At 64.6% G+C, this 57,671-nt stretch carries 45 protein-coding genes and 1 tRNA gene (2 of these 46 running past the window's edge); 14 read left to right on the forward strand and 32 right to left on the reverse strand.

The features are described from left to right. From addB to VHN57_RS07650, 8 genes are all read right to left on the reverse strand, one after another. Nucleotides 1–1,994, reverse strand: the 5' portion of a protein-coding gene (gene addB / locus VHN57_RS07615; protein WP_423283376.1) for a double-strand break repair protein AddB. The gene continues 985 nt to the left of window position 1, outside the view; only the first 1,994 of its 2,979 coding nucleotides appear in the window; the start codon lies at nucleotides 1,992–1,994; its stop codon lies beyond the left edge, outside the window. Beyond that, the gene (locus tag VHN57_RS07620; protein ID WP_214866603.1) at nucleotides 1,987–2,694 is read right to left on the reverse strand and encodes a nucleotidyltransferase family protein; all 708 of its coding nucleotides are present in this window, start codon (nucleotides 2,692–2,694) and stop codon (nucleotides 1,987–1,989) included. Before VHN57_RS07620 ends, addB begins: the two co-directional genes overlap by 8 nt. Continuing rightward, on the reverse strand, nucleotides 2,691–3,677 hold the full coding sequence (locus tag VHN57_RS07625; protein WP_423283378.1) for an aminoglycoside phosphotransferase family protein: 987 nt from the start codon (nucleotides 3,675–3,677) through the stop codon (nucleotides 2,691–2,693). Before VHN57_RS07625 ends, VHN57_RS07620 begins: the two co-directional genes overlap by 4 nt. Next, entirely contained in the window at nucleotides 3,674–4,117 is a 444-nt protein-coding gene (tsaE, locus tag VHN57_RS07630) for a tRNA (adenosine(37)-N6)-threonylcarbamoyltransferase complex ATPase subunit type 1 TsaE (protein WP_004207174.1), read from the reverse strand. Before tsaE ends, VHN57_RS07625 begins: the two co-directional genes overlap by 4 nt. Nucleotides 4,118–4,124: 7 nt before the next feature. Further along, nucleotides 4,125–6,473, reverse strand: coding sequence for a sensor histidine kinase (locus VHN57_RS07635; RefSeq protein ID WP_004207175.1), 2,349 nt, complete (start codon nucleotides 6,471–6,473; stop codon nucleotides 4,125–4,127). Nucleotides 6,474–6,653: 180 nt separating this feature from the next. Then, entirely contained in the window at nucleotides 6,654–8,072 is a 1,419-nt protein-coding gene (gene ahcY, locus VHN57_RS07640; protein WP_004207176.1) for an adenosylhomocysteinase, read from the reverse strand. 119 nt (nucleotides 8,073–8,191) lie between these two features. Then, nucleotides 8,192–8,782, reverse strand: a complete 591-nt coding sequence (locus VHN57_RS07645; RefSeq protein ID WP_234415565.1) for a hypothetical protein — start codon at nucleotides 8,780–8,782, stop codon at nucleotides 8,192–8,194. Between the two features lie 185 nt (nucleotides 8,783–8,967). Beyond that, nucleotides 8,968–9,528 carry a YqgE/AlgH family protein gene (locus tag VHN57_RS07650; RefSeq protein ID WP_048937090.1) on the reverse strand — a complete coding sequence of 187 codons (561 nt, stop codon included), beginning with the start codon at nucleotides 9,526–9,528 and terminating at the stop codon, nucleotides 8,968–8,970. 144 nt (nucleotides 9,529–9,672) lie between these two features. On the opposite strand from VHN57_RS07650, the gene VHN57_RS07655 reads away from it, so the two are divergent. Then, a complete protein-coding gene (locus VHN57_RS07655; RefSeq protein ID WP_125997541.1) occupies nucleotides 9,673–10,155 on the forward strand; it encodes a peroxiredoxin in 483 nt (160 codons plus the stop codon). A gap of 93 nt (nucleotides 10,156–10,248) precedes the next feature. Continuing rightward, nucleotides 10,249–11,703 carry an AMP nucleosidase gene (locus VHN57_RS07660; protein ID WP_010338771.1) on the forward strand — a complete coding sequence of 485 codons (1,455 nt, stop codon included), beginning with the start codon at nucleotides 10,249–10,251 and terminating at the stop codon, nucleotides 11,701–11,703. A gap of 36 nt (nucleotides 11,704–11,739) precedes the next feature. On the opposite strand, the gene VHN57_RS07665 is transcribed toward VHN57_RS07660, so the two are convergent. The 14 genes from VHN57_RS07665 to VHN57_RS07730 all read right to left on the reverse strand — a co-directional run bounded on the left by VHN57_RS07665 (nucleotide 11,740) and on the right by VHN57_RS07730 (nucleotide 30,055). Further along, nucleotides 11,740–12,888, reverse strand: a complete 1,149-nt coding sequence (locus VHN57_RS07665) for a GGDEF domain-containing protein (protein WP_125986020.1) — start codon at nucleotides 12,886–12,888, stop codon at nucleotides 11,740–11,742. A gap of 31 nt (nucleotides 12,889–12,919) precedes the next feature. After that, nucleotides 12,920–14,743 (reverse strand): M2 family metallopeptidase, encoded by a 1,824-nt coding sequence (locus VHN57_RS07670; RefSeq protein WP_278986322.1) that lies wholly within the window; start codon nucleotides 14,741–14,743, stop codon nucleotides 12,920–12,922. Between the two features lie 58 nt (nucleotides 14,744–14,801). Beyond that, complete coding sequence (locus VHN57_RS07675; RefSeq protein WP_097383323.1) at nucleotides 14,802–15,563, reverse strand: alpha/beta fold hydrolase; 762 nt, start codon at nucleotides 15,561–15,563, stop codon at nucleotides 14,802–14,804. Beyond that, the gene (locus tag VHN57_RS07680; protein WP_278986320.1) at nucleotides 15,560–16,243 is read right to left on the reverse strand and encodes a DUF2238 domain-containing protein; all 684 of its coding nucleotides are present in this window, start codon (nucleotides 16,241–16,243) and stop codon (nucleotides 15,560–15,562) included. Before VHN57_RS07680 ends, VHN57_RS07675 begins: the two co-directional genes overlap by 4 nt. Nucleotides 16,244–16,251: 8 nt before the next feature. Beyond that, the gene (locus VHN57_RS07685) at nucleotides 16,252–17,277 is read right to left on the reverse strand and encodes an aspartate-semialdehyde dehydrogenase (RefSeq protein WP_278986318.1); all 1,026 of its coding nucleotides are present in this window, start codon (nucleotides 17,275–17,277) and stop codon (nucleotides 16,252–16,254) included. A gap of 157 nt (nucleotides 17,278–17,434) precedes the next feature. Further along, nucleotides 17,435–19,654: a S9 family peptidase gene (locus VHN57_RS07690; RefSeq protein ID WP_423283383.1), complete on the reverse strand. Its 2,220-nt coding sequence runs from the start codon at nucleotides 19,652–19,654 to the stop codon at nucleotides 17,435–17,437. A gap of 121 nt (nucleotides 19,655–19,775) precedes the next feature. After that, complete coding sequence (locus VHN57_RS07695) at nucleotides 19,776–20,732, reverse strand: alpha/beta hydrolase (protein WP_423283385.1); 957 nt, start codon at nucleotides 20,730–20,732, stop codon at nucleotides 19,776–19,778. Between the two features lie 12 nt (nucleotides 20,733–20,744). Then, nucleotides 20,745–22,166, reverse strand: coding sequence for a BNR-4 repeat-containing protein (locus tag VHN57_RS07700; protein ID WP_423283387.1), 1,422 nt, complete (start codon nucleotides 22,164–22,166; stop codon nucleotides 20,745–20,747). 19 nt (nucleotides 22,167–22,185) lie between these two features. Next, nucleotides 22,186–23,421, reverse strand: a complete 1,236-nt coding sequence (locus tag VHN57_RS07705; protein WP_423283389.1) for an MFS transporter — start codon at nucleotides 23,419–23,421, stop codon at nucleotides 22,186–22,188. Further along, on the reverse strand, nucleotides 23,418–24,368 hold the full coding sequence (locus VHN57_RS07710) for a 2-dehydro-3-deoxygalactonokinase (RefSeq protein ID WP_278988568.1): 951 nt from the start codon (nucleotides 24,366–24,368) through the stop codon (nucleotides 23,418–23,420). Before VHN57_RS07710 ends, VHN57_RS07705 begins: the two co-directional genes overlap by 4 nt. A 7-nt stretch (nucleotides 24,369–24,375) precedes the next feature. Next, nucleotides 24,376–27,021: a TonB-dependent receptor gene (locus VHN57_RS07715; protein ID WP_423283391.1), complete on the reverse strand. Its 2,646-nt coding sequence runs from the start codon at nucleotides 27,019–27,021 to the stop codon at nucleotides 24,376–24,378. Nucleotides 27,022–27,190: 169 nt separating this feature from the next. Continuing rightward, the gene (locus tag VHN57_RS07720; protein WP_004207194.1) at nucleotides 27,191–27,913 is read right to left on the reverse strand and encodes an IclR family transcriptional regulator; all 723 of its coding nucleotides are present in this window, start codon (nucleotides 27,911–27,913) and stop codon (nucleotides 27,191–27,193) included. 46 nt (nucleotides 27,914–27,959) lie between these two features. Next, the gene (locus VHN57_RS07725) at nucleotides 27,960–29,135 is read right to left on the reverse strand and encodes a mandelate racemase/muconate lactonizing enzyme family protein (RefSeq protein ID WP_278985210.1); all 1,176 of its coding nucleotides are present in this window, start codon (nucleotides 29,133–29,135) and stop codon (nucleotides 27,960–27,962) included. 14 nt (nucleotides 29,136–29,149) lie between these two features. Continuing rightward, nucleotides 29,150–30,055, reverse strand: a complete 906-nt coding sequence (locus VHN57_RS07730) for a dihydrodipicolinate synthase family protein (RefSeq protein WP_278985212.1) — start codon at nucleotides 30,053–30,055, stop codon at nucleotides 29,150–29,152. A 136-nt stretch (nucleotides 30,056–30,191) separates the two neighbouring features. Here VHN57_RS07730 and VHN57_RS07735 point away from each other — a divergent pair, with 136 nt between their 5' ends. Continuing rightward, nucleotides 30,192–30,926 carry an SDR family NAD(P)-dependent oxidoreductase gene (locus VHN57_RS07735; RefSeq protein ID WP_423283393.1) on the forward strand — a complete coding sequence of 245 codons (735 nt, stop codon included), beginning with the start codon at nucleotides 30,192–30,194 and terminating at the stop codon, nucleotides 30,924–30,926. Nucleotides 30,927–30,983: 57 nt separating this feature from the next. On the opposite strand, the gene mqo is transcribed toward VHN57_RS07735, so the two are convergent. The 3 genes from mqo to VHN57_RS07750 all read right to left on the reverse strand — a co-directional run bounded on the left by mqo (nucleotide 30,984) and on the right by VHN57_RS07750 (nucleotide 35,640). After that, nucleotides 30,984–32,708, reverse strand: coding sequence for a malate dehydrogenase (quinone) (gene mqo / locus VHN57_RS07740; RefSeq protein WP_278985216.1), 1,725 nt, complete (start codon nucleotides 32,706–32,708; stop codon nucleotides 30,984–30,986). 97 nt (nucleotides 32,709–32,805) lie between these two features. After that, nucleotides 32,806–34,287: an alginate export family protein gene (locus VHN57_RS07745; RefSeq protein ID WP_278985217.1), complete on the reverse strand. Its 1,482-nt coding sequence runs from the start codon at nucleotides 34,285–34,287 to the stop codon at nucleotides 32,806–32,808. Nucleotides 34,288–34,299: 12 nt separating this feature from the next. Beyond that, nucleotides 34,300–35,640: a dicarboxylate/amino acid:cation symporter gene (locus VHN57_RS07750; protein ID WP_278985218.1), complete on the reverse strand. Its 1,341-nt coding sequence runs from the start codon at nucleotides 35,638–35,640 to the stop codon at nucleotides 34,300–34,302. Nucleotides 35,641–35,896: 256 nt separating this feature from the next. On the opposite strand from VHN57_RS07750, the gene VHN57_RS07755 reads away from it, so the two are divergent. From VHN57_RS07755 to VHN57_RS07765, 3 genes are all read left to right on the forward strand, one after another. Further along, nucleotides 35,897–37,654 carry a sensor histidine kinase gene (locus tag VHN57_RS07755; protein WP_278985220.1) on the forward strand — a complete coding sequence of 586 codons (1,758 nt, stop codon included), beginning with the start codon at nucleotides 35,897–35,899 and terminating at the stop codon, nucleotides 37,652–37,654. Beyond that, complete coding sequence (locus VHN57_RS07760; RefSeq protein WP_278985222.1) at nucleotides 37,651–38,967, forward strand: sigma-54-dependent transcriptional regulator; 1,317 nt, start codon at nucleotides 37,651–37,653, stop codon at nucleotides 38,965–38,967. Before VHN57_RS07755 ends, VHN57_RS07760 begins: the two co-directional genes overlap by 4 nt. Before the next feature lie 153 nt (nucleotides 38,968–39,120). Further along, complete coding sequence (locus tag VHN57_RS07765; RefSeq protein ID WP_278985224.1) at nucleotides 39,121–41,241, forward strand: TonB-dependent receptor; 2,121 nt, start codon at nucleotides 39,121–39,123, stop codon at nucleotides 41,239–41,241. Between the two features lie 43 nt (nucleotides 41,242–41,284). Here the strand turns inward: VHN57_RS07765 and VHN57_RS07770 are convergent, their stop codons facing one another. Together VHN57_RS07770 and VHN57_RS07775 are read right to left on the reverse strand one after the other, a co-directional pair. Continuing rightward, nucleotides 41,285–43,093 (reverse strand): M14 family metallopeptidase, encoded by a 1,809-nt coding sequence (locus tag VHN57_RS07770; protein ID WP_278985226.1) that lies wholly within the window; start codon nucleotides 43,091–43,093, stop codon nucleotides 41,285–41,287. A gap of 17 nt (nucleotides 43,094–43,110) precedes the next feature. Then, nucleotides 43,111–45,315: a TonB-dependent siderophore receptor gene (locus tag VHN57_RS07775; protein WP_278985228.1), complete on the reverse strand. Its 2,205-nt coding sequence runs from the start codon at nucleotides 45,313–45,315 to the stop codon at nucleotides 43,111–43,113. A 153-nt stretch (nucleotides 45,316–45,468) separates the two neighbouring features. On the opposite strand from VHN57_RS07775, the gene VHN57_RS07780 reads away from it, so the two are divergent. Genes VHN57_RS07780 through VHN57_RS07790 form a run of 3 tightly spaced genes read left to right on the forward strand, consistent with a single transcriptional unit; the run spans nucleotide 45,469 to nucleotide 48,895 of the window. Then, on the forward strand, nucleotides 45,469–46,206 hold the full coding sequence (locus tag VHN57_RS07780) for an ABC transporter ATP-binding protein (RefSeq protein WP_278985230.1): 738 nt from the start codon (nucleotides 45,469–45,471) through the stop codon (nucleotides 46,204–46,206). Next, nucleotides 46,203–47,645, forward strand: a complete 1,443-nt coding sequence (locus VHN57_RS07785) for an ABC transporter permease (protein WP_278985231.1) — start codon at nucleotides 46,203–46,205, stop codon at nucleotides 47,643–47,645. Before VHN57_RS07780 ends, VHN57_RS07785 begins: the two co-directional genes overlap by 4 nt. Then, a complete protein-coding gene (locus VHN57_RS07790; protein WP_278985232.1) occupies nucleotides 47,642–48,895 on the forward strand; it encodes a DUF3526 domain-containing protein in 1,254 nt (417 codons plus the stop codon). The genes VHN57_RS07785 and VHN57_RS07790 overlap by 4 nt, the downstream gene beginning before the upstream one ends. Before the next feature lie 173 nt (nucleotides 48,896–49,068). Here VHN57_RS07790 and VHN57_RS07795 read toward each other — a convergent pair. Next, a tRNA-Val gene (locus VHN57_RS07795) sits at nucleotides 49,069–49,143 on the reverse strand. A 142-nt stretch (nucleotides 49,144–49,285) separates the two neighbouring features. Here VHN57_RS07795 and VHN57_RS07800 point away from each other — a divergent pair. Continuing rightward, nucleotides 49,286–49,414 (forward strand): entericidin, encoded by a 129-nt coding sequence (locus VHN57_RS07800; RefSeq protein ID WP_278985234.1) that lies wholly within the window; start codon nucleotides 49,286–49,288, stop codon nucleotides 49,412–49,414. A gap of 49 nt (nucleotides 49,415–49,463) precedes the next feature. Here the strand turns inward: VHN57_RS07800 and VHN57_RS07805 are convergent, their stop codons facing one another. Further along, nucleotides 49,464–49,649, reverse strand: coding sequence for a hypothetical protein (locus VHN57_RS07805; protein ID WP_004207213.1), 186 nt, complete (start codon nucleotides 49,647–49,649; stop codon nucleotides 49,464–49,466). A gap of 183 nt (nucleotides 49,650–49,832) precedes the next feature. Here VHN57_RS07805 and hslV point away from each other — a divergent pair, with 183 nt between their 5' ends. The 3 genes from hslV (at nucleotide 49,833) to VHN57_RS07820 (ending at nucleotide 53,954) form a co-directional block, all read left to right on the forward strand. Further along, on the forward strand, nucleotides 49,833–50,399 hold the full coding sequence (gene hslV / locus VHN57_RS07810) for an ATP-dependent protease subunit HslV (RefSeq protein WP_125985998.1): 567 nt from the start codon (nucleotides 49,833–49,835) through the stop codon (nucleotides 50,397–50,399). A 17-nt stretch (nucleotides 50,400–50,416) separates the two neighbouring features. After that, nucleotides 50,417–51,718: an ATP-dependent protease ATPase subunit HslU gene (hslU, locus tag VHN57_RS07815; RefSeq protein WP_037506705.1), complete on the forward strand. Its 1,302-nt coding sequence runs from the start codon at nucleotides 50,417–50,419 to the stop codon at nucleotides 51,716–51,718. 112 nt (nucleotides 51,719–51,830) lie between these two features. After that, a complete protein-coding gene (locus VHN57_RS07820; protein WP_278985235.1) occupies nucleotides 51,831–53,954 on the forward strand; it encodes a S9 family peptidase in 2,124 nt (707 codons plus the stop codon). Between the two features lie 127 nt (nucleotides 53,955–54,081). Here the strand turns inward: VHN57_RS07820 and proS are convergent, their stop codons facing one another. The 3 genes from proS to phaR all read right to left on the reverse strand — a co-directional run bounded on the left by proS (nucleotide 54,082) and on the right by phaR (nucleotide 56,627). Then, the gene (gene proS, locus VHN57_RS07825; protein ID WP_423283399.1) at nucleotides 54,082–55,608 is read right to left on the reverse strand and encodes a proline--tRNA ligase; all 1,527 of its coding nucleotides are present in this window, start codon (nucleotides 55,606–55,608) and stop codon (nucleotides 54,082–54,084) included. Nucleotides 55,609–55,697: 89 nt separating this feature from the next. Beyond that, the gene (locus tag VHN57_RS07830; protein WP_278988094.1) at nucleotides 55,698–56,042 is read right to left on the reverse strand and encodes a hypothetical protein; all 345 of its coding nucleotides are present in this window, start codon (nucleotides 56,040–56,042) and stop codon (nucleotides 55,698–55,700) included. A gap of 6 nt (nucleotides 56,043–56,048) precedes the next feature. After that, a complete protein-coding gene (phaR, locus tag VHN57_RS07835; protein ID WP_017502180.1) occupies nucleotides 56,049–56,627 on the reverse strand; it encodes a polyhydroxyalkanoate synthesis repressor PhaR in 579 nt (192 codons plus the stop codon). A 124-nt stretch (nucleotides 56,628–56,751) separates the two neighbouring features. Between phaR and VHN57_RS07840 the strand changes: the two genes are divergently transcribed. Next, nucleotides 56,752–57,671 carry the 5' portion of an alpha/beta fold hydrolase gene (locus tag VHN57_RS07840; RefSeq protein ID WP_278988093.1) on the forward strand. The gene runs 55 nt beyond the window's last position, so the window shows 920 of its 975 coding nt (coding positions 1–920); it begins with the start codon at nucleotides 56,752–56,754; its stop codon lies off the right edge, out of view.

The following is a 57,671-nucleotide window of genomic DNA, read 5'->3' on the forward strand; positions in this document are numbered from 1 at the left end:
GGCCCACCGCTGCCCCGCCGGGCACGGGTGATGAGGACATGCGGCGCGCCCAGCGCGCTCGCGAAATCATGCGCGGCAAGGCCAATCCGGGTTTCCAGGCCCGGCAAGCCCAGTTCGCGGCGAATGCGCGGCGCCAGCCAGGGATCGGGCGAAGGCAGGCCCGGCCAGCTACCTTCGTTGAGGCCGCCCAGGATCATCAGGTCCGCCTGCACCAGCTGCGCCTCGACCAGACCCAATATGGCGATGCGCGGATGCCCGCCCTGTGGCGGGCGTACCGACACGCCGCCGAGCATATGGTCGAGCAGTGCGGGCAAGGAGCGGATATCGGCCTGGCGCGGCCCTTCAGTGGCGGCGGCCTCCATCTCGGCGAACAGGTCGGCGGCGGCATGGCCCTGATGCCCCGCCCAGAGCGCGTCATTGGTGAGCGCGCCGGCCTGCTCGCGCACGGCCGCCAATTGCCCGGCCAGATCGGGCGCGAGCGCGAAGGCGGCCTCCAGCGGTTCGAGCAGATCGCGCGCCCAGGGCCACCAGGCGCGGGCCTGCGCACGTAGCTCCTTCTGCCGGTCCTCGCCCTCACGCGCCTCCAGCAGCAGGTCGATGCCGCGCAGCCCCGCCTGCGGCCGCGGCCCCCGCAGCAGCAGATCGAGCTGACGCACCCCCTCCAGCCAGGGCAGGCGCATTTCGCCGCGCATCACCAGCGGATGCTTGAGCAGGGTCAGCAGCGCGACCGGCGCAAAACGCTCGGCCGCGGCCTCCGCCATCGCGATCAGCAAGGTGCCGGGCGGCAGGCGAGAGAGCGGCTGACCGGCGGAGTCGTCGGCCTCTATGCCCCAGCGGCGCAGATGCGCGGAGACGCGCACCGCCAGCTGCCGATCCGGCGTCACCAGCGCGGCGGTGCGTTCGGGTGTTTCCAGCGCCTCGCGCAGCGCGATGGCGATGGCCTGCGCTTCCTCGCCCGGCGTCGCCACCTCCAGCGCTTCGACCCCGGCGAGCGAGCGGTCGGCGGTCTTGAGGTCGCGCCAACGACTTGTCAGGCGCGGCGGCAGCATCGCGTTGGAAATATTGCGGCCGCGCACGGCGCGAGCATCATGCTCGCTGCCCCAACGCCACTGGGCGACATCCTCGCGGCTGGCGCTCATCCGGTCGAGCAGGCGCTTGAGCGTATATTGGGGATGGGTCTCATGTCCCGCAGCGCTGCGGCCGGTGACGGGATCGGGCGGGAACGGACCGATCGCGGCCCAGGCGTCCTCGTCCAAATTCTGGTCGAGGCCGGCGAACACCACCTGTCCATTGGGCAGTTCGGCGATCCGCCGCAGCAGCCCGGCGATCGCCGGCGCGGTGGCGCTGATGCCGGCCGCGACAATGAACCCCGGTGGTGGCGCTTCGCTCCAGCGCGCTGCGACCCGGTCGAACAGCCGATTGCGCCGGTCGGCCAGGTCAATGAGGCCCAGCCGCGCTAGTTCTGCCGGCCAGCGGGCGATCAGGATGGAAAAGAGATCGAGCGATTTTTCCCAATGGCTCGACAGCCCCTCGATCAGGTCGAGCTTCGACAGCGCATCGAGCGGCACCCGCTCCACCTGCATCTGGTCAAGCACAGCGCCGAGCGCCTGCCCCAGTTGCAGCGCCTGGCCAGCATCCGCCGCGCCGCCGGCATCCTGCACCATGCGCGCCAGGATCATCTGTCGTCGCATCGGCGGGATGGCCGCGGGAACGGCATCGCCCTCCCAAAGCGGATCGAGCGCGCCCCCCACTTCCTCGCCCAGTTCCGGATCGCCCAGCGCGACCAGACGGGGCAGCAGCAAACCGCCTTCAGCCCGACGGACAAAGGCGTCGCTCACGGCACGGACGGCGCGATTGCTGGGCAACAGGATCATGCCCTGCGCCAGGCGGATGGGATCGCTCCCCTGCTGCGCCAATATGCCGGCGACCAGCGCGTCGGCGAAGGCGCGGTGCGCCGGGATGGTGTACAGCGCCGGCTTGGCTCGATCACCCATGGGCGATCATCGACTCCACGACGGGAATGGCCTGCGGCGTGCCCACGTCGAACCATAACCCCTGATGCACCGCGCCATAGAGGCGCCCGGCCTCGATCGCACGGTTCCAGAAGATGTTCGTCGAAAAGACATCGGCCGGCGGATCGACCAGCAGTCGGGGGGAGAGTATCTGCACACCGGTGAAGACGAACGGCGCGACATGGGCGGTCTTGCGCCGGGTCAGACGGCCATTGGCATCCATATGGAAATCGCCCGGCCCGCTATGGCAATTGGCCCGCGCCAGCGGCACCAGCAGCAGCAGCGCGTCCATCCGTTCGGGATCCCATAGCCGCTGCATCATGCCCAGCGTCTCGGCCGGACCATCAATCCAGAGATTGTCGCTATTGGCGCAGATGAACGGCTTGTCGCCGAGCAGTGGCTTGGCGTGGATCAGCCCTCCGCCGGTTTCCAGAAGCTTGGCCCGCTCGTCGGAAATGCGGAAGTCCATGTCCTTGCGCGTCCTGAGATGCGCCTCGACTGTATCAGCGAGATAATGGACATTGACCACCACCGTCTTGATCCCACCAGCGGCCAGGCGATCGAGCGCATGGTCCATCAGCGCCTTGCCGGCGACCTTCACCAGCGGCTTGGGACGGGTCGCTGTCAGCGGGCGCATCCGCTTGCCGAGTCCTGCTGCCATGAGCATGGCGGTATCGATCATGCCTGGTCAAACTCCGCGAGCGCATGATGACGCTTGTCGGCAGGGATATTGGCGTCGAACCAGGCCTTGACCGGCGCCAGCGCCGGATGGGCTAGGTCGCGTTCCAGCAGCCCCCACATGCGCGGCAGATAGGACAGATAGCGCGGCTTGTGGTCACGCTTCCACAGGCGGGTGAAGATGCCAATGATCTTCGCGTTGCGCTGGGCACCCAGCACCGCATAGGCGGCATCGAAATCGGCCGGCGGATTGGCGACCGCATGATAATGGGCGAGCATCGCGGCTTCCAGCTCCGGCGACACGTCGCGCCGGGCATCCTGCAGCAGCGAAACGAGATCATAGGCCGGGTGGCCGGCCAGCGCGTCCTGAAAATCGAGCAGGCCCAGGCCGCGTACCTCGGGCCGGTCGATCAGCATGATATTTTCGGCATGATAATCGCGCAGCACGGTGACGACCGGGCTTGCCGACTGTTCGGCGATCGGCAGCACCGCGTCCCAGGCCGCATGATAGGCGTCGGCATCGACGTCCAGCCCCAGCGCCGGGCAATACCATTCGGTCAGCAGCCCGACCTCGCGCTGATAGACCGCGCGGTCATAGGGCGGGACATCCGCTGCGGGCAGCTTGTGCAGGTCGGCCAGCAGATCGATCGCGCGGCGATAGACCGCCAGTTCGCCCGCCGGATCCTCCTCGACATGTTCCTTCAGGCGCTCGTCGCCAAAATCCTCGATCAGGACCAGCCCCTGCGTCAGATCCTGCGCCAGGATCGCGGGTGCGGCAAAGCCCTGACCCACCAGATGTTGAGCGATCGCGATGAACGGACGCGGATCTTCATGCGGCGGTGGCGCGTCCATCAGCACGGCACGGCGGCCACCATCGACGACGCGGAAATAGCGACGGAAGGACGCATCGCCGGCAAGCGGAACGATGGCGGCGCCATCCCAACCCGCCTGCGTGAGGAAAGCGGGGGCGGTTGCGGGGGGGATCATATCTGTGACCATCGATCCGTCCAAGCGTCGGGCACGCGCGCTGTCAAGCGCCGTGCGCCATCCGGCTCGATCATGATGGTCAGAAACAGGGCGTGCGACCAGAGCCCATCGCCCAGCCTGTCGGGCCATTCGATGATCAGCAGGCTGTCCTGCAGATATTCGTCCAGCGCCAGCTCGGCCGCTTCCTCCGCATCATCGAGCCGGTAGAGATCGACATGCGCGACCGGCAGGCGGACATCGGGAATGTCATAGGGCTGGACGATCGCGAAGCTGGGGCTGGGCGCCTCCCCCTCCAGACCAAGCCCTTCCAGCAGGCCCCGCGCCAGCGTCGTCTTGCCGGCACCCAATCCACCTTCCAGCGCGATGACGTCACCGATGCGGACATGGCTCGCCAGTCGTCGGCCCAGATCGAGCTGGGCGCCCTCGCCCTCCAGGATCATATCCAGCTCAGCCACGCGGCAGTTCGATCACGACCATCGTTCCCTGACCCGGCTCCGATACCAGTTCGAACGTGCCGCCATGGGCCTGCGCCAACTGCTTGACCAGCGGCAGGCCGATCGTCGCGCGCGCGCCCTTGCGATTTTGCTCGGCGCGGCTGATTGCATCGAAGATCGTGGCTTGCCGGGTGGCATCGATGCCGGGGCCATTGTCCGACACGACCAGACGGGCGAGATCGGGGCCGCCATCGCCGTGCAACAGCACCCGTGCGCCGGAGCCGCAATAGCGCACCGCATTCTCCAGAAGATGATCGACCGCCTGGCCGATCCGGCGCGCATCGCCCTGGATCACCCCCAGCGTATCCTGCAGGGTGACGGCAAGATCGATCCCCTTGGCCTTCGCCTCGGCGTCGATGCGCGCGACGCTGGCGCGCACCAGCGCCGCCAGATCGACCTCGCTGCGTTCGATCGGCAAGGTGCCGGCCTCGCCCTGGGTCAGGTCGAGCACATTGTCGATCAGCATCGACAGGCGCCCGGTGCTCTGCAGGATGCCGTTCACATATTCGACCGCGCTGTCGCTGAGTTCACCGGCATAGCCCGCACTCATCATCTCGGCAAAGCCGGCGATGGTCGTCAGCGGCGTGCGCAATTCATAGCTCATGTTCGTGACGAAGGCAGTCTTGACCTTGTCGGCTTGCTCCAGCGCCTCGTTGCGGTCGCGCAGCATCTGTTCGACCCGCCGGCTGTCGGTGACATCCAGCATGGTGAACAGCGCATTGCCGTCCGGCAGCGGAATGGCGGCAAATTCGAAGATACGCCCGTCGGCAAAGCCGACATGGCCGACACGCTGCTTGCGCTCGACCGTTGCCGCGCGGACCAGTTCGCGCACCAGATTGCTCTGCTGTGGCTTGGCAAGGCGGCTCTGCACGGCGCGCATCAATTCATCAATGCGGGGATGCTTGCCCAGCGCCTCTTCACTGATGTCCCAGATGGTGCGGAAACGGCTGTTCCACAGATGCAGGCGCCCATCCGACGAGAAGACACCGATCGCCTCGAACAGATTGTCGAAGGTCGCCGTCCGCACCCGCAGCAGCGTGTCGCGCGCACTCGACAATTGCACCTGTTCGGTCCGATCCTCGAAGATCAGCAACAGGCCACCATCGGGCAGCGGCTGGGCATAGACGCGCAAATGCGTGCCATCGACCAGCAGCCAGTTTTCCTCCAGCGGATCCGGCGACAGGAACCAGTCGCGCCGCTCCGCGCGCCAGGCCGGGAAGTCGCGATTTTCCGGCAGGCGGCGGGCATCGCGCATCTGATCCAGCACACGCTCGAACAGCGGTGCATCCGTGAGCGCTTCCTGTTTCAGGCCGAACAGGCTGATGAAGGGCTGGTTCCAGAAACGCAGCGCCCGGTCGGGACCGAAGCGCGCAACACCGGCCGACAGCCGATCGAGCAGATCGCGCTGCGCCGCTTCCAACCGACGATGCTCAACCCGCGCCTGTTCCAGCTCATGCTGGTCCATCGCGAAACCTGCGACCCCGGCCGCGCCCAGCGGCACGTCGACGACGCGCATCGTCCGCCGTTCGCCATCGATCGTTGCCGGAACGATACGGGCAAGCGAATTGCCTTCGTCGAGCGCCTGTGCCGCGGCGTCCTGCGGGCTGAAGCCGTTCACATTCTCGACCAGTTCGGTGCCGTTCATGATCACGTCATGGGCGCCGGCGCCATCGACAGCACGGACATAGGCGCTGTTGACCAGGCTCAGGCGCAGGTCGGGCGTGCGGTGCCACATAGGGAAGGGCGCGGCCTCGACCAGTCCGGCAAGCGCCTCCAGCGCCTCGCGCAATTGCCCGACGGTCGCGCTCAGCGCCTGGATTTCCGCCTGGCTGTCGGTCGCGTCGAAGATCCACAGCACGACGCCGCCATTGGCGGCCAGCGCCGGCCCGGCTGGCGCACCGCGAACCAGCAGCGTGCGCGACGAACCGCTGCCCCGGATCGGCAGCGAAAAACTCTTGCCCGCTTTCTGTGCGGCGCCGATCTCGCGCCCCAGCGCAGCGGCATCGGCCGGCTCAAGCCCGCCATCGGGCGCCGTCAGTTCGGACACGAAGGTCGGCACGCGGTCCCGGCCCAGCCATTTGCCCAGCCGGTCGGCGGCCTCCATCCGGCCGTCGGGATGAATGATGACGGGCGCAGCCGGCGCCGACGCCAGCAGCGTCGTCAGCCGATCCAGCTTGCCCTGCGCCTGCATCCCTGCGCGGCGCATGCGCTGACCCGTGATCAGCGCCCATATCGCAGCCCCCAGCCAGCCGGCCATCACCGTGCCCAGCAACAAAGTGGCAAGCGGGCTCATAGACCCCATTGCGCCATTCCCATCCCGTTCGCGACCAGTTGTTTATCGTTCATACAGACCAATGGCCACGGGCCTAACGCAACTTGGCGTCGGCGGAAAGCGCCCAGATATGATGAATGCCCGGCACAACATGGTCCGGGCATCGGATAAGGCAAAAGGGGGAGGATGGCCCTCCCCCTTTTTCAATTTTTAGTAGCGGTAGTGGTCCGGCTTGAACGGGCCTTCGACCGGTACGCCGATATAGTCGGCCTGACGCTGGCTGAGCTGGGTCAGCTTCACGCCCAGCTTTTCCAGGTGCAGCGCGGCGACCTTCTCGTCCAGATGCTTGGGCAGGACATAGACGTCGTTGCCGTAGGTCTCGCTCTTGGTCCACAGCTCGATCTGGGCCAGCGTCTGGTTGGTGAAGCTAGCCGACATCACGAAGCTGGGGTGGCCGGTGGCGTTGCCGAGGTTCACCAGACGGCCCTTCGACAGAACGATGATCTTCTTGCCGTCGGGGAATTCGACTTCGTCGACCTGCGGCTTGATCTCGGTCCACTTCATGTTGGCGAGACCCGCGATTTCGATTTCGCTGTCGAAATGACCGATGTTCGACACGATCGCCATATTCTTCATGGCGCGCATGTGATCGACGGTCAGGACGCCTTCGTTGCCGGTGGCGGTGACGAAGATGTCAGCGCGCGGCGCGGCTTCTTCCATCGTCACGACTTCATAACCTTCCATCGCCGCCTGCAGGGCGCAGATCGGATCGATTTCGGTCACGAGAACGCGGGCGCCGCCGTTGCGCAGCGAGGCCGCCGAACCCTTGCCGACATCGCCGAAACCGGCAACGCAGGCGACCTTGCCGGCCAGCATGACGTCGGTGCCGCGACGGATGGCGTCGACCAGCGATTCCTTGCAGCCATAGAGATTGTCGAACTTCGACTTGGTGACGCTGTCGTTCACGTTGATTGCCGGGAAGGGCAGCTTGCCCTTCTTCGACAGTTCATACAGGCGATGCACGCCAGTGGTGGTTTCTTCCGACACGCCCTTGATCGACTGGACGGTCTTGGTCAGGAAGCCCGGACGCTCGGCCAGAACGCGCTTCAGCACGGCGCAGAAGATTTCCTCTTCCTCGTTCGACGGCGTGAACAGCTCTTCGCCAGCTTCGACGCGGGCGCCCCACAGGGCGAACATGGTGGCGTCGCCGCCATCGTCGAGGATCAGGTTGCAGACGCCGCTGTCGTCATTGTGCCAGTCGAAAATGCGCTCGACATAGTCCCAATATTCCTGGAGGCTTTCACCCTTGACGGCAAAGACCGGCACGCCCGACGCGGCGATCGCGGCGGCGGCATGGTCCTGCGTCGAATAGATGTTGCAGGTCGCCCAACGGACCTGCGCGCCGAGCGCAGTCAGCGTCTCGATCAGCACGGCGGTCTGGATCGTCATGTGCAGCGAGCCGGTGATGCGCGCGCCCTTGAGCGGCTGCGACGCACCGAATTCGGCGCGCAGAGCCATCAGGCCGGGCATTTCGGTTTCGGCGATCTCGATTTCCTTGCGACCAAAGGCAGCAAGACCGATATCGGCGATCACATAATCCTGCGCCTTGTCAGCGGGTACGGTGGCCACGAGCCTGTCTCCATCATTAGAAATTGACCGGCCGCCGGCATAAGGAAGGCGGCGGCGATGGTCGGGCTTTACCAATCGCCGCCAAGCATGGCAACTCAATATAAAGTTTTCTTTATGTGTTAATTGGCCGGACCCCGAACCTGTGCGGACGGCAGGCGCGCTGCCCCTTCGGCCATGGCGATGGATCGACCCACAGAGCCGCCGCTTACACCTTCGTCGGCCAGCAGATCATTGGCCAGCGCGATCGCCATGTCGCACTGGGGCGCATCGATCCGCGGCGCGATGCCGGCAGATTCCGACAATTTCCAGATCGCAGCCCGATTGGCCGGGACCGCATTGGCCGCCGCCTGGATCGCCTGAAGATCCCGGCATTCCAGCCCGCCAGCACCCGCGCCATAGCTGTTCGCCAGCATGATGACATAATCATCATAGGCGTCGAGACCGCCTTCCAGACCCGCAACGTCCGCAAAGTGGCTGCGCAGCGCGTCATTCACCTCGACCAGGGCCGTCCGCTTTTCACGCACGAACTGGTTATAGGCCGGCAGGAAATCATAGGCGCTCGTATTGCAGCGAAGCGCCGACACCATCAGCATCATCTCGAAATTGCGGACCTGCGCCGCCTCGACATGATCCTTCTTCCAGCAGGTCGCTGCCGACGCCGGCGCGAGCGGCATCGCTGCGGCAAGTGCCGCACAGATAATCTTCTTCATGAAATAACCCCGCATATTCCCCAGAGACAGAGAATGGGCGGGACCGATTGCCGTATTCTATCGCATTATGGTTAAGGCGAATTTACCCTAAACGGTTCAGTTACGATGACAGAACAAGCGGCCAATGGCTGTTGTTGTTCTGTCCCTGAAACGGCCGGAAATCGACAGCGCAACGGATCAAAAAGTCAGGCCGACCCGCCGCCGCTCACCAGATGGGCCGAATCGACCCCCGCAGCGGCATAGGCCGCGCGCCATTTGCGGTGCGCAGGCGTGTCGAACAGCAGGGCCGCATCGCCCTCGGCCAGGAACCAGCTTTCGCCCGCCATTTCCCGTTCCAGCTGGCCCGCGCCCCAGCCCGCATAGCCCAGCGCGACAAGATAGCGGCTCGGGCCGCGCCCTTCGGCAATCGCCTTCAATATGTCGAGCGAGCCGGAAAGACCCCAGTCCGGCCCGGACTGCACCATGTCCTGCCCGGCCCAATCGAGCGAATGCAGCACGAAGCCGCGCCGCGGCTCCACCGGCCCGCCCTTCAGGACGGGCTGGTCAGGAATGGCCGAAGCGTCGATATCGAAACTCTGGAGCAGATCGCGCAAGCCGACCCCCTCGACCTCCTCGCTCAGGGAAATACCCAGCGCCCCATCCTCGTCATGCACGCACAGCGCAATCACGGAATGGTCGAAGCGCTCATCCTCCATGCCCGGCAATGCCAGTAGGAAGCGGCCGCCAAAAAAGCGCGGATCGGTCATGCTGCGGAATATAGGCAGAAACGCGCCAATGCCAATCGGCGACCGTCGCGACAAAGGGGCATCGTGCCATATTCCGCGCCCGCACCCTTGACAGCGAAGGCGCGAGCAACGAACTCCGCGACGCCACAGGCCAGGAGACAAGATATGACCATCGCCAAGGGTGATCGCCTTCCCAGCACCACCTTCACGAAGATGACCGAAAACGGCCCCGAACAGGTTGTTTCGGACGAATATTTCGCGGGCCGCACCGTCGCCCTCTTCTCGGTGCCCGGCGCCTTCACGCCGACCTGCTCGGCCAAGCACCTGCCCGGCTTCATCGAAAAGGCCGACGCGCTCAAGGGCAAGGGCGTCGACGAGATCGCCTGCACCGCCGTCAACGACGCCTTCGTCATGGGCGCATGGGGCAAGTCGGCCGGCGCCGATGACAAGGTGACCATGCTGGCAGACGGCAATGGCAGCTTCGCGCAGGCCGTGGGCCTGACCATGGACGGCAGCAAGTTCGGCCTTGGCGAGCGCGGCCAGCGCTTCTCGATGATCGTCAAGGACGGCGTGGTCGAGGAACTGAACGTCGAAGCACCGGGCGACTTCAAGGTCTCCTCGGCTGACTTCATGCTCGAACAGCTCTGAATTTTCCGGTCGCGCGCCCGGCCGGATCGGTCAGGCGCGCGATTGTTTCGCTGGCATCTTCCTTCCGTCACACAAGTGCGGTAGCAAGAGGTGATGACACAGAGCATCGGCACAGCGATCGTCGCGCAACTCGACGCCATCTATCAGACATCCATCGAAAATCTGCGGGAGGCCATGCGTGCCTATGCCCGCGACGGCAGCATCCCGCCGCCCGAGGCTCGTGCCGACCGGCGCTTCTGCTATCCCGAACTGCGGGTCACCTATCAGGATGACAGCCAGGCACCACCGCCGGGCCGTTCGTTCGCGCGCCTGTCGAAGCCCGGCCGCTATGTGACCACGGTCACCCGGCCCGCCATGTTCGCCGATTATCTCGCCGAACAGATCGACCTTCTGGTCCGCGACTATGGCGTGGAGGTCGAAACCGGCCTGTCGGATCAGCAGATCCCCTTCCCCTATGTCCTCGACGGACTCGACATCAACGCGCTCGACGGCACGCCGCCGACCGAGCTGGCGCGCCACTTCCCGGCAACGGAACTGGCCGAGATCGGCGACGAGATCGCCGACGGACTGTTCACGCCCGATGCCGAAGGGGACCGTCCGCTCGCGTTGTTCGACGGGCTCCGCACCGATTTCTCGCTGGCGCGCCTGAAGCACTATACCGGCACCCCGGCCGAGCATGTGCAGCGCTATATCCTGTTCACCAACTATCATCGCTATGTCGACGAGTTCGTGGACTGGGCCTGCAAGGAACTGCAGCGCCCGGACAGCCGCTTCACCGCGCTATCGGGTGCGGGTGGCGTCTTCGTTACGCCCGAAACCGCCGATCCCGCGCAGATGATCGCCGACAGCGCCTGGCGCAAGCATCAGATGCCGGCCTATCATCTGATCGCGCCGGATCGCAGCGGCATCACCCTTGTCAACATCGGTGTCGGCCCGTCCAACGCCAAGACCATCTGCGACCATCTGGCGGTGGTGCGTCCCGAAGCCTGGCTGATGATCGGCCATTGCGGCGGGTTGCGCCCCAGCCAGCGGATCGGCGACTATGTGCTGGCCCACGCCTATCTGCGCGACGACCATGTGCTGGACGAGATGCTGCCGCCGGAAATCCCGGTGCCGGCGATCGCCGAAGTGCAGGTCGCGATGGCAAGCGCCGCCGAGGCGATATTGGGCGGGGGCAATCCGGAAGATTTCAAGCGCCGCCTGCGCACCGGCACGGTCGTCACCACCGACGATCGAAACTGGGAATTGCGCTATTCCAGCTCCGCCCTGCGCTTCAGCCTGTCGCGCGCGGTCGGCATCGACATGGAATCCGCGACGATTGCGGCGCAAGGTTATCGCTTCCGCGTTCCCTATGGCACCTTGCTCTGCGTATCGGACAAGCCGATCCATGGCGAACTGAAGCTGCCCGGCCAGGCCAACCGTTTCTATGAGGAAGCCATTGCCGGCCATCTGCGCGTCGGTCTGATGGCCTGCGAACTGTTGCGCCAGGAAGGGCCCAAGCTGCACAGCCGCAAGCTGCGTGCCTTCAACGAGCCCCCCTTTCGGTAAGGCCGGAATGTCCGCGCTGTCGCCCGATCCGACGGATCAGGCGGCGGCGCGGGATACCGTGACCCGGTTCTTGCCCTCGCGCTTCGCCGCATAGAGCGCCGCATCGGCCCGCGCGACCAGATCGTCCAGTTCCCGATCATCCGGCCGCAAATCGGTAACGCCAAAGCTCGCCCGCAGCAGCGCCTGGGGAGCTTCGCCAAGGCGCAGGCAACTGATTTCCGCCCGCACGCGCTCCATCGCATCGGCCGCGACCTCTGCACCGGTATCCACCATCAGCAGGCCGAACTCGTCGCCACCCAGGCGGCCGACCACATCACCGCGCCGTACCGCGTTGGTCAGCAGATGGGCAAAGCCGCGCAACGCTGCGTCGCCCGCCATATGACCATAGCCGTCATTCAGCCCCTTGAAGCCATCCAGATCGCAAATGACCAGCGCCACCGGTCGTCCCTGCCGTCGGGCGTTGGCGATCGCCCGTTCGGCCGCTTCCTCGATACCGCGCCGATTGAGGACGTTGGTCAGCGGATCATGCATCATCTGCTGCCGAAGCTGCTGGGCCAGGTCGCCCGCCACCACCAGCACGGCCGTAACCGCCGTGCCGACATAGACGGTCGGCATGAACAGCCCGAGGATCGCGCGGTAGAGTTCCTTGCCGTCCTCCGGACCGCGGATCAGGGCTGCCGATGTGGCCAGCGCCAGCTGACCCAGAGCAAAGGCGAGCAGCGCGGCGAAGAAGGCCAGCTCGGGCGGCGTGAAGGAGCGATTGCGCGGCCAGAGCGACAGCGCACTGACCGCCATGAGCAGACCGACATAGGCAGGAATGATCATCCCCTGCATGATCTGACTACCCACCGGCCCGATCGCAATCGCCATTGCCAGGCTCACCAGGACAGCCGGGACGGCAAAGGCGAGCAATTGCAAAGGGCGGCCCGAACGCTGACGGATGCCGATCGCCAGTAGCGACGCGCTGACAATGAGGCCGATGCCGGTCAGGATGAACAGCCAGCGGCTGTGCAGGAAATAGCCACCTGCATTGGCGATCCATTGGAGGATGGCGACCGCATAGGATGCGGTCCAGGTCAGCACATGTCTCTGGCGGCCGAAATGCAGCCATGAAACACCCATGGCGATGGTCATCACCAGGGCAGTACCGAAAAGCAGGGAAAGAATAACGGCCGGCGCGCTCATGCGCCGGCCATTTACCAATTTTTACGGCGACTTACCAGCCGCAGGACTTGCCCTTATTCTGCGCCTTCAGCCATGTCTGAAGCGGCGCGAAATAATTGACCAGCGCCTTGCCCGACATCTCACGGCTACCGGTGAAGGCCTGCAACGCATCGGGCCAGGGCTTGGATGCGCCCATCTTCAACATGGCGTCAAGTTTCTCACCTACCGCCTTGTTTCCATAGAAGGAGCAGCGATGGAGCGGCCCCTTCCAGCCGGACTGGCGGCAGGCCGCCTCATAGAATTGGAACTGCAGCACGCGCGCCAGGAAATAGCGGGTATAGGGCGTATTGCCGGGGATATGGAATTTCGCGCCTGCATCGAACTTCGTCTCGTCACGGGACACCGGCGGAACGATGCCCTGATACTGACGGCGCAGGTCGGTCCAGGCCGACTCATATTTGGATTCCGGGATCGATCCGTCGAACACGCCCCAGCGCCATTTGTCGATAAGCAGGCCGAACGGCAGGAAGGCGACCTTGTCCATCGCTTGGCGCAGCAACAGACCCAGATCCTTGTCGGTGCCCGGCACCTTGGCAGGATCGAGCAGGCCGATCTTCACCAGATAGTCGGGCGTGATGGACAGCGCGATGAAATCGCCGATCGCCTCATGGAAGCCGTCATTGGCGCCGTCGAGATAGAGCGGCTTCTGGATATTATAGGCGCGCTGATAATAATTATGGCCCAGCTCATGATGGATGGTGACGAAATCGTCGCCATTCACCTTGGTACACATCTTGATCCGGATATCGTCCTTGTTATCCAGATCCCAGGCGGAAGCGTGGCAGATCACCTCGCGGTCGCGGGGCTTGGTAATCTGCGAACGATCCCAGAAGGTCTGCGGCAGCGGCGCAAAGCCGAGCGAGCTGTAGAAGCCTTCGCCCGTCTTCACCATCTTGATCGGATCGTAATTCTTGGCCGTCAGCAGGTCGGTGATGTCATAGCCCAGGTCGCCGGCGCCGGCGGGCGCGACGATATCATAGATATTGCCCCATTCCTGCGCCCACATGTTTCCGAGCAGGTCCGCGCGGATCGGTCCCGTCTTGGGCTGGACGGCATCGCCATATTTCTCGTTGAGCTTGGTGCGGGTATAGCAGTGCAGATCATCGTAGAGCGGCTTCACCTCGGCCCAGATCTTGTCGGTCAGCTTGGCGAAATCATCGGCCGGCATGTCATATTTCGACCGCCACATCGCGCCGGTATCGGCAAAGCCCAGTTCCTTGGCACCCTGGTTGGCGATCGTCACCAGCTTGGCATAGTCGCCGCGCATCGGCGCGCCGACATTGTCGTGCCAGCTGACCCACATTTCCTTGAGCTCGTCCGGATTGCGGTCCGTGCCCATCTTCTCTTCGATGTCGCTGCCGTTGATCGGCTGACCCTTGAGCGTACCCTTGCCCTTGCCATAGGTGGACTGGAGTTTGGTCGCGAGATCGTTGAGTTCCTGCGAGGCACCCGGCGTGGTCGGCGCGGGCAAGGTCAGCGCCGTGCGTAGCAGCGTCAGGCGGCGCCTGGTCTCTTCGGTCAGGCCCGGCGCGGTCGCGAACTTGGCCGCCTCCAGCGCATAATCGACCCGCATCGTCGTATCGATCGCACCGAAATAGGAAGCGAGCGCGTCGGTGTCGTCGGTGATGTAGGTCGCATTGATCCAGGCGGCCCGGCTGCTGATCAGCGACTGATCGAACAGCGCCTTCTCCGCCTTGGTCAGGAAGGCTTCGGCCTCGGCAGCGGTCGGCTGCTGCGTGGTCGGCGCCTGCTGCGCCAGCACCGGCGATGCAACAAGGGCAGCCGCAAGCGCGGCGATCGAAATGGCGATTTTCATGGAACTTGGCCCCTCAGGTCTTCTTATGGGGCCAAGGTGGATTAGGCGGGCGAGACAGTCAAGCGGTCAGGAAATCGACCATCGCCTGGCCCAGCTCCTTGCGGGTGACGGCGTTCATATGATTGCCCGGAATCTCGACATAGCGGCCGTTGGGCAGTGCATCGACCAGTTCCTGCGCGATGCCGTTGTCCTGGTCGTCGGCGCCGCAGATCACTTCGGTCGGCTGCTGGAAACCGGCAATCGTCGCCTCGTCAGTGTCGACGAAGGTGTTGAGGATATGCAGCATCGCCACCGGATCGCCCTTGGTGGTCTTGAGGAACGCCTCGGTCATCCATTCCGACGTGCCGCGCTCGAACGTGCCGAGATTGGTCAGCACCTTCTTGTAATAGCCGCCCTTGTCGAGTGTCTTGGTCAGGCCGCGCAGGCCCATGCCGGCCAGGATCACCCGGCGCGGAGTCGCGCCGCGCGCCAGCATCCGCACGGTCGTGCGCGCGCCCAGCGAATAGCCGCCCAGATCATAGTCGGTCAGGCCCATCTGCTCGACCAGCGCCAGATTGTCTTCGGTCAGCGCATCGGCCGGATAGGCCGCTGCGTCATGAGGCTTGCCGCTTTCGCCATGACCGCGCAGGTCCGGCATGATCAGGCGGAAACCTGCCTCCACCAGCTTGGCGGCATGGCCGTAGCGGATCCAGTTGGTCCAGGCATTGGAGAAATAGCCATGGATCAGCACCAGGTCGCGTCCCTCTCCCACGACATGCACCGCAATCGGCAGGCCGCCCAGGCCCTTGATATCATGGCGTTCGATCTGCAGGTCGGTCATTGCACTGGTCCTTCGGGGCGTGGGGTCTCGCCGATAGGATCTCCGCCGCGCCCGCGCAAGAGCGCGATCAGGGCAAGGGCGCTGCCGACCTGGGCGGCGGCCATGTCCTTCTGCGGATCCCACACATCGCCCTGCTGGCCATTATAATAGTCGGCGGTCTCGCCGGCGGCGATCACCGTCAGCAGCCATTCGAATATCTCGTAAAGCGCACTGCCAAGGCCGATCGCGGCAAAGGCGAAGGCCAGGCTCCAGCCATGGCGCAAGCTGCCCTTGCGTCGCGCAATCTCCGCCACCGGTGCGGTCAGCAATGCCCCAAAGGCGAAATGGACGAGCCGGTCATAGGCATTGCGATGGAGGCCAAGCAGGCTGGAAATATCATGTCCGCTGAGCATCCGCGCCCAATCGTCATAGGGCACATAGCTGTAGATCCAGCGCGCGCCCAATGTGTGAAGCAGCAGGAACAGCCAGATGCAGCCGACCGATTGGCTCGACAGCGGCCAGCGTCTCAGCATCCAAGGCGCGCCGATCGTCAGCAGCACAGTCGGCCCATGCTGCAACGGCGCGAGATCGGGAAAGGGCTGCGCGACATTGGCCAGCCCGATTGCCACCAGCAGGGTGGCGATCATCCGGCGCTGCGCGACAGGAAGGGCTTTCCATGTCGCGACAGCGCCGGAGATCATGTGCAGGCTCAGCCCTTCTTGAGGTGGCGACGGCCCAGCAGTTCGGCGATCTGCACTGCGTTCAGCGCCGCGCCCTTGCGCAGATTGTCGCTGACGCACCACAGGTTGATGCCGTTCTCGATAGTCGAATCCTCACGCACGCGGCTGATGAAGGTCGCGAAATCGCCGACGCATTCGATCGGCGTGATGTAACCGCCGTCCTCGCGCTTATCGACCAGCATGATGCCCGGCGCCTCACGCAGGATGTCCTGCGCTTCCTTCGCCGAAATCTCATTCTCGAACTCGATGTTGATCGCTTCGCTATGGCCGACAAACACCGGCACGCGTACGCAGGTCGCGGTCAGCTTGATCTTGGGATCGAGGATCTTCTTGGTTTCCGCGACCATCTTCCATTCTTCCTTGGTCGAACCATCGTCCAGGAAGACGTCGATATGCGGGATCACGTTGAAGGCGATCTGCTTGGTGAACTTCTTCGGCTCGGCCGGATCGCCGACGAAGATGTTGCGCGACTGCTCGAACAGCTCGTCCATGCCTTCCTTGCCGGCGCCCGACACCGACTGGTAGGTGGCGACGACGACGCGCTTGATCTTGGCGGCGTCATGCAAAGGCTTCAGCGCCACGACCATCTGCGCGGTCGAGCAGTTGGGGTTGGCGATGATGTTCTTCTTCACATAGCCATCGATCGCGTCCGGGTTCACTTCGGGCACGATCAGCGGCACGTCCGGGTCCATGCGATAGAGCGACGAATTGTCGATCACGATGCAGCCGGCCGCCGCCGCCTTGGGCGCATATTCGGCGGTCGGACCGGAGCCTGCCGCGAACAGGGCGATGTCCCAGCCGGTGAAATCGAAATGTTCAATATTTTTGCATTTGAGTGTCTTGCCGGTGTCACCGAAATCAATTTCGGTGCCCTGCGACCGGGGCGATGCAACCGCCGCGATCTCGTCAATCGGGAATTCGCGTTCGGCGAGAATGGTCAGCATCTCGCGGCCCACATTACCGGTGGCACCAACGACGACGACCTTATAACCCATGACTTAACACTCCACTCCATGCAGTATTGCGGGGTGGCGCATAGCGCAGTGGCGCGATTTGTCCAGAAAGAAGGGCTATTGCCAGCGATAGTCACGGGGTGGGAGGTGGCGCCGGCACGGCCGACGCCACCCATCCCTTACTCCTCACGCCCGACCTTCACTTGGCCGGATCGACACCTTGCTCGCGCAGGAAATTCTCGATCGTGGTCCAGAGGTGAACGCTAATCTTGGGACCGCCGACGCGGTGCGTCTGCCCCGGATAGACCATCAGTTCGAACGGCACGGCCGCGCCCTGCATCTTGGCCATCAGCGCGGTGGAATTGTCGAACACGACATTGTCGTCCGACATGCCGTGGATCAACAGCAGCGGATCCTTGATTTTCACCGCGTCATCGACCGCGTCCGAGCCGGGATAGGCGCTGGGCTTGTCCTGCGGCTGGCCCAGATAGCGTTCGGTATAATGGGTGTCGTAAAACTCCCATTTCGTCACCGGCGCGCCCGAGACGATCGCGGCGAACGTACCCGGCGCCTTTTCCGCCAGCTTGAGCGACATATAGCCGCCATAGGACCAGCCATAGGTGGCGATCCGCTCGGGATCGACGAAGGGCTGGGCCTTCAGCCATTCGACGCCCTTCAGCTGATCGTCGACCTCGACGGTGCCCATGGCGCGATGGATCTGGTCCTCGAACGCCTTGCCGCGATCGGGCGTGCCGCGATTGTCGATCGAAAAGACGATCCAGCCCCGGTCGACCAGATATTGGTTGAGCGCGCCGCTCCATGTGTTTGTCACCTGGCGCCCGGCACCCGGACCGCCATAATGGATCATGAATACCGGATAGCGCTTGCCCGGCTGCATCGGCGGGGTCAGCATCTTGGTGTAGAGCGTGCTGCCATCGGCCGCCTTGACGGTGCCGAACACGGTCCTGGCGTGGCTCGCCAGATAGGGTGCGTAGGGATGATCGCCCTTCAGCGCATTTTCCGAAATCCATTGCAACTGCTTGCCGCCGCTGTCGGCCAGATAGACCTGCTTGGGCTGGTCGGCATTCTGGCGGGTGACGACGATCCGGCTGGCCGCGCCGTCCATCACCGCGTCGTTCCACCAACCCTTGGCGGTAAGCGCCTTGAGCGGGCCGGTCTTGGCCAGCGATGCGACATAGAGCTGCTGCTCCAGCGGCGTGTCGCGATTGCCGGTGAAATAGACCAGGCCCTTGCCCTCATCCACACCGACAATGTCGCGCACTTCCCACTCGCCGCTGGTCAGCGCGGTCCATTTGCCGTCGCGCACATGGTAGAGATGGCCATGGCCGGTCTTTTCCGACCACCACAGGAAGCTGCCGTCGCTCAGCGGCGTGAAATTGTTGCTGAGGTTGATCCAGCTCTTCGACGTTTCGGTCAGGACGACCTTCGCCTTGCCCGTAGCCGGATCGACCGCGAGCAGGTCCAGGCGCTGCTGGTCCCGGCTTTCGCGCTGGACATAGAGGGTCTTGCCATCCTTCGACCAGTCGACACGGGCGATATAGACATTCTTGTCGGCGCCAAGGTCAACCTGCACCTGGCCGGAGCCGTCCGCCTTCATCACGAAGAGATCGACGATGGCGTTGGGCGTGCCGGCGGCGGGATAGCGCTGCTGATAAACCTTGGTGCCCTCCCCGCCAATCGCGGTGCGGGTGACAATCCCGACCGGGCTTTCATCAACCCGCGCGACCGCGATCATCGCGTCGGTCGGTGACCACCAATAGCCGGTGCGCCGATCCATTTCCTCCTGCGCGACGAATTCCGACACGCCCCAGCTGACCGTATCGCTGGCGCCTTGGGTCAGTTGCTTCTCGCTGTCGTTCATCGGCTGCACGAACAGGTTGCCGCCCCGCACGAACGACACGAAGCCGCCCTTTGGGCTGACCACGCCATTGAGTTCGCCGTCCGGCGTGTCGGTGAGGCGGGTGACCTTGCCGTCAAGCGCGGCGAGATAGAGATCGCCATCGACCGGCACCAGGATGGTCTTGCCATCGGGCGACCAGTCATAGCTGGTGATGCCGGTGCTGCCGGCGACCGAGCGGTCGCGCTCGCGCTGCATCTTTTCCGCTTCGCTCAGTTCCGCGCCGCTGCCGGTCTTCTTCGAATCCACCAGCATGCGCTCGGCGCCGGTCGCGGTGTCGATCGCCCACAGGTCGAGCCGCTCCTTCTCGTCAGCGCGCGGCTTGAGCAAGGTTACCAGCTTGCCGTCGGGCGAGAGCTTGAGCGCACGCGGCTGCGGGCCGGCAAGGTCGGGGCTTGCGAACACACGCTCCAGCGTCAGCTTTTGCTGCGCCTGCGCGGCTGTGACGGGAAACAGCAGCAAGGCGCCCAACGCAGCGCCGGCCTTCAGATATGGGGACATGCTCATCCTTTCCGGGCAGCGCCCGATCGGGCGCCACAATATCGGCCGGGCTTAGCGCGATGCGACGGAAAAGATCAATCGGTTGGAAGAATATGTCCTCCTGCCACGCCCCCCCCAACACTCAGACCAGCCCGCTCCGCACCTGCCATTTGCGCGCGATTGTCGGCCAGTCGGCAAAGGGCTGGGCCGGATCGCCGCGCAGGCCGACGCCATGACTGCCTTCGTCGAACAGATGCATGTCGATCGCCCCCTGCGCCGCGCGCACCGCGCCGAACAGGGTGAGCGACTGGTCGACCGGGACGGTGCGGTCATGAACCGAATGGAACAGGATCATTGGCGGCGTGGTCGACGCCACGATCTTGTCCAGCGAATAGGCCGTAATCTGGGCGTCAGTCGGATCGTCGCCGATCAGCGACCTTCGGCTGCCGCCATTGGTGGCGCCGGCCATCGTCACCACCGGATAGAGCAGGATCGCCCCGTCCGGCCGGGCCGACAGATGGTCCGCACTTTCCGCCATCGGATAGATGCGGTCGTTGGGCCGCATGCACAGGCTCCCGGCCAGATGACCGCCTGCCGATCCGCCCAGCACCAGCACCCTCTGCGGATCGACGGTCCAGCCGCCGCTGCGCCCGGCCCGGATCAGCCGCATCGCCCGCTGCGCATCCTGCAGCGCGACATCGGCGCCCGCTGCCCAGCGATCGGCCGGCAGGCGATAGCGCAGGACGAAGGCATGGATACCCATGTCGGCCATCCAGCGCGCACACTCATAGCCTTCCCGATCGACGCCGACCCGCGAATAGCCGCCGCCCGGTATGATCAGCACCGCCGCCCCCGTGGGCTTGGCCGCCGCGAACCAGGACAGGGTCGGCCGCGTCACATGGATGCCAACGCGATAGCGATAGCCCAGCGTGTCGATCTGGTCGTCCACCACCTCGGTGATGGCCGGTATCTTGCCGCCCGGCACGCCGTCGGGCCAGAGCGGGATGATTTGCGTCGGCTCGTCGGTGGCCGCGGAAAAGCGGCCGAACAGCGGTGAACTTGCCACCGCCGCCAGAAATTCGCGTCGACTGCCTATCATCCCGTCTCCCTTTCAGTTCGTCACCTGCGTCAGATAGACGCTGCCGGTGGTGCTGTTCACATCGGTCGGCGCGGCGCCATAGATGATGTCGGTGTCGGCCGACAGCGGCACCGTGGCAAGCCGCGTTATCGCCTTGCCGGGCGCGAGGTCGGTAATCGTCCAGCCCGACGCCGTCGATGTCTTCAGCCCCTGGCGCAGCCCTTCGCCGGTGGTGGCGAAATAGACGCGGACCTGCGCCGCCGTGCGCGATATGCCCAGCGCCGCGGGCACATTGTTGCTGGCGGCGTAGACTTTTTCCCGGCTGGTCCAGCCGGTGCCGCTCCAGCGCACGCGCCAGACGTCGAAATTGGCGTCGCCGCTGCCGTCGGTCGGACGATAGCGATAGGCGATGGTCGGCTGGTTATAATCGTCGAGCGCCAGCTTGGCGCTCTGCAAGCCTTTGAGCGTCTGGTCGGTGGTGAAGACCTCGCCCGACTGGAGCGGCAGGAAGAAGAGCTTGGCATTGGCGAGGCCCGCCGGCAGCGTTGCCGCCGTGCCATCGGCATAGCTCCAGCCGCCGCCGGTCGGCGAATAGCGCAGATAGCTGCCATAATGACGCAGCGACCGGGGCAGCGACTTGGCCCATTCCCACAGCAGATGAACGCTGCCGTCGCTGCCGAATGTCATATCGTCGGGATAGACGACCGCATCATTGGCGGCGGCAAAGGTGCCGACATGACTCCAGTTGCCGCTGCTGCCAGACATGGCCCAGCGAAACAGTTCGCCCTCGCCATCATAGGTCACCGCATCATAGCTGCGGATCATCAGATAGACGTCGCCATTGGGCGCCCGCTTGGCGACCGGATAGGTATAGAGGCCGGTGGCGGGGATATCGGTCTGGCGGGTGAAGCTCATGCCACCGGGCGCATCGGCGCGGAAATAGCGCATGCCATCCGACAGATTGTGCATGTCGGCCCAGACATGCAGCACGCCCGTGCCGTCGACCGCGATGGTCGGCTGCTTGTGCCCGATATCGTCCGCCTCGGTCCAGACCGTGCCATCGGGATTGCGCAGCACGGCGAAGGTCCAGGTGCCGCTCGTGTCGCGCTTGCCGATCTTGACCTCGTGGCTGCCGGCCGCGCCGGACGCGGGCGGGCTGTCGAAGGCGACATAGAGCGTGCCGTCGGGGGCCAGCGCGATCGGCACCCACCAGGCGGCCTGGTTGGAGGAGTCCGCGTCGCGCGGCACCCGCTCGACGCTGATGCTGGCGGCGAGCGCAGCGGCCATCGGTTCTTCCGCCGTGGCCTGGAGCGGGCTGCCGAGGCTGACCCAGTTAGCAATGGCGCTGGTCGATCGGCTGGCGCCGCCCGTGGTGGCCGTATTGCTCAGCAGCAGCGCAGCCGACGCCGTTCCGGCAAGGGCCAGTCCCCCTGCCAGTCGATAGAAACGCTTCATCTTCCTCTCCCACTTGTTGTTATGCGTGGACGAGTTGGCCTTCCTCATTGGACCGGCGCGCACTGCGCAGCGCCAGGAAGGCAAGCAGAAAGGCGATCGGATGGAGCAGCGCCATCAGCAGGAAGCTGCGTTCGAACGCACCGCCCGCGACAAGCTGGCCGACCAATTGGGTCGAGAGCAGCCCGCCAAGCCCGCTGCCCGCCGCGACCACGCCGAACACGGTGGCGACGATTCGGGTGGGATAGAGATCGACGATCAGCGTGCTGATATTGATCTGGAACACCAGATGGGCGAAGGCCACGGCAGAGGCGAGCGCGAACAGGATCGGCAGGGCCGGATGGCTGGCCGCGATCGCACCGAGCGGCGCCACCAGCGCGGCCGCACCCATCACGATGATGCGGCTGGTTGCTGGCGCCACGCCACGCGCGATCAACCGGCTGGAGAAGAAGCCCCCGCCGATGCTGCCAAGGTCGGCCGCGAGATAGACGATCCACGCCATGGACGCGACCGCGATCAGGGTCAGGCCATAGATGTCCGTCAGATATTTGGGGAACCAGAAGAGGTAGAAATACCAGACTGGATCGGCGACCGCACGGGCACCGGCAAGCAGCCAGACCGACCGGTCGCGCAGGATGCGGCCCCATAGGGCGCCCTCGCTGATCCGCTCCTCCTTCGGCTCCGGCGCGCTGCGCGGATAGACCATCAGCCAGACGACCAGCCAGACAAGCCCCGCCGCACCGGTGGCGATGAACGCTGCGCGCCAGCCGAAATGCAGCGCGATGCCGGCGATCAGCGGCGGCGCCAGCGTCGCGCCGATCATCGCCCCGGCCGTATAGATGCCGAGCGCTATACCCCGTTCCTTGGGCGGAAAATGTTCCGAAACCGCCTTGGGCCCGGCGGTATAATTGCCGGCCTCTCCCAGCCCCAGCGCGAAGCGCGCCGCGCCCAGCTCCCCTGCCGACCGGACGAAGCCGGTCAGCAGGTTCGCCAGCGACCACCAGCCCACGAACAGCGCCAAAGACAGACGCGTGCCCAGCCAGTCGGTCACCCGGCCGGCCATCAGATAGGCGAAGGTATAGGCAATCAGGAAAGCCTGGACGACGCGCGCATAGGCGATATCATCCATATGCAGGTCTTGCTGCACCGTCGTCGCCAGGATCGAAAGCGCCTGCCGGTCGAGATAGTTGATCACGGTCGAGGCGAACAGCATCGCCAGGATCGCCCATCTGATCTTGCGGGCCTTCCCCTCGATCATGCGGCGGCGGCCTCCATGCGCGCGGCGATCGCCGACAGGCCGGCAAGCGCGGTGCCGTCGCCCGCCGCCTTTTCGATCGCGATCCCCACGCGATCGCAGACCCGGCCATAGAGATCGACCAGCAGTTCCGCGCCGACCAGGACGATGGTGTCCACCGCCATGCCGCGCGCGCGATGGGCGGCGACCGCGTCGCGGACCTCCGCACCGATCATCAACCCGGACAGGAAGGAAGGCGCGGCGTCGCTGGTCAGTTCGCCCATCAGGATGCGACTGCGCAGCGCGAACAGTCCATGTTCGATCGCCAAGCTCGGATTATCGATCACCAGCCCGGCTCCGACATCGAAGGCGGCGATGTCGGTCGGCGCGGCCGGATCATAGGGTTTTGCCAACGACCGACCGAGCAGGCCATGGGCGAGCAGCAGCTCGCGCATTTCCCCCTGCATAGAGGTGACGAAATCCAGCACCGTCCGCCCGCGCGCCCGCACCCATTTGGCATGGGTGCCCGGCAGGCAGATCAGCCGTTCGCTATCATCATCGGCCACGCCAGCCAGCCAGCCGAACAGTTGCACTTCTTCGCCGCGCATCACATCGGGCTGGCCAAAGATGTTGCGGCAGGACAGACCCGGCACGATCGCCACCCGACATCCCGCCGCGTGGAACCGCAGCAGCGCGCCGGCCATCGCCTCCGGCCCGGCCGGGCAAGACAGATAGGCTGCCTCGCGCCAGCCGATGGTCGACCCGATCATGCCCGACAGCAGCACCGGCATCGGACCATGACGATCGATCCAGTCCCCTGCCGCCGCGCGGAAGGCGGCTTCATGATCCGTCACATCCTTGGCGCCCTTGCCACGCACCGTCTCGACCGGGACCAGCCGCCCCTCCTCCACCCGGCACAGGTGGAGGCGCATGTTGCTTGATCCCCAATCGCCCGCGATCAGCATAGTCATCCCGTCCTCAGAACTTGAAGTTGGCGCCGATGGCGAAGCGGCGGCCCTGCTCGGCATAGAGGGCGATCGCTTCGGGCGCGCCGGTATAGCGGATCTGCTTCTCGTTGGTCAGGTTGCCGGCCTCGGCATAAATGCCGAAGGCGCCAAAATCATAGCGGATCGATGCGTCGATCGTCTCATAGGGCTTGAAGAAGGAGCCTTCGCCACCCGCCGTCACACTGTCGAGATAGCCCGAGCGATAGTTATAGGCGACGCGCAGGCCGAACCCATCCTTTTCATAATAGCCGACCAGATTGGCATTATGCTTGGACAGCCCTTCCAGTGGCAGGGTAGCGCCGGTGCGGGCATTCACGAACGGCGTGCTGCTGTCGATATAGCTGTAGTTCGCCAGAATGCCGAAGCCGCTGGCAAAGCCATCCAGGAAGTTGAACGGCAGCTGCAGCATCACTTCCGCGCCCTTGAGCTTGCCGCCCTCGCCATTGACCTTGCGCGTGACCAGGAATTGCTGGGCCTCACCCGGCACATCCTCGAAGGTCGAGCGGGTGGTCAGGAAGGAGCCGATATCCTTGTAGAACAGGCCGACCGTCAGCGCCGATCCCTGGCGGAAATACCATTCCAGCGACACGTCATACTGGTCCGCGCGGAAGGGCTTGAGGTTCGGATTGCCGCCGGTCCCGGTATAGACGATGCGGTTGAGCAGCAGGCCGGGACTCAGATCCTGCGAGTCCGGCAGGCCGACGACCTTGGCCGCGCCGACACGGGCGACCAGCTTGTCGGTCAGGTCGAATTTCAGCACCGCGCTCGGCAACCAGTCCTCATAAGATGGCGAGGCAGTGACCGGCTGGAACGTCCCGTCGGCGCGGCGCAGCGCGGACACCGCATCGCGGTCGGTGCGGGTGTAACGCAGACCGATATTGCCGGAGAAGGGAATGCTGCCCAGATCGCCCTTCAGATTGAGCTTCACATAGCCAGCCTTGGTGACTTCATCGAGCTTGTAGGAGGCGGTGGGGTCCAGCACGCGCGGCGTGCAACTGCCCAATATCGCCTCGCATGCAAAGTCCGCGCCGGTGCCGAACGGATTGCCGACCAGATAGGATTGGGCAAAGGGCGCCTTGCCACCCAGCAGATCGGGGAAGCTGCCGACCTCATAGAGCGCCGCATCCCGATCGGTCAGGCGGACCGAGGAGGTGAGCTGTGACAGCAGCGAATTGCGCGCGGTCTTGAGCTTGGCGATACGGCCGCCGACCTCGAAGGAGTCCAGCACGCCGCTTTCGATCGCATAGCGCAGGTCGACCCGGCCGGCATATTCCTTCGCATTGGATTCAAAGCGGTTATCGAAGAAGTTGGAATAATTGTAGAGCGACGGATCGAGCAGGTCGACGCCCGACGGCAGGGTCAGTTGCGGCACGCCGCCGCCGGTGAAATCGAACGAGGTCAGATAGGATGCCCGCGTCTGGGTGCGGACATAGGTCTGGTTGTAGTTGAGCTGGGCATCCGAATAGCTGCCCTCCGCCTTGATCGTCCACGGCCCCTTCTCATAACGCAGGTTGAGCGCGCTGGAGAGCGAGTCATCCTTGATCGTCAGCCGCTCGTCATTGCCCTGCAGCGGCCGGCGAACCGTGCCCGCGACCAGCACCTCATTGGGCGAGAAGCTGTAGTCGACATAGTCCGCGCCATTGCTGGTCAGCGCGACGGCGAACCAGTTGCGGCGGCGCTTGGCCTTGCCGGCGGCATAGACGGTGTCCAGCGACAGCTCGAGTTCGTCGGTGGGTCGCCATTGCAACACGACATTGGCGCCAAGCCGCTTGCGGCGTTCGCGCAGCCGCTGATAGCGGAGGTCGGCGATATAGGTGCCGGCCAGGCCGTCGCCATTGGGATCATTGTCGGCCACGCCATCGCCATTGGGGTCGAACGCGCCGGTCAGCGGCAGAAAGCCGGCGAAGCTGTTGAAGCTGTCTTCCTGGATCGGCCGGTCGGATGCAGTCACATTCACGAGCACGCCAAACCGATCATCGAAATTGCGCGAATAGAGCAGCGAACCGCTGACACCCTTACGGTCGAGCATGTCGGCATAGCTGCCCTCGATCCGGCCGGCGACCATCGTGTTCGGCGCGTCGAGCGGCTTGCGGGTGATGATGTTGACCGTGCCGCCCAGCGACCCGTCAATCTGGTCGGCCGACAGCAGCTTGGTGACTTCCAGGCGGCTGATCAGTTCGGCGGGATAAAGCGACAGCGGATTGAAATCGGCATCGGCCGGCACGCCGGGGCCGCGACCGAAGGGGCTGACCAGCGACCGGCCATTCACCTCGGTCCGGTTCTGACGCAGGCCACGGATCGACACGCTGGTGCCATCGCCCAGCGAGCGGCGGATCTGCACGCCCGACACGCGCTGGAGCGATTCCGCGATATTCTGGTCGGGCAGCTTGCCGACATCCTCGGCCACGATCGAGTCAACGAAGGTGACAGCCTGGCGCTTGGTCTCGATGCCCTTGCTCAGGCTCTGACGAATGCCGGTGACGACGATATCGGCGACCGCGCTGTCGGCCGCCTGGGCTGGCTGCGGCTCTGCAGTTTCCTGGGCGGCTACGATCGTCGGAAACGCGGCCGTAGTGGCCAGTACCAACAGGCTCGCGCATTTTGCTACCTTGCGCATCTTCATCCCCTCCTGTGCGAGCATTGTGCTTCTGAGAGGGAAATTGTTGCACAATTAGCGACGTGTCAATCCCGAAATCTGAAATTTGTTGCTTCTATATCGATTTAATTGGCCAATTTTGCGGAATAAAATCAATAGCACGCCATATGTGTATCACATGAAGCAACGCTTACTCCCCGATGCGCTGCGCCGCCTCGCGCAGGGCCTCGACCAGCGGTGCCGTCGCCCCCTCAGGAATCCAGCCGGACATGGCGATGCCGGCATGGACCGGATCGCCCATCGAGACGGACACGATATGATGGTCGCGCTCATCCGCCACATGGACGCGTGCATAGCCCAGCGCACGAACCTCGCTCAGCTTGGCGAGCAGGCTGTCGATGCCGTCCGGGAACATCGGAATGTCGCGCCCTTCATACAGCTCGCGCACATCCGCATCCTCCAGTTCCGCGAGCAGGGCGATGCCGATGCCGCTGGTCGTCGCGGGCAACAGGCCGATACGGCCCAGGCCGCGCGACGCTTCGATCCCCGGCGGGGCGTGGAAGAGATAGGAGACGCTGTCATTCCACAGCACGCCCATCGCCACCGTATGACCGTAGCGACGGAGTTGCTCCAGCTCCGGCAGGGCGCGACGGATCAGGCCCGACGCGAACAGGCTCTGCGCCGCCAGCACATGCATGCCCGGCCCAGCGGTATATTTGCGGTTCGCAGTCTGTCGCGCGATGCCCAGATAGGCCAGCGTCTTGAGCAGGCGGTTGATCTTGGTCGGATCGGAATCCAGCTGTCGCGCCAGTTCGCGGCAGCCGATCGGCTCGGGCGAGGAAGCGAGCGCCTGAAGCGTGGTGATCCCATCGATCAGGCTCTGGTTGGGCTGGGCGTTGATTTTCGTGCGCATGGCCGTTTCTAGCGTCCGACCATGGCGTTTAGCCAGCCCAGATATCTCATTGCCGCCCCCGCGTTACATGGTTCCAGAAGGCCGCGTTCGGCGCCACCCCCAGCCCCGGTCCTTCGGGCAGGGCAAAGGCGCCGGCCGTGCAGGACAGGCGCCCGTCGAGCAATTGCGCCGAACGCGGCAGGATCGAATGCTGATATTCATGATAGGGCAGGTCGCGCACCGCCGCGGCGGCATGCAGGCTGGCCGCCGCGAAGATGCCGACGCCGATGGTCGCATGCGGCATCACCCGGACATGATGGGCCTCGGCCAGACGAGCGATGCGCATGAACTGGGTGATGCCGGTATGGCCCATTTCGGGCTGCACGATCGATACCGCGCGCGCTTCCAGTCTTGGCCGGGCGTCGAACACGCTGCGCCATTCCTCGCCCGCCGCGATCGGCGTCGCGACGCGGGCGGCGACATCGGCCAGCCCCGCCACATCCTCGGGCTTGACCGGCGCCTCGGCGAAATAAAGGTCATGCGGTTCCAGCCGGCGGATGAGCGCCACTGCCTCGGCCGCCGAATACATCCAGTGAAGATCCACCATCAGCTTGACGTCCGGGCCGATCGCCGCGCGCAAGGCCCGCGCCTCCGCCTCGATCCCGTCGAAGCTGACCACGCCGGCGAACTTGATCGCGTCGAACCCCTGGTCGACGAAGCGCTTCGCCAGCGCGCAGCGCGCCTCCAATGTCGGTTCGGGCAGGCCGGAGACATAGGCTGGAATGGTCTCGCGCCGCTGGCCGCCCAGCATGCGGCAGAGCGGCAGGTCGACGGCGCGGGCATGAATGTCCCACAGGGCGATGTCGACCGCAGCCATCGCGTCCAGCCAGAAACCGCCCTGATAGCCGCGCACCCGCATCAGGTCGTAAAGATCTTCCCAGATCACCTCGACATCATGGGCAGATCGGCCGACCAGGATCGGCGCGACGACATCGTCGACCAGTTCGTGGATCGCCCCCGGCGCGACCAGGCCATAGGTCTCGCCCCAGCCGACCAGTCCCGACCGACTGGTGACACGCACCACCACCGATCGGTCGACCGTCGGATAGATGGTGCCATTGCGGCGCCGGACGATATAGCCGGCCGCGTTGACTTCCTCGCCCGGCCCCAATGCGCCCAGATAGGGCACATCGCGAGGTATGGTGACGGTGAAGACGTCCAGCCGCTCGATCACATCATCCATCGCGCCCATATCCTTCAGCCCTGCACCACGCCGATACCGGTCCAATCGTCGATCCGCGCAAGGATGCGGTCAAGCTCGCGCTGGTCGCCCTCGTCCAGTTCCGGGCCGGGCGCGCGGGTGAAGGCGTCTACGATCAGGCCGCGGCGGCGCAACACTTCCTTGGTCAGGCGCCAGCGGAACACTGCCTGCATCATCAGCAGCGGCAGCATCCGTTCATAATGGGTGCGTACCGCGTCGCCGTCGCCGGCCAGATGGGCGGCCATCAGCGCGACATGCGCTTCGGGCAGTTCGGCCGCCGGCATGGTGCCGATCGCGCCGCGCGCCAGTTCGTCGGTGATGTAACGTCCACCGGCACCGCCGAACACGCCCAGCAGATGATCGGGCGCGGCGGCGCGGATCGCACTGATCCGCTGGCCGCAGGGCATATTCTCTTCCTTGACCCAGTGGATGGCGGGGACGGCACCGACGACGGCGATGACATCCTCGGCGCTCAGGCCCGCCCCCATCGGTCGGGGCGCATTTTGCAGCATCAACGGCAGGCCGATCTCGCCGAGCGTGCGATAATGGGCGGCGAGCGCGTCATTGTCGCCGGCCAGCGCGCCCGGCGTCATCACCATCGCGCCAGCGGCCCCCGCTTCCTTGCCCGCACGGATCAGCGCCAGGCTTTCGTCGACGTCCGGGCTGGATGCGCCGATGATGAAGCCGATGCGGCCATCGATACGCGCAGCGATCCGGCCGATCAGGCCGATCCGCTCATCGAGAGAGAGCATGTCATATTCGCTGGCGAGGCCCGGAAAGACTGCGCCGTCGACACCGCAATCGACGACGAAATCGACAATCGCATCCATGCCGCTATCGTCGATAGCGCCCGACGCATCGAACGGCGTGGGCAGAACCGGATATACGCCACTGACCTTCATGGAACCCCTTCCTCTCCTGTTTCCGCATCAATTATCGCTCATTTAGCAACACGTCAATCTGACATTGTCAGAATTATGCCATTGCGAGTGAATCGCCAGATGATATGTTGCTTTTATAAATACGAATGGAGAAGATATGCCCCGCCTGTCCGGTAAGATCGCCCTCGTCACCGGTGCCGCCGGCGGCATCGGCGCGGCCATTTGCGTCCGCTTCAAGGCGGAGGGCGCCCATGTCGTCGCGATGGACCGGATCGCCCCCGATGCGGGGGACGAGGCATGGATGTGCGACCTGGCCGACGACGCCGGCATTGCGCAGGGCGCGGCCGACCTGCTGGCACGGCTTGGGCCGCCGGACATCATCGTCCATGCCGGCGCCGCGACCGAACAGGCGGACATCTTCGCCTCCTCACCGCAAGCCTTCAATGCGATCTATGACGTGAATGTCGGTGGCGCAGTCCGCCTGGTCCAGGCCTTCGCCCCCGCCATGCAGGACGCGGGCCGGGGCAATTTCGTCTTCATTTCCTCGATCAATGCCCGCATGGGCGCGCCCAGCCTGGCCGCCTATGCCGCGTCGAAGGGCGGCCTCGAAACCTTCATGAAGGGCTTTGCGCTGGACGTCGCGGCCGACGGTCTGCGCGCCAATTGCGTCGCCCCGGCCTCGATCGACACGGCAATGCTGCGCGCCTCCTTCGACCGACAGCCCGATCCGGCGGCCGCACTGGCCGCCAACATCCTGCGCCATCCGCTAGGCCGGCTCGGCACGGTCGAGGATGTGGCGAACCTGGTGCTGTTCCTCGCGTCCGATGAAGCCGCCTGGATCACCGGTGGCGTGTTCCCGGTGGATGGCGGCGCCGGCATCACCCGCCGATAGGCTGAGGGACAGGGAACAGGCTGGCGATCGCGCGCCAGCCCCTCCCCTGTCCGGTCGTTACAGCGCCTGCTGTTCCGAATTGAGGTTGCGCTTCGCCGGCAATTTGGCGCCGGCATCGGGCATCGCACCATTCAGGCTCGCCGGCACCTCGACATAAGGCAGGCCCAAAGTCTGGCTGGTCATGCGACGGATGCGGTTGGTGAGGTCCGGGCTGGCGTTGAGCTTCTGCCCATAGGAGGGCACCATCGCCGCCACCTTGGGCTTCCAGCTGGTCGCCATCTGCTGCGGGAAGGCGCGGCGCATGACTTCCAGCATGATCGCCGGCGAGGTCGAGGCGCCGGGCGAGGCGCCCAGCAGCGCGGCGATGCTGGCATCCTTGTCGGTGACGATCTCGGTCCCGAACTGCAGCACCGTGCCCTTCTTGGGATCATATTTGATCACCTGGACGCGCTGGCCCGCGGTGATCAGCTTCCAGTCGCCGCGCTTGGCATTGGGATAATATTTGACCAGTTCGGCCTGCCGCTCGGCATCGGTCAACGTCGCCTGCTGCGCCAGATAGCGGACCAGATCCAGATTTTCCGCGCCGACCTTCATCATGCCGCCGACATTATTCTTGTAGATGGAGGCGAAGAGATCGAGCGACGAGCCATTTTTCAGGAATTTCGTGCTCTGCAGCGCGAACGGACCGAACAGGGTCACCGATTTGCCATCCAGTTTGCGCGCGTCGAGATGCGGCACCGACATGGGCGGCGATCCGGCCTCCGCCTTGCCATAGACCTTCACATTGTGACGGCTGGTCGCGGCCGGCCCCTCGAACGCCAGGAACTGGCCGCCGACCGGGAAGCCGGCATAGTTTTTCGATTCCGGAATGCCCGACATCTGCAGCAGCTTGAGCGAGGCACCGCCCGCGCCGATGAAGACGAACTTCGCCTTCACCACGGCATCGCTGTTCTTCTTGAGGTCATGGACGGTGACGTTCCAGGTCTTGTCCGCATTCTGATGCAGGCCGCGCACTTCATGGCCAAGCTGCAGGTGGAAATTGGGATTGCGGGTCAGCGCCTGGGTCAGCTGGGTGGTGATGACACCGAAATTGACATCGGTTCCAAGCGGCATGAACGTTGCCGCCACCTTCTGCTTCGGGTCGCGGCCTTCCATCACCAGCGGCGCCCAGCGGCGGATCTGTGCGGGATCCTGCGAATATTGCATGCCGTAGAAGAGCGGGTTCTTGACCAGCGCGTCGCGGCGCTTGTGCAGATAGGCGATATTGTCGTCCCCCCAGACGAAGCTCATATGCGGCGTCGGGTTGATGAAGTCGGTCGGCTTGGGCAGGCGGCCCTGCTTGACCTCATGCGACCAGAACTGGCGCGAAATCTCGAACTGCTCGGCGATGTCCACGGCCTTTTCGGTCGCGATCGATCCGTCGTCCTTCTCCGGCGTATAGTTCAGCTCGGCAAAGCCCGAATGGCCGGTGCCCGCATTGTTCCAGCCATTGGAGCTTTCCTGCGCGACCTTGTCCATCCGCTCATAGATGTCGATCCGCCAGTCCGGCTCCATCTCCTGGAGATAGGTGGCCAGCGTCACGCCCATGATGCCGCCGCCGATCACCAGCACATCGACCGGCTGGTCATTGGCGGCCGCCTTGCCAGCGGGCGAGGCCATGGGACGGAACAGGAATGCGGCGGCGGCGATCGCCAGCACCAGGAGGAGGATGGCGAGGGTAAGGAGGATCTTCTTGAACAGGGGCCGGCGGCGCGATGCCGCCGGACTGGAGGAGGATATCATGATCGTGGGTTCCAAATCTGCGTGGAAAGGGGCCGGGCGGCCGGATGCGCGTTCGCCAATCTTGTCCGTCAGGTCATGCGCACCACCCCATCCACCTTCAGAAACGGAAGCTCAGCCAGCCGGCCAGATAATCGCTGTTGCCATAGCCAGCACGGCTAAGCACCGGTCCTGCATCCAGATGCTCGTAGCGCCCGACAAAGGACAGGCGCGGCGTGATCGACCATGTGATCTGCGCACGGATGGATTCGCCGATCTTGTGACCGGTAACCGATTGGGTGCCGGCGAAGATCGACTTGTTGGCGCGATAGACCGCATCATTTTCATCGGCGCGCCAGGCGAACTGATATTCCATCGTCGCCTTCACCCCCTTGAGCGGCGACAGGGTCAGACTGGGCGCCAGCGTCTTGAGGTTGGTCGGCGTCATGCACAGCTGGTAGCTGTAATAGATATTGTTGCCGAAGGGGGCGTAGGCGGCCTTCAGCGTGCCCCCCTCGAACGTGCCGCCGCCGCTCGCATAATCGGCGTGGAAGCCGATGCGCGGCCCCATCGGCAGGTCGCCGGGCAGTTTGTAGCTCTGGTTGAAGAAAAGCTGCCAGGCGCTGATGTCGCGCCCGTCGAAATCGCCGAACTGGTGGTTGACGGTCCAGTCGAGATTGACCGGGCCGACCTCCCCCCACAGGCGCGCGCCGGCATAGAAGCGCTCGACTCGGCCGGTCACGCCGCCCCATAGCGCTTCGCTGGTGCGCAACCGCCAGAAGAAGGGATCGAGATAGAGTTCCGATCCGCCCAGTGCCTTTTCCGGGATCCGGATGCCGGCGGTGAAGCCGGAGAAGCGCCGCCCCTGCTCGACCTTGTCATCGTCGATGCCACCATTGCCCAGCGCGGTCGGCTTGAAATCGAAGGCATCGATGCGCAGCGATCCTGTCCGCGCCCAGGCCCGCACGCCGTTCAGCGCATAGCGGATCGTGTTGTTGTCGCGCTGCGACGTCAGCAGATTGGGGCCGTCGGTAAATTCCTGGCGCCCATAACGCAGGCCCAGGTCCATGCCGGCGAGCCGCCCCTTCAGTTCGGCGAAGGACTGGAGCAGCACCAGATCATTGCGCAGTGATCCCGACGGAGTGCCGATATTGTCGCCGGAAATGCCGCCATGGGCGATCTCGCCATAGAAGCGCAGATGCGGCCCGACATGCAGGTCGGCGCCAGCGACCAGTCGGTTGATGTCCTGCCGCTGGCTGCCGGCGTTCCGCAGGTTGAGGTTGGTCGTGTAATTGACCCGCACCCGCGCCTCGCCGCTGAGCGTCAGATAGATGTCGCCGTCATTGTCGAGCGGCAGATATTTGAGGCGATCGAACAGGTCATCGCGCTGCTGCGGATCGGCCTTGCTGCGCCAGTCCTCCGCCCAGCGCGACAGGGCATAGCCGCCCGATACCGATCCTTCACCGACGGCATCGGCGGGATAGAGGCTGGCGGGTTCAGCGGGCATGTCGTCGGCCCATGCTGGCGTGGCGAGCAGGGTGGCAAGGGTGAGAGCGGAAACGGCGATGGGGCGGCGCGCGGCCGCGCAGGGGAAACGAACCATGGTGGCTGCGCCTCATTCCGCCGGGACGGCGCTGGCGAACGCCGGCTCGGCCGGGGATGGCGCCCCGCCCTCGCCCCGCATCGCGGCCTGCAATTGCGCCTGATCCAGCTTCCCTTCCCAACGCGACACGACGACCGTCGCCACCGCATTGCCGATGAAGTTGGTGAGGCTGCGGCATTCGCTCATGAAGCGGTCGACGCCCAGGATCAGGGCCATGCCGGCGACCGGCACGGAGGGGACGATGGAGAGGGTCGCCGCCAGCGTGATGAAGCCCGCGCCGGTCACGCCCGCCGCGCCCTTGGACGAGAGCATGGCGACGCCCAGGAGCAGGATCTGGTCGCCGATCGACAGGTCGACGCCGGTGGCCTGCGCGATGAACAGCGCGGCCAATGTCATGTAGATATTGGTGCCGTCGAGGTTGAAGCTGTAGCCGGTCGGCACGACCAGGCCGACGATCGACTTGGGGCAGCCCGCCCGCTCCATCTTCTCGATCAGCGCCGGCAGCGCGCTTTCCGACGAGGAGGTGCCCAGCACCAGCAGCAATTCGGTCTTCAGGTAACGGATCAGGCCGAAGATCGAGAAACCCGCGGCGCGGGCGACCAGACCCAGGATCACGACCACGAACAGTGCCGAGGTGAGGTAGAAGGTGCCGACCAGGAAGGCGAGATTGGCGAGCGTGCCGACGCCATATTTGCCGATGGTGAAGGCCATGGCGCCGAACGCACCGACGGGCGCGGCCTTCATGACGATGGCGACCAGCTTGAACACGGCGGTCGAGACATCGTCCAGCAGGTCGAGCACGCGCGCGCCGCGATCGCCGATCAGCGCCAGCGCAACCCCGAACAGGATCGCGACGAACAGCACCTGAAGGATATTGCCGCTGACGAAGGCAGATAGGAAACTGTCGGGGATGATGCCGGTCAGAAAGGCGGTCAGTGTGCTGTCATGCGCCTTTTCCGCATATTCGCTGACCTTGCTGGCGTCGAGCGTGGCGGGGTCGATGTTGAGGCCCGCGCCCGGCCGCACCACATTGGCGACGATCATGCCGACGACCAGCGCCAGGGTGGAGAAGAACAGGAAATAGGCGAAGGCCTTGCCCGCGACCCGGCCGACGCTGGCGATGTCGCGCATGCCGGCAATGCCGGTGACGATCGTCAGGAAGATGACCGGGGCGATGACCATCTTCACCGCCTTGATGAAGGCGTCGCCGACCGGCTTCATCGCCTCCCCCAGATGCGGCGCAAAATGGCCGAGCGCCACACCGGCGATGATCGCCAGCAGCACCTGCGCATAGAGATGAAGATACCAGGGACGCCGGGCGACCGGCGCGTCGGGGAAATCGGAAATCTGCATGACAGTTATCTTTCTGGCCCTCGCCAAAAGCCTTCCCGCCTTCTTGGTTGGGCGGGTCGGGAATTGAGGGGACCAGTATCGAGCCGTCAGCCATGCGCGACAAATTGCAGGAGGAATGAAATTAAATCATTATATTTCAATATATTGATACGATTTCCATGCCTGCGGCCAGTTCATTTAGTGCATATAATTGCTCACCAATATCGCGCGATGTGCCAAAATTTGCACATAGCCTGCCGGCGCGATATGCAGGGGCATGGACAGCGCCCGCTTCCCGACTCGGATCCTGTGGATCGCCCTATTCCTGGGCGTGGCCGGCGGCCTGCTCTGGCTGTCGGGCGAGGTCGCCGAGCGCAATGCCGTCGCCCGGCTGAGCGCGGAGACGCGCGGCGCCGCGATCCTGCGCCAGGCCTATCTCAAGAGCGAGATCGAGCGGTTCCGGCTGTTGCCCATCGCCCTGTCCGATGACAGCGACCTGGTCGCCGGCCTTACCGGATCACAGGCCGCCCTGCGGGCGCTCGACCGCAAGCTGCAGGCACTGGCCCGCACCACCGGCGCAGCGCAGATCTATGTGCTCGACGCATCCGGCCGCACCGTCGCATCGAGCAACTGGGGCAGCGAACGCAGCTTCGTCGGCCAGGACTATTCCTTCCGCAACTATTTCAAGCTCGCCGCCGCCCATGGATCGGGCGCGCAATTCGCGCTCGGCACGATCAGCGAGCGGCCCGGCATGTATCTGTCGCGGCGATCGCGCGGCGGCGGCTATGTCGTGGTGAAGCTGGAATTTGACGGGATCGAGCAGCAATGGGCGCGGCTGGGCGAGATCACCTTCATCACCAGTCGCGAGGGCATCATCCTGATCACCAGCCGCCCCGACTGGCGCTTCACCACCATCCATCCGCTCTCGGCGCAGGCCAAGCAGCGCTTCCGCGCCGAATTGCAGTCCGGCCGCGGCTCGCTGCTGCCAGTGCCGCTCAGGGGCATGGGCGATGCCGATGGCCGGCAGATCGTCAGCCCCGCCGACGAACCGCGCCGCCGCCTGCTGTGGCAATCGGTCGCGGCCGGCGAACCGGGCTGGCAGCTCAACATGCTGACGCCGCTGCATGGCGTGGAAAGCTTCGTGCGCACGGTGCGGCTGGCGACCCTCTTGCTGCTGCTGCTGCTTGCGGGCGGCATCTGGATATTGCGCGAGCGCGCCCATCGCCGCGCCGAACGGGCCGCCATGGCCGCCGCCCGCACCAGCGAACTGGAGGCGATGGTCACCGCCCGCACCCATGAGTTACGCCGCGAGATGGAGGAACGCGCCGCCAGCGAGACGCGCGCCGACACGCTGCGCGAGGGGCTGCGCCAGGCCAATCGCCTGGCATCGCTGGGCCAGATCACCGCCGGCATCGCCCATGAAACCGCCCAGCCCGTCGCCGCGATCCGCAGCTATGCCGCCAATGGCCGGCTGCTGATCGAGCGCGGTGATAGCGAGGCGGCGGCCGAGAATATGGCGGCGATCGAGCGGCTGACCGACCGGATCGGCAAGGTCACGGCCGAGCTGCGCGGTTTTTCGCGCAAGGCGACCGGCGCGATCGACGCCATTCCGCTGGCCGGGCCGATCGAGGGCAGCGTGCTGATCCTCAAATCGCGGCTGGCGCGGGTCGACCTGCAACTGCCCGACCTGCCTGACGACCTGCGCGTGATGGCCGACACGATCCGGCTGGAGCAGGTGCTTGTCAACCTGCTGCAAAATGCGCTCGAAGCACTGGAGGGCGTGGCCGCGCCCGCCATCCGCCTGTCGGTCGCGCTGGATGCGGAGACGGTGCTGCTGTCGGTGATCGACAATGGGCCGGGCATCGATCCGTCGGTGCAGGGCCAGCTTTTCACCCCCTTCGTCACCAGCCGCCCATCGGGCCTCGGGCTCGGCCTCGTCATCGCCAGCGACATCATGGCCGACATGGGCGGATCGCTGCGCCTGCTGCCCAGTGAAGCCGGTGCCCATTTCCAGCTGAGTCTGCAACGCGCGTGACCGATATGCCCCCGCGTCCGATCGCCCTGGTCGACGATGATGATGATTTGCGCGCCGCCATGGCGCAGACGCTGACGCTGGCGGGCCATGAGGTGCGCGCCTTCGCCCGCGCCGCCGATGCGCTGGCGGCGATCGATGCGGACTTTCCCGGCGTGGTGGTCAGCGACGTGCGGATGCCGCACATGTCGGGCATCGACCTGTTCCGGGCGCTCCATGCCCGCGACGCGGAACTGCCGGTCATCCTGGTCACCGGCCATGGCGATGTGCCGATGGCGGTGGATGCGCTCAAGGCCGGCGCTTGGGACTTCCTGACCAAGCCCTTTGATCCCGACGCGTTGCTGGCGTCGGTCGCGCGGGCGAGCGAGAAAAGGCTGCTGGTGATCGAGAACCGCCGCCTGCGCGCAATGGTCGATACCGCCGTCGCCTCCCCGCTTATCGGCCATTCTCCGGCAATCGAGCGGCTGCGCGACATGGTGGCGACCCTGGCCGACACCAATATCGACATATTGGTCGAGGGCGAGACCGGCACCGGCAAGGAACTGGTCGCGCGCATGATCCATCAGCGCAGCCGCCGCGCCAGCGCCCAGTTCGTCAGCATCGCCTGCGCCGCCGTGCCCGATGCGATCGCCGAGACCAGCCTGCATGGCGAAAGCCTGGCCGGGCGCGCGCCGCTCGAAGGGCGGCTGGCCCGCGCGCATCAGGGCACCTTGTTCCTGGACGATGTCGACCAGTCCGGTCCGGCGCTGCAGGCGCATCTGATCCAGTTTCTGGAGGATCGGCTGGTCCGCCCGGTCGGTGCGCGCGAACCCCAGCCAGTGGACCTGCGCGTGATCGGCTGCATGACGCAGCAGGGCCAGGCGGCGGCGATCCAGCCGGCGCTGCTTTATCGGCTGGCGGCGGTGCGGCTGCACATCCCGCCGCTGCGCGAACGGCGCGAGGATATTCCACTGATCTTCGCCCATCTGCTCGATGCCGCCGCCCGCCGCTTCCGCCGCGCGGTGCCGCCGGTCAGCCGCGCGGTGCTGGCCCATCTGCTGGACCATGACTGGCCCGGCAATGTCCATGAACTGGGGCGGCTGGCCGAACGGCTGGCGCTGGGACTGGAGCAGGAAACGGTTGCCGATGGCGCGACGCTGCCGCTCGACGCGCGCATGGATGCGTTCGAGCGCATGGCGATCATCGAGGCGATCCAGGCGACCGGCGGCGACATGGGCCAGGCGATCGAGCGCCTCGGCCTGCCGCGCAAGACCTTCTATTATCGGGTCCGACGGCTGGGCATCGACCTGCGGAAACTGCGCGGGCTGGATGGATAGATAGGGCTTCGGCCACATGACAGAAATGTAATGTTTGATATGTTGTAACATCATGGACATGTTTTTACAGAGGCGGGGCAGCCTCCAGCGCGACCGAGCAGGGCGTGGAGGTCAGAATAATGTCGCTCCATCCACCTCGGGGGATCCAAGTCCATGCAATTCCAGTTTCTCGCCGGCTGCGCGCTTGCCGTTCTCGGCATTTCGACGGTCGCCCATGCGCAAACCGCATCGGATGACGCCGCCGACGGCTATCATCAGGCCACCCGTTCCGACATCATCGTCACCGGCATATTGCCGACCCGCCGCCAGGACATGCTGTCCAGCGTCGCCGTGGTCGAGGGCAGGGATCTGACCCAGGCGATCCGCCCGTCGATCGGCGAGACGCTGGAGCATCAGCCTGGCGTATCCGCCACCTCCTTCGGCCCCAGCGCGTCGCGCCCGGTATTGCGCGGCCTGCAGGGCGAACGCGTCAAGATGCTGACCAACAGCCTGTCGACCGTCGACGTGTCCAACACCTCGGTCGATCATGCCGTGGTCGTGAATCCGCTGCTCGCCGAACGGATCGAGGTGCTGCGTGGGCCGCAGTCGCTGCTCTACGGATCGTCGGCGATCGGTGGCGTCGTCAACGTGATCGACAAGCGTATCCCCACGGCCATCCCGGATGAGCCGGTCCATGTCGATGCGATCGGCACCTATGGTTCGGCCGCAGACGAGCGTTCAGGCGCGGCCTCGGTCGATGTCCCCCTGTCGGGCGGTTGGGTTGCCCATGCCGATGGCAGCTATCTCAAGAGCGACGATGTCCGCATCGGCGGCCATGCGCTGACGCCAGCACTGCGTGCCGAAGCGCTGGCGTCGAGCCTGCTTCCCGCCGAACCGGCGGAAGAAGGCGAGGAAGCGATCGACTTTGCCGGCAACGCTGCGGTCAAGGGCAAGCTGCCCAATTCGGCGGCCAAGACCTGGACCGCCGGCGGCGGCATCGCCTATATCGGCGACACCGGCAATATCGGCATTTCCTACGACCATTATGACAGCCTCTATGGCGTGCCGATCCGCTTCGCGACCCAGCAGGGCGACGAGCAGGAAGCCCCGCGCCTCAGCATGAAGCAGGACAGCGTCAACCTGCGCGCCGAAGTGAATGGCGACGGCAATGTGCTGGACAAGATTTCGCTGCGTCTGGGCTATGCCGACTATACCCATGCCGAACTGGAGGAAGATGGCTCGGTCGGCACGGCCTTCTTCAGCAAGGGCATGGAAGCCAGGCTGGAACTGACCCAGGCCAAGCATGGCGCCTGGCGCGGCGCGACCGGCGTGCAACTGTTCAACCGCGATTTCAACGTGATCGGCGAGGAAGCCTTCCTGCCGAAAAATTCGACCACCCAGGTCGGCGTCTTCACCCTGCAGCAGCTCGATTATGGCGCGCTCAAGTTCGAGCTGGGCGGCCGCTACGAACATACCAGCCTGACCGCCAATCCGCTTGAGGATCAGGAGCAGTTCTTCGCCGGCAAGCGCAGCTTCGACGCCTTCTCCGGCTCGGTCGGCGCCTCCTATGGCCTGACCGACAGCTGGCGCATCGGCCTCAACCTGTCGCACACCGAACGCGCGCCGGCGGCTGAAGAATTGTTCGCCAACGGTCCCCATGCCGGCACCCAGGCCTATGAGGTCGGCAATCCCGACTTCAATCTGGAAAAGGCCAACAGCGTCGAGGCGATCCTGCGCGGCAGCGGCGACAATTACAGCTTCGAGGCGTCGGCCTATCACACCTGGTTCTCGAACTTCATCTATGAGGATCTGACCGGCGAGGAAGAAGATGGCCTGCCCGTCTATGCCTTCAACCAGGCAGACGCCCGCTATTATGGCTTCGAGGTGCAGGGATCGCTGACCCTGGCCAAGCTAGGCGACGGCAAGATCGTCGCGGATGGCCTGGCCGACTATGTCCATGCCAATGTGAAGAGCGTCGGGCCGGCGCCGCGCATTCCCCCGCTCCGTCTGCTCGGTGGCCTGGCCTATCAAGCGACCAAGTTCGACCTGCGCGGCGAAGTCGAGCGTGTCAGCAAGCAGGACCGGGTCGCCGAGTTCGAGACCACGACGCCCGGCTACACCATGGTCAATGCCGAGTTGAATGTTCGCCCCTGGGGCAAGGAACGTCCGCTCAGCTTCGCCCTGTCGGCCAACAACATCTTCGATGTGGTCGCCCGCCGGGCCTCGTCCTTCCTCAAGGACTATGCCCCGCTCACCGGCCGCGACATCCGCGTGACCGCGCGGGTCAGCTTCTGATGTGGAAGAACCGGGGCGGGTCGACCGCCCCGGTTCATCGGGCTCAGTTCTCCCTGAGCACCGGATAGAGATGATGATAGGGGCTGCGATCGGGCAGCCGGGCCGAAAGCCAGTCGAGCCGCGCGTCGCCATCGGCCGCAAATGTAGCATCAGCGGCCAGTTTCGCCTCGAACTCTGCGCGAAGCTGCGGATCGGCGGCCAGCAGCGCTTCCGCGATTGGTGCCCGGACGAAATCCTCCGCCCCAGAAGGCGCCGCCAATATCTCCGGGAAGAAGCCCCAGGCAAGGAAACTGTCCTGGCTTTCCGGCTCCAGCAGCGCTGCCGCCAAAAGGCCCAGCGGCTGATCGGCAGGCACGCGCACCGTGCCGGCTGGCAGCGTTTCGGTCACAGTCTCGTGCCGCAACTTCGTGTCCAGCGGGATACGCGCATCACGCACCGACATCGACTGCGGGTCCACCAGCCGCACCCGATCGAGCGTCAGCGTGCGCGGCGCGTCCAGCACCTCAAAACGGATGCCATGCAATGTCAGCCGGTCGATCACCTCGGCCTGCCCAGCTGGCATCCACCATGCCTTGGGCAGGCGCACCGTCTCGACCGGTTCCTGACCGATGATCGGCATCCGCCAGTCGACCGGGCGGCCCAGCCATTTCTGCTCCCTGCGCCCACTCGCGGGCGAGACATAGGTGTCGAAGGCGATGCCCTTGAACCGTTCGACCCAGCCGATCGGCTGCGCAGCGGGTTTCCACCGGGTCAGCATTTCGGCGGGGCGCGATGCCCGGTCGCTGGCCTTCGCCTGCGCAATCGCTCCGGCATCCTGTCCGGCCAGCTTCAGCGCCGCCTCCAGCAGGACATAGGTGCCCAGCACCCGCTGGCGATAGGGCTTCATCATGTGGTTTTCGACCAGCACGGTCGGCACCCCGATGAAGTCGCCATAGCCGGTCGAATAGCGCGGTCCTTCGGGCGCCTGGCGGATGCCCTTTGTCGGCTCCCGCGTGTCGATCGGGCTGGGATAGATGGTGGGGACATGCCCGGCCTTTTCCAGCGCCGCCGTCACGCTCGGTCCGAAACGGCCCTGCAGCCAGTCGGCGGTGGCGCGATGATAGGCATAGCGGCCCCAGCCGGCATAGGTGAATGTGATGTCATATTGCATGTCGAAGCCGTCGCTGACATGGCAATCGACATAGAGGATCGGGTCCAGCCGACGCAGCAGGCCGATCATCGCCCGGCTTTCGGGCGCGTCCGCTTTTGCATAGTCGCGGTTCAGGTTGATGTTGCGGCTATTGCCGACATAGCCTTTCTCCGCCGGGCCGCTCAGCGCCGGGAAGTTCCAGCGGCTCATCTTCTCATGCCCGTCGATATTATAGACCGGCACGAACACCAGATCGACCTTGTCGAGCAGCCCGTCCTTGCCGCGCAGCGCGATGTCCCTCAGCAGCATGAGGCCCGCATCCTTGCCATCGATCTCGCCTGCATGGATGCCCGCCTGCACCAGCACGACCGGCTTGCCCGGCCCGCCCTTGCTGGCGCGCACCAGCAGCATGTCGCGCCCTTCGCCCGTGCGGCCGAAGGTTTCGAGGCTGATGAGGGGCGAGGCCGCATCCAGACGCTTCAACCAGGCCGTAACCTCATCATAGCGCGGCGTGGTGGCAAAGCCTGCCTGCTCGGCCGGCGTGATCCAGGGATCATCCTTGCCGACCACCAGCTTTTCGCTCGCCCCCGACCAGGGCAGTGTTGGCGGCAGCACCGAAGCGGGCAGCCCCGGCAGCAGCGCCTCAGTCGGCTGCTGCGCAATGGCGGTGCCAGCAACACACAAAGCGGCGGCGCCCAGAAGATGCGTCATCCTCTTGCTCATGTCTCTATCCTTCCGGCTCAGAAGCGGGCGCGCACGCCGACGGTGGCGGTGCGCGGCGTGCCCGGCTGCACCCAGACCGAGCTATAGCTGCTGGCATACCATGTCTCGTCGAACAGGTTGCTGATCGTCCCGAACAGCTCGACACCCTCGATCACATCGACGCTACCGAACAGACGAAACAGGGTGTGCGACGGCAGGGTGAAGTCCGTGCCCGTCTCGCCCAGCCGTTCGCCGACATATTGCATGCCCGCGCCCAATTGCGCCCCGCGCCCGGCCAGTTCGAAATGCTTGGCGACCTGAATGTTGAGATTATGGTCGGGAATGTTGATCAGCCTGTCGCCCGGCAGGATCTGGGTGGCGAAATTGGGATCGTTCACCGCCTCCCGCGCTTCGGCATCGGTATAGGCGTAGCTCAGCAGGATATCGATGTCGCCGGGCAGATGGCCGTTCACGTCCAGTTCGATGCCGCGGCTCCGCGCCTTGCCGATCGCGACGGAAAAGCCGGGATTATTATTGTCGCTGGCCAGCACATTGTCCTTGGTCAGCTGATAGACGGACAGGGTGCCGGTCAAGGCGCCGCCGAGCGCGGTCAGCTTGACGCCAGCCTCGATCGAATCACTCGTTTCCGGGTCGAAGATATTGTTGAAGAAATCCGCGCCGACATTGGCGCGATAGCCCTGGCCATAGGCGGCATAGAGGGTGATCGGATCGCTGAGGTCATAGACGATGCCGGCCTGCGGGCTGAACCGCTCATATTTGCGGCTATTGTAACGATTGGCCTCCGCAAGCACGCGGTTATCGACCTTCAGCGTCAGATTGTCATAGCGACCGCCGATGCGGATCTGCAGTCGATCAGTCAGTTCGATCTGGTCCTGCACATAGAAGCCGAAGCTGCGCTGCGTATCCAGACGATTGGTCAGCACCGACGTCGCAGGCAGCGGATATTGGCCATAGACCGGATTGTCGATGTCGATGACATAGCCGGCCTGGTCGCTCGGATTGCTGCTCAGCGCCGGCGGGCGATAGCGGGTGAAATAATTATCATATTCGAACTGGTCGAAATCGCCGCCGATCAGCACCCGATGGCGCAGCGATCCGGTCTCGAACTTGCCGGCGACTTCGGCGCGGACCACGCTATGTTCCGCATCATAGCGGCGCGAGCGGCGCTGGCGCGATAGGGAATGGCCATCGACATAGAGCTTCTGGCGCGATGCGGTTTGCTCGGCGTCGGACGAGAAGCCGGTCAACAGCGTGTCGCGATGGCTGGCCCCGACCAGCAGGCTCCAGTCGTCATTGAACTGATGGTCGAGCCGCAACTGGTGGCCGGTGGCACGCGCCACCGTGTCGCCATCCCCCGGCTCGCCCAGGAAGCGCGAACGTGGCACGGTGTTGAAATCATTGTTCAGGACGACGATGCCGCGATCGAACGGCACTTCGACACGGGTCCATTCGAAATCATAGGTAAGCCGCGTCCGGTCGCCCAGCGCAACGCCGATCGAGGGCAGGAAGCCCCAGCGCTTTTGAGACACATAATCGCGGAACGTGTCGCCCTTCTCATAATAGCCGATCAGCCGTGCGGTGATGCCATCGGTCAGCGCCAGATTGGCGTCGGCGTCAGCGCGGAACCGATCATAGCTGCCATATTGCAGCGTGCCCGTGCCGAAGGTCCGGCCGATTTCGGCCTGCTTGGTGACGAGGTTGATCGTGCCGCCCGGCTCGCCGCGCCCGATCAGCGCCGCCGCCGGACCTTTCAGCACCTCGACCCGCTCGATCCCGGCCACGTCACGCTGGCCGCCAAAGCCGCGCCCTGCATTGAAGCCATTGACCAGATAGCCGCTCGGCAGATTTTCATCGCCGGCAAAGCCGCGAATGGCAAAGCTGTCCCACAGCCCACCCAGCGTATTCTGGCGCGCGACCGAGGCATTCATGTCCAGCGCGTCGGTCAGGCGCAGAATATTATTCTGCTGCAGCGTTTCCGCGTCGATCTCGGTGATGGCCTGGGGAATTTCCTTCACGGAGAAATCGCCGCGATAGGCCTGACGCACGCCGTCGACCGTAATGGCCCCCTCGCCCTCCGGCACATGATGAACCGCGTCGCCGGTCTGCGCCTGGGCTGGAAGCCAGGCCAGGACAGCGGCCAGCGGCAGCGCGCGGGCGATGTGATGGAAGCGACGGGAACGGACGGGCGCAGCGCAGGCGCGCCGCAGGAACTGGATCGACATATTTTCCCCTGAATGAAATGAGACGAAATCTCATCCGCCGCTGCCCCTAGGGTAGGCTCGTCGCACCCGTCAATGGAAATGTTATATTATTTCATTGACAGATTGCTGCATCGCCGAAATGGTCCGGCGCAACAGCCAAGGAGCCTTGCCCCCATGTCCCTGACCGCCACCGGCCAGCCCATAATATTGTCCGACGTCAACCTGTCCTATGGCAGCCATCATGTGCTGCGCGGCCTGACCCTGCATGTCGATGCCGGCGAAATCTATGCACTGCTCGGCGGCAATGGCGCCGGCAAGTCGACCACCATGTCGACCCTGCTGGGCTTTGCCCGGCCCGACAGCGGCACGGTGCTGGTGGCCGGCCATGACCCGGCGGCGCAGCCCGACAAGGCGCGCGAGCAGATTGCCTATGTCCCCGAGAATGTCGCCCTTTACGAGCATCTGACAGCGCGCGAAAATGCCGCCTATCTGCTGGCACTAGCCGGCCGCCACCCGGCCTTGCAGGAGATTGACGGTGCGTTCGAGGCGACCGGCCTGCAGGCATCGGCCTGGGACAAGCGGCTAGGCGGCTTTTCCAAGGGGATGCGGCAGAAGGTGGCGATCGCCATCGCCCTGTTGCGCGAAGTGCCGGTATTGCTGCTCGACGAACCCTCGTCCGGCCTTGATCCGCGCGCGACCGCCGATTTCAACCGGCTGGTCCATGATGTCGCGCGCAAGGGCGCGGCCGTGCTGATGGTCACCCACGACCTGCTGTCGGCCGCCGACATTGCCGACCGGATCGGATTCCTCGAATCCGGCCGGATCGTCGACGAGGCAATGGCGCAGGGCACGGACCGCTTCGACGTGCGCGACCTGCATCGCAAGTTCGCGCGGGAGGCCGTTGCCGCATGAGCGCCATCACCCTGATCGCGCGTGACGAATTGCGGCTGATGCGGCGCAACCGCGTCGCCGTCATCGCCTTCGCGCTGCTCGTCCTGCTGACACTCGCCGCCGCGCTCATCAGTTGGTCGCACCAGAGCGGCATTGCCGAAACCCGCGCCCGGTTCCAGGCCCAGGCCGCCGAGGCGTTCGAGGCGCAGCCCGACCGCCACCCTCATCGCATGGTCCATTTCGGCAATTTCATCTTCCGCCCGCTGCCTCCGCTCGCCGCCTTCGATCCCGGCGTCGATGCCTTCACCGGCAACAGCATCTTCCTGGAAGGCCATCGCCAGAACAGCGCCAATTTCGGCGATGTCCGCCAATCCTCGCTGCTGGTCCGCTTCGGCCAGCTGACCCCGGCCTTCGTGCTGCAGGTGATTGCGCCGCTGCTGCTGATCTTCCTCGGCTATGGCGCCGTCGCGCGCGAACGCGAACGCGGCACGCTGCGCCAGATGCTGGTGCAGGGCGTGTCCGCCCGCGCACTGGTCATGGGCAAGCTGCTGGCGCTGGCCGTGGTCGCGGCGCTGGTCGGCCTGCCCGCGCTCATCGCCTTCCTGCTGATCGCGGGTCAGCCGGGCGCGCTGGCCGGGCCGATGGCGGTGATCGCGCTTGGCTATGGCGCCTATCTGGCACTCTGGTCGATCATCGTGATCCTTGTCTCCGCGCTGGTAAGGCGCGGCCGCGACGCGCTGCTCGCGCTGCTCGCGCTTTGGGCGGTGCTGGTGATCCTGCTGCCGCGCGTGGCACCCGATATCGCGGCGCAGGCCCATGGCTTGCCCACCCGCCTGGAAACCGACATCGCCATCCAGCAGGATCTGCATCGCCTTGGCGACGCGCATAATCCTGACGATCCCTTCTTCAACGCCTTCAAGCAGAAGATGCTGCGCCGCTATGGCGTCGACAAGGTGGAGGATCTGCCGGTCAATTATAACGGCCTGCTCGCGGTCGAGGGCGAGAAGCTGACGTCGGGTCTGTTCGACGCCTATGCCGATCGCAGCTTCGCGACCCAGCAGGCGCAGAGCCGGCTGACCGACGGCTTCGGCATCATCAGCCCGGCTATCTCGCTGCGGCAATTGTCGATGGCAGCCGCGGGCACCGATCTTGCGGGCCATCGCCGCTTCCTCGCCCAGGCCGAAGCCTATCGCTACGCCATGGTCCAGCATCTCAACCAGTTGCAGGCCGATGCCGTCAGCTATGCCGACGACAAGGCCAAGGATGCCGGCGCCGATCAGCGCAAGCGCATCTCCGCCGGCCATTGGCAGGCGATCCCGCAATTCCGCTTCATCGCGCCGACCGCCGGCGACCTGGTTACCGCTAGCCTGCCCGGCCTGGGCCTGCTGCTCGCCTGGCTGGCACTTGCGCTGCTGGCGCTGCTGCCCGTCGCCCGCCATCTTCAGAAAGCCCGTCCATGACCCTCCTCACCCATGAACTGCGCCTGCTGCTGCGCTCGCGCATGGCGCTGCTGGCGCTGCTGCTCGTCGCCCTGCTCGCCATCGCCTCGGTCGCTGCCGGCATGGCCGAAGTCGCCCGGCAGCGCGCCGTCATCGCCCGCATCCAGCCGAAACAGGCACAGGATATCGCGGCCGTCGCGCAATGGGCCGGCAAGACGCAGGATCCCGGCAACGCGGCCTATTACAGCTTCCATGCCACCTGGGATGCGCCCGCGCCGCTCGCCTTCGTGGCGCTCGGGCTGCGGGACGTCGCACCTTACATCCTGCGTGTCCGCGCGCTGGGGCTGGAGGCGCAGCTTTACGATGGCGAGGCGTTCAATCCCGAACTCGCCCTCCCCGGTCGTTTCGATTTCGCCTTCGTGCTCGTCTATCTGACGCCTTTGTTCGTGATTGCCCTGTTCCATGACCTGGTCTCGGGCGAGCGGGAAGCCGGGCGACTGCGGATGCTTGATGCGCTTGCAGGATCGGGACGGCGTCTCTGGGCGCGGCGCGTGCTGCTGCGCGGCGGACTTCTGTTCCTCGCCCTCGCCGTGCCGCTGGCGATCGGCGCAACCCTGTCGCATGTGCCGCTGCTGCCGCTGCTGGCGGTACTGGGCCTCGTCGCCCTCTATCTCGCCTTCTGGATCGGCGTCACGCTGCTGGTAGGGCGGCTGCGCTGGAGTTCGGTCACCAATGCCGCAACGCTCGCCGGCCTGTGGCTGCTGCTCACCCTGCTGCTGCCGACCATCGCCCATGTCGCGATCAACCGTGCCATCCCGGTCGGCCAGGGCGTGGAATTGACGCTGGCCCAGCGCGAGGCAGTGAACCGCGCCTGGGACATTCCGCGCGAACAGACGATGCAGGCCTTCTATGCCGGCCATCCCGAATGGCAGGACAGCCCGCCGCTAGGCCACGCATTCCACTGGAAATGGTATTTCGCCTTCCACCAGGTCGGCGATGAAAGCGTCGCGCCCAAGGCGAACGCCTACCGCCACGGGATCGAGGCGCGCGATGCCGCCGCCCGTTCGGTCGGCTGGCTGCTGCCCTCGGTCGGTGTGCAGGCGCTTCTCGCCCGCCTCGCCGACACCGACATGCAGGCGCAACTGGCCTATCAGGATCGCATCCGCGCCTTCCACGCCCGGCTGCGCAATTATTATTATGGCTATCTCTTCACCGACAAGCCGTTCGGGCAGGCCGATTTCGAAGGCGCTCCGCGCTTCGACGATATGTGAGAGACTCTGATGGCCGGGGATGAGGGCGAAATTGCCCGCTTCGCTTCATCCTCGGCGGCAACCATCGACTTGCCGAGGGCACATAGAAGCGCCGGTGCTGGTCTGTGCCTGCAACGGTCATCTATCGATGTTGGATATCTCCAGCCATGTTTCAACGCAAATCGTTGAAATCATGGTGGGCGCGACAGGGATTGAACCTGTGACCCCACCCGTGTGAAGGGTGTGCTCTACCGCTGAGCTACGCGCCCCCTGTAAGGAGGAGGCGGCCTTTCGCATCCGATGCCTGACCTGTCAAGCGCCGCCTTGCAGCTTTTTGGAAATTATCTCTGTCCAGCGCGTTTGGCCGCATTATACAGGCCCGACCAACATAGATCAGAAAGTGCAGCACCCATGCGTCAGTCCGTCGCTCTCGTCCTCGCCTCCATGCTCCTGTCCGCGCTCGCCGCCTGCAACACGGTGCAAGGCGTCGGCCGCGACATCGAATCGGTCGGCACCGCCGGCAAGGAAGTCATTCACTGATAGCGGAGACACTGTTAACAGAGACGGGGCGGCGTCCTGCCGCCCTGCATCATTGCAGGATGCGCGGAAAGGCCGACTTCTTGCGCAGACGCACACCGTCGCAATCCGGCTCGCCGCATTCGCACGCCTCGATCGCATAGCGCACGCCACACATTACCAGAACATCCTGGTCGAACGAATAGTTGGCAATACCCGCGCGCTCGACCTTTTCTTGTGCTCTGGCCTTGAGAGTCATGAGTAGCTTCCCTCCATTTGGGACGACCGACAATGATTGCTGCGTTGCACAATGTCAATTCATCGACATTGGTTCCTTAACCGACAGTCAGAAATCGTCCCGCAAATCGCACGTTTCGGCGGCGGCCTCGTGTTTCTACATAGACGCTTGCAGCGCTTGATTGCCGCTCCCATATGCGCGATCATGAATGACCATAACCGCTCGTCCATGCCGGTCTGGCATGGCACCACCATCATGTCGGTCCGCAAAAATGGAAAGGTCGTCGTCGCCGGCGACGGCCAGGTGTCCATGGGCCAGACGGTGATGAAGCCCAATGCGCGCAAGGTACGCCGCCTGCATGACGGCAGCGTCATCGGCGGCTTTGCCGGCGCCACCGCCGACGCCTTCACCCTGTTCGAGCGGCTCGAAGCCAAGCTGGAACGCCATAATGGCCAGTTGATGCGCGCCGCCGTCGAACTCGCCAAGGACTGGCGCACCGATAAATATCTGCGCAACCTGGAAGCGATGATGATCGTCGCTGACAAGGACGTTACCCTGATCCTGACCGGCAATGGCGATGTGCTGGAGCCGTTGGGCGGCGTGGCCGCGATCGGTTCAGGCGGCAATTATGCCCTCGCGGCCGCCCGCGCGCTGGTGGAATATGAGGAAGATGCCGAAACCCTGGCCCGCAAGGCGATGGGTGTGGCGGCGGATATCTGCGTCTACACCAACGACCAGCTCACCATCGAAACGCTCGACAGCGCCAACTGAGACTTCAAGAAAAGATCATGAACGACAATCTGACCCCCAAAGCCATCGTCGCCGCGCTCGACGCGCATATCATCGGCCAGCATGATGCCAAGCGCGCCGTCGCCGTCGCGCTGCGCAACCGCTGGCGCCGCCAGCACCTGCCCGCCGACCTGCGCGACGAGGTGACGCCCAAGAATATCCTGATGATCGGGCCAACGGGCTGCGGCAAGACCGAGATCAGCCGCCGCCTGGCGAAGCTGGCGGATGCGCCCTTCGTCAAGGTCGAGGCCACCAAGTTCACCGAGGTCGGCTATGTCGGCCGTGACGTCGAACAGATCGTTCGCGATCTGGTCGAGGAAGCGGTGCGCCTGGAAAAGGACCGTCGCCGCGAAGCCGTACGCGAAGCCGCATCGGAGGCCGCCATGGCCCGCCTGCTCGATGCTCTGACCGGCAAGGATGCGAGCGAAGCCACCCGCCTCTCCTTCCGGCAGAAGATCGAGGGCAACCAGATGAACGATGTCGAGGTCGAGGTGGAAGTCGCCGACGCCCCGTCGATGCCGATGGAAATCCCCGGCATGGGCGGCCAGGTCGGCATGATCAACCTCAGTGACATGATGTCCAAGGCCTTTGGTCAGCAGCAGAAGAAGCGCCGCAAGATGCGCGTCGCCGACGCCTGGGACAAGCTGGTCGAGGAGGAGCAGGACAAGCGCCTCGACCAGGATGACGTCGCCCGCGTCGCCATCACCAGCGCCGAGCAGAATGGCATCGTCTTCCTCGACGAGATCGACAAGATCGCCGTCAGCGATGTGCGTGGCGGTTCGGTCAGCCGTGAAGGCGTGCAGCGCGACCTGCTGCCGCTGATCGAGGGTACGACCGTCTCGACCAAATATGGACCGCTCAAGACCGACCATATCCTCTTCATCGCCTCGGGCGCCTTCCATGTGGCCAAGCCCAGCGACCTGCTGCCGGAACTTCAAGGCCGCCTGCCGATCCGCGTGGAGCTGAAGGCGCTGACGGAAGAGGATTTCGTCGCGATCCTCTCCGACACCAAGGCCAGCCTTGTTGCGCAATATCGCGCGCTGCTGGCAACCGAGGAAGTGACGATCGACCTGACGCCCGAAGGCATCCGCGCGGTCGCGAAGATCGCGGCCGAGGTGAACAGCGAGGTCGAGAATATCGGTGCCCGCCGCCTGCAGACGGTGATGGAAAAGCTGCTGGAGGATGTGAGCTTCGAGGCCGAGGATCGCCGCGGCGAAACGCTGGTGATCGATCAGGCCTATGTCGACAAGCAATTGTCGGCCGTCGCCCATGACACCGACCTCAGCAAATATGTGCTGTAACTGAACGCTTAGCTTAAGTCCGGGCCTGCCGTTTCTGATGGCAGGCCCGGATCATCTTCCCCCCTGCCCGCCATCATGTCAGCCTCCGCCATGCGATTCGCAGGGAGGGAATATGATCCGCACTTCGGCCTGGCTCTTGGCGAGCCTCAGCATAGCCGCACTGTCCACCACTGCCGAAGCGCAGACAATTCCCAAACCACCCGTCGCGGCCAGGAAGCCGCATGAGGTGAAGGCGCCCTTCGGCGCGACCCGGCAGGATCCCTATTATTGGCTGCGCGACGACAGCCGCAAGAACCCCGAGATGCTCGCCTATCTGGCGGCCGAAAATGCCTATGCCGACGCGCTGCTGGCGCCGACCAAGCCGTTGCAGGACAAGCTCTACGCCGAGATCACCGGCCGCATAAAGCAGGACGACAGCAGCGTCCCCTATCGCAAGAAGGGATACTGGTATTACAGCCGCTTCGAGACCGGCGGCGACTATCCGATCGTCGCCCGGCGCAAGGGCAACATGGACGCGCCCGAACAGATATTGCTCGACGAGCCCAGGATGGGCGCGGGCAAGGGCTATTTCGCGATCGGTGGCAAGGAAGTCAGCCCCGACGACAAATTGCTCGCCTATGCCGAGGATCTGGTCGGCCGCCGCCAATATGTGATCCGGGTCAAGGGACTCGCCGACGGCAAGCTGCTGAGCGACGAAATCCCCAATGCCGAACCCGATTTCGCCTGGGCCGATGACAGCAAAACGATCTTCTATGTCGAGAAGGATCCCACAACCCTGCTCGGCAAGCGGGTGAAGGCGCATATTCTGGGCACGCCCCTCAGCGCCGATCGGCTGGCCTATGAGGAGAAGGACGATAGCTTCTACATGGGCCTCAAGACGACGACGTCGGACAAGTTCATCTGCATCGTCCTGCAATCGACCGTCAGCAATGAGGAGCGCTGCGCCCCGTCCACCAATCCGGCGACATTCACGCCGCTCGCCCCACGCGAACGCGATTTCCTCTACAGCAGCGACAATGTCGGTGGGCAGTGGACGATCCGCACCAACTGGCAGGCGCCCAATTATCGGCTCATGACGGTATCGGACGCCGATGCTGCCAAGGGCCGCGCCGCCTGGACGGATATCGTGCCGACCAGCACCAGCGTCTTCATCGAGAATTTTCAGCCCTTCGACAGCTTCCTCGCGATCGAGGAACGCTCCGAAGGCAATAAGCGCCTGCGCCTGCTGACCAGGAGCGGCAAGAGCAGCTTCGTCAATGCCGACGAGCCAGCCTATGCCATGGCGCTCGACGTCAATGCCGAAAGCAGCACGCCCTGGGTCCGCTACACCTATGACAGCCTGCGTACGCCCGAAACCACCTATGAGGTGAATGTCGATACCGGCGAACGCAAGATACTGAAGGTCCAGGAAGTAAAGGGCTATGATCCTGCCAAATATGTGACCGAACGGGTCTGGGCGACCGCGCGCGACGGGACGAAGGTGCCGGTGTCGCTCATCTACGCCAAGGGCTTCCAGAAAAACGGTTCAGCCCCGCTCTACCAATATGCCTATGGCAGCTATGGCTATTCGACCGATCCGGCCTTTTCGCCCCTGCTGCCCAGCCTGCTCGATCGCGGCGTCGTCTATGCCATCGCCCATATTCGCGGCGGCCAGGAAATGGGCCGCCAATGGTATGATGACGGCCATCTCAAGAACAAGATGAACAGCTTCACCGACTTCATCGACGTGACCCGCGCGCTGGTGGATCAGGGCTTTGCGAAGAAGGGCCGGGTCGCCGCGATGGGCGGCAGCGCTGGCGGTCTGCTGATGGGCGCGGTCGCGAACATGGCGCCGCAGGATTACAAGGTCATCATCGCGCAGGTGCCGTTCGTGGATGTCGTGACCACCATGCTCGACCCGACCATCCCGCTCACCACCGGCGAATATGACGAATGGGGCAATCCCGAGCAGCAGTCCTGGTATGATGTGATGCTCGCCTATTCGCCCTACGACCATGTTGAGGCGAAAGCCTATCCCAGCCTGTTCGTCGGCACCGGCCTATGGGACAGCCAGGTCCAATATTATGAGCCGACCAAATGGGTGGCCAAGCTGCGCGCGACCAAGACCGACAGCAACCCGCTGGTCTTCCGCATCAACATGGAGGCCGGCCATGGCGGCAAGTCGGGCCGCTTCCGCCGCTATCGCGACCAGGCCGAATATAGCGCCTTCGCGCTGGAGCAATTGGGGGTGGAGTAACCATTCATATCCCCTCCCTTTCAAGGGAGGGGCCGGGGGTGGGTCTGCCGCGTAGCGGCAGTAGAAGGCTCGCTTCGCTCGCTACCCACCCCTTAATCCCCTCCCTGGAAGGGAGGGGAGATGATGTTTAGTAGCTGCGGCCCACCAGCACGCGCTCAACCGCCGTGCCGCCGGTGAAGATGCAGGTGCCGTCCGCCGCTTCGGCATCGGTCGGCACGTTGCGCAGGGTCAGCTTCTCGCCCTTCAGCCACTGCACCACCTTCTCCAGTTCCGCGCCGGTTGGCTTGGCCCACTGGACCAGCGCCCAACCGGGGTTCTTGCTGGCTTTGAAATGGGCCTTGAGCGCGTCGAGATCGGTGATCGACCTGTCGATATTGCCGTCCAGACGCGCCTTGGCATCGGCGAACAGCGACGTCTGGATATCCTCCAGCATCGCGGTCGCACCGGCAACGAAATCGCCCTTGGCGACGATCTGGCTGTCGAGCTTGCCATCCTCGCGATAGAGACGATCGCGGCGGATGACGGAGACATTGCCACCGGCCACATCGCGGCCGCCAACCTCGATCACGATCGGCGCGCCCTTCTTGACCCAGCCCCAGCGCTTGGTCGCTGCCTTGGACGGGCGCTTGTCGAGCAGCGCGCGGACCGGCTCGCGGAACACGTCCAGGCCGTTCAGCTGGTTCACCAGATCGGTGCAATAATCGACGATCGCGGCATCTTCCTCGGTGTCGCGCAGCATCGGCACGACCACGACCTGATAGGGCGCGACGCGCGGCGGCACGCGCAGGCCGTCATCGTCGCCATGTACCATGATCAGGCCGCCGATCATCCGGGTCGACATGCCCCAGCTGGTGGTCTGGGCCAGTTCTTGGCTACCTTCGGCATTCTGGAACTTGATATTCTGCGCCTGGCTGAAGGTCGTGCCCAGGAAGTGCGAGGTGCCGGCCTGCAGCGCCTTGCCGTCCTGCATCATCGCCTCGATCGAATAGGTCGCGACGGCGCCGGGGAAACGCTCATTCTCCGGCTTCTCACCCGCCACCACCGGCAGGCCGACACATTCTTCGGCAAAGCTGCGATAGACTTCGAGCATCTTCATCGTCTCTTCCATCGCCTCATCGACGGTCGAGTGCGCAGTATGCCCTTCCTGCCACAGGAATTCGCTGGTGCGCAGGAACATGCGGGTGCGCATTTCCCAGCGGACGACATTCGCCCACTGGTTGATCAGCACCGGCAGGTCGCGCCAGCTCTGGACCCAGCGGCTGAAGGCGGCCCCGATCACGGTTTCCGACGTGGGGCGCACGACCAGCGGCTCTTCCAGCTTCGCTTCGGGATCGGGCACCATCTTGCCGTCCTTCTGGATCAGGCGATGATGGGTGACGACCGCCATTTCCTTGGCGAAGCCGTCGACATGCTCGGCTTCCTTCTCGAAATAGGAGAGCGGAATGAACAGCGGGAAATAGCAATTTTCGTGGCCGGTCTGCTTGATGCGCGCATCGAGCAGGGTCTGGATCCGTTCCCAGATGCCATAGCCCCAGGGACGGATCACCATGCAGCCGCGCACGCCGCTTTCCTCGGCCATGTCGGCTTCGGTGATGACGGCCTGATACCAGGCAGCGAAATCCTGTTCGCGGGTAACGTTAAGGGCGTGTTTCACGGGGTCTGTCGCCTGTCTAAAAGTGGATGGGGCGCCATAGGCCAGACCCGCCATCCCTGTCGACCCCCAAGCATCGCGCCGGGCGGCGTTCAGTTGGCGTCGGCGCCCAGTCGCTCCAGCCAGGCCTTGGCCTGCTTGGGTTCGCCCACCGCATCGGCCGCCGGCTTGCCCCGCGCCGCCAGAAACTCTTGGTGCAAGTCAAAGCCTTCGAGACCCAACTGCTCTCGCAGCCGATCTATATCAGCTGCCAGCTCTTCCAGTTGGTCCACCATGGGCTTGGCGTTTTCACGCGTCCATCGGTCACTGTTATGGCCAAACAGGCCCCAGCGCCCGCCAGCGGTCACGCGCAGCGCCGCAATCAGCGCCGCGCGATATTCCTCTTCCAGCTCCGCCCGGCGGATATCCAGGCGCTCCAGTCTATCCGCCTTGGCCATGGTGGATCAGCTCAGCTTGTCGATCTTCGCATTGAGCGCAGCCAGCTGCGCCTTGAGGACGGCGATTTCGTCATCCTTGCTTTCTTCGGTCGCCGCCGGCGTCGGGCTGGGCGTGGCGCCCGGCATGCCCGGAACGCCATTGCCGAACGCGCTCGCCGCGGCCTCGAACATCTGCATGTTGCGCTTGGCGATCTCGGCCAGCGGGCCGCCACCAAAGGCGCCCTTCATGGCTTCCTGGAACTGCTGCTGGTTCTTGCGGAAGGCGTCCATCGACGCTTCGAGATATTGCGGCACCATCGACTGCATGGAATCGCCATACATGGCGATCAGCTGGCGCAGGAAGTTGACCGGCAGCATGTTCTTGCCACGCTGTTCTTCTTCCATGATGATCTGGGTCAGGACATTATGGGTGATGTCCTCGCCGGTCTTCGCGTCGACGACGACGAACTCGCGCCCCTCGCGGGTCATCTGCGACAAAAGGTCCAGCGTGATATAACTTGAAGTTTCGGTGTTATAGAGCCGCCTGTTAGCGTACTTCTTAATAACCACCGGTTCGGATTCATTAGCAGCCTTCGATTTGGCCATGCCTGTCTCTCCCTCACCTGCTCATCCCGCATTAGCACAGGGCGATGCCGCGCCGCAACATGGCCCGCGTCCTTTACCCCTTTTTCTCAACATTTTATGGCGCGAAACGGAGCATGATCCTGATTTGCGTCGCCGCGCCTTCATCGGCCTGCGTCGCTATCAGGAGGCGCAGCGTCCGTCGCCACCGCCACCATGCCCCATCGCCGCAACGGCGGGCAGTGCCCGGCTGCTGCGGTATCAAGCTGATTTGGCACCGGAAAACGATCGGGCGCCGGTCGTCTTCATCCCCTCCCTGATCAACCCGCCGCAGGTGCTGGACCTGTCGGAAAGCCGCTCCATGCTGCGCCACATGGCCGCAGCGGGCCATGATGCCTATCTGGTCGATTGGGGCGCGCCGACGGCCGCCAACCGCAGCCTCGGCTTGGACAAGCATGTCACCGACCGGCTCATACCGATGCTCGCTGCATTGCGGCGCCCACCGATCCTGGTCGGCTATTGCCTGGGCGGCACGATCGCCATTGCAGCCGCAGCATTGCACCGGGTCGCAGCCCTGGCGACGATCGCTTCGCCCTGGGACTTTGCCGGCTTCCCGTCCGCCGACCTTGCCGAGATCGCCGCCCTGTGGCGCGGTGCGAAGCCGGTGTGCGACCGGCTCGGCTATGTGCCGATGGAGGCGCTGCAATCGGGCTTCTGGGCGCTCGATCCGCAGCGGACCGTGCAGAAATATGCAGCCTTCGCCGGCATGGCAGCCGGCTCCGACGAGGAACGCGCCTTCCTCGCGGTCGAGGACTGGGCCAATGAGGGCGCACCGCTCACCTATGCCGCCGGGCAGCAATTGTTCGAGATGCTCTATGCGGCAAATGCGAGCGGGCGAAACGAATGGCACATCGACGGGACCGTCATAAACCCGGCCTCGCTCCCCTGCCCCGGTTTGTCGATCGCTTCGGCAACGGATCGAATCGTGCCCGCCACGGCCGCCCCGTCCCTTACGGAAAGCCGGATATTGAACCTTGGCCATGTCGGCATGATATTGAGCCAGCGGGC

This window comes from Sphingobium salicis subsp. salicis, from assembly GCF_049472635.1.
Taxonomy (GTDB): Bacteria; Pseudomonadota; Alphaproteobacteria; order Sphingomonadales; family Sphingomonadaceae; genus Sphingobium; species Sphingobium yanoikuyae_A.

Coding starts and splice junctions, on each gene's coding strand:
- VHN57_RS07800 (WP_278985234.1), top strand. CDS start 49,286: ATGCGTCAGTCCGTCGCTCTCGTCCTCGCCTCCATGCTCCTGTCCGCG.
- VHN57_RS07660 (WP_010338771.1), top strand. CDS start 10,249: ATGACACAGAGCATCGGCACAGCGATCGTCGCGCAACTCGACGCCATC.
- VHN57_RS07690 (WP_423283383.1), bottom strand. CDS start 19,654: ATGTCCCCATATCTGAAGGCCGGCGCTGCGTTGGGCGCCTTGCTGCTG.
- VHN57_RS07770 (WP_278985226.1), bottom strand. CDS start 43,093: ATGAGCAAGAGGATGACGCATCTTCTGGGCGCCGCCGCTTTGTGTGTT.
- hslU (WP_037506705.1), top strand. CDS start 50,417: ATGAACGACAATCTGACCCCCAAAGCCATCGTCGCCGCGCTCGACGCG.
- VHN57_RS07780 (WP_278985230.1), top strand. CDS start 45,469: ATGTCCCTGACCGCCACCGGCCAGCCCATAATATTGTCCGACGTCAAC.
- VHN57_RS07655 (WP_125997541.1), top strand. CDS start 9,673: ATGACCATCGCCAAGGGTGATCGCCTTCCCAGCACCACCTTCACGAAG.
- VHN57_RS07745 (WP_278985217.1), bottom strand. CDS start 34,287: ATGGTTCGTTTCCCCTGCGCGGCCGCGCGCCGCCCCATCGCCGTTTCC.
- VHN57_RS07705 (WP_423283389.1), bottom strand. CDS start 23,421: ATGATCGAGGGGAAGGCCCGCAAGATCAGATGGGCGATCCTGGCGATG.
- VHN57_RS07675 (WP_097383323.1), bottom strand. CDS start 15,563: ATGACCGACCTGCAGATCGAACGCCATGATATCAAGGGCCTGGGCGGC.
- VHN57_RS07715 (WP_423283391.1), bottom strand. CDS start 27,021: ATGCGCAAGGTAGCAAAATGCGCGAGCCTGTTGGTACTGGCCACTACG.
- VHN57_RS07700 (WP_423283387.1), bottom strand. CDS start 22,166: ATGAAGCGTTTCTATCGACTGGCAGGGGGACTGGCCCTTGCCGGAACG.
- VHN57_RS07710 (WP_278988568.1), bottom strand. CDS start 24,368: ATGACTATGCTGATCGCGGGCGATTGGGGATCAAGCAACATGCGCCTC.
- VHN57_RS07735 (WP_423283393.1), top strand. CDS start 30,192: ATGCCCCGCCTGTCCGGTAAGATCGCCCTCGTCACCGGTGCCGCCGGC.
- VHN57_RS07650 (WP_048937090.1), bottom strand. CDS start 9,528: ATGACCGATCCGCGCTTTTTTGGCGGCCGCTTCCTACTGGCATTGCCG.
- VHN57_RS07775 (WP_278985228.1), bottom strand. CDS start 45,315: ATGTCGATCCAGTTCCTGCGGCGCGCCTGCGCTGCGCCCGTCCGTTCC.
- VHN57_RS07765 (WP_278985224.1), top strand. CDS start 39,121: ATGCAATTCCAGTTTCTCGCCGGCTGCGCGCTTGCCGTTCTCGGCATT.
- VHN57_RS07830 (WP_278988094.1), bottom strand. CDS start 56,042: ATGGCCAAGGCGGATAGACTGGAGCGCCTGGATATCCGCCGGGCGGAG.
- VHN57_RS07685 (WP_278986318.1), bottom strand. CDS start 17,277: ATGGGTTATAAGGTCGTCGTCGTTGGTGCCACCGGTAATGTGGGCCGC.
- VHN57_RS07785 (WP_278985231.1), top strand. CDS start 46,203: ATGAGCGCCATCACCCTGATCGCGCGTGACGAATTGCGGCTGATGCGG.
- VHN57_RS07695 (WP_423283385.1), bottom strand. CDS start 20,732: ATGATAGGCAGTCGACGCGAATTTCTGGCGGCGGTGGCAAGTTCACCG.
- VHN57_RS07750 (WP_278985218.1), bottom strand. CDS start 35,640: ATGCAGATTTCCGATTTCCCCGACGCGCCGGTCGCCCGGCGTCCCTGG.
- phaR (WP_017502180.1), bottom strand. CDS start 56,627: ATGGCCAAATCGAAGGCTGCTAATGAATCCGAACCGGTGGTTATTAAG.
- VHN57_RS07720 (WP_004207194.1), bottom strand. CDS start 27,913: ATGCGCACGAAAATCAACGCCCAGCCCAACCAGAGCCTGATCGATGGG.
- mqo (WP_278985216.1), bottom strand. CDS start 32,708: ATGATATCCTCCTCCAGTCCGGCGGCATCGCGCCGCCGGCCCCTGTTC.
- VHN57_RS07670 (WP_278986322.1), bottom strand. CDS start 14,743: ATGAAAATCGCCATTTCGATCGCCGCGCTTGCGGCTGCCCTTGTTGCA.
- VHN57_RS07620 (WP_214866603.1), bottom strand. CDS start 2,694: ATGATCGATACCGCCATGCTCATGGCAGCAGGACTCGGCAAGCGGATG.
- VHN57_RS07755 (WP_278985220.1), top strand. CDS start 35,897: ATGGACAGCGCCCGCTTCCCGACTCGGATCCTGTGGATCGCCCTATTC.
- VHN57_RS07645 (WP_234415565.1), bottom strand. CDS start 8,782: ATGAAGAAGATTATCTGTGCGGCACTTGCCGCAGCGATGCCGCTCGCG.
- VHN57_RS07725 (WP_278985210.1), bottom strand. CDS start 29,135: ATGGATGATGTGATCGAGCGGCTGGACGTCTTCACCGTCACCATACCT.
- VHN57_RS07790 (WP_278985232.1), top strand. CDS start 47,642: ATGACCCTCCTCACCCATGAACTGCGCCTGCTGCTGCGCTCGCGCATG.
- tsaE (WP_004207174.1), bottom strand. CDS start 4,117: ATGATCCTGGAGGGCGAGGGCGCCCAGCTCGATCTGGGCCGACGACTG.
- VHN57_RS07625 (WP_423283378.1), bottom strand. CDS start 3,677: ATGATCCCCCCCGCAACCGCCCCCGCTTTCCTCACGCAGGCGGGTTGG.
- VHN57_RS07820 (WP_278985235.1), top strand. CDS start 51,831: ATGATCCGCACTTCGGCCTGGCTCTTGGCGAGCCTCAGCATAGCCGCA.
- VHN57_RS07805 (WP_004207213.1), bottom strand. CDS start 49,649: ATGACTCTCAAGGCCAGAGCACAAGAAAAGGTCGAGCGCGCGGGTATT.
- VHN57_RS07635 (WP_004207175.1), bottom strand. CDS start 6,473: ATGGGGTCTATGAGCCCGCTTGCCACTTTGTTGCTGGGCACGGTGATG.
- hslV (WP_125985998.1), top strand. CDS start 49,833: ATGAATGACCATAACCGCTCGTCCATGCCGGTCTGGCATGGCACCACC.
- VHN57_RS07665 (WP_125986020.1), bottom strand. CDS start 12,888: ATGAGCGCGCCGGCCGTTATTCTTTCCCTGCTTTTCGGTACTGCCCTG.
- VHN57_RS07680 (WP_278986320.1), bottom strand. CDS start 16,243: ATGATCTCCGGCGCTGTCGCGACATGGAAAGCCCTTCCTGTCGCGCAG.
- VHN57_RS07730 (WP_278985212.1), bottom strand. CDS start 30,055: ATGAAGGTCAGTGGCGTATATCCGGTTCTGCCCACGCCGTTCGATGCG.